Here is a 57,671-nt window from a genome sequence, read left to right on the forward strand (position 1 = left end):
GCAAGCCGGCTCCTACAGGGTTTGCGTTGTTCACGAATATCGCGCACGACGCGAAACCTGTAGGAGCCGGCTTGCCGGCGATGGCGTCAGTCCAGCCAGCATCAATTCAGGAATACTGCACTTCCATCTCATCCAGCTGATGATCAAAGCTTTTCAGCCGCGCCGTCCACGTATAAACCAGCACTTCAAAATCCCGATTGATCACCGCCCCGCCCGTCACGTCCGCGCGCGGGTCGCAGAAATCCAGCTGATAGCGTTCGCGTGCCATGGCGGCGGCGACATCGGAGAGTTCACGGGCATTATTCAGCCAGTGCCAGTCGTCCTCGGACACTTGTTTGTCGAGGGCCAGGCATTGCTTCTTCAAGGTTTCGAGGCTTTTTTCCAGCGGTGTGCCGGTGAGTTCGCCCATGACTTCCTGGAACGTGCGCCCCGGCTGCCAGTAACTGCCCCAGAAGTAACGATCGAACACCGTTTCGACCCGGCGCAAAGCGACCTTGGTGTCCCAGATCAGCACCAGGGTCTTGCCTTGTTCGAGTTGTCTTTTTTTGATGCGCTGCCCCTGGAACGAAGCCCAGGCCACCACCACGATCGCCATCACCGCGATCAGCGCCGCAGCGCTATCGAGAAACACTAGCGCCTTGTCGATCTGGTGGGCCAGCATGATGCCGTAGAAATAGGTGGCCGACAGCAATACCAACGCCGCAATAGCGCACCAGAAGCCGGGAGCATAAGGGTTTTTCATTGTTGGAATCCCCATGACCAACGCGAGCCTTGATTGATGAGTTCGACGCGCGACCTCATCAAGTCAAAGCATAGCAACGGCCTCAGGGTTTGCCGGTATTCGAGCCTTGCGTTCGTCCGCTTTCCCAGCCGCCGCCCAGCGCCAGGAACAGATCGATCTGGCTCAACGCAACCTGAGTGTTGGCGGCGGCCAGTTGTGCCGTGACGTCGGTGTAGGTGCGGGTCGCTTGCAGGTCGGCCAGGAACGACTCGCGGCCGGCCTGGAAGAAACGGTGCGTCTGGTCGGCGGCCAGCTTCGCCGATTGTTCGGCGTCCGCCAGGGCTTCTCGGCGCTGCAGCAACGCCGAGTACTGCGCCAGGCTGGTCTGGGTTTCACGTATGGCGTTGAGAACGACACCATCAAAATGCGCCAGCGTCGCCTGGGTCACGGCTTCAGCTTCGCGGATTCGCGCCCGGGCCCCGTTGGTCGGCACGCTCCAGCTCAGCGACGGGCCGAAGCCCCAACGATTGGTCGAAGGCTCGCCGAGGTTTTCCAGAATGCCGACGGTGCCGATGGTCGCGCCGATGCGGATGTCCGGGTACAGCTCACCGGTGGCGACGCCGATACCGGCCGTCGCAGAGGCCAGCCGACGCTCAGCCTGACGGATATCGGGACGACGCTTGAGCAGTGAGGCGCCATCGCCCACCGGCACCAATTGCGCGATTTTCGGCAGCTGCGCGCAACTGGCGGTGCCGGCCGGCAATTGATCGACCGATTTGGCCAGCAGCATCGACAGACGGAACAGCCCGGCCTGATGCGCAGCCTCGTAGCGCGGCATCTCGGCGCGCAGGGACTTGAATTGGGTTTGCGAACGGGTGACCTGGGTTTCATCACCTCGACCGGCGTCGCGCAGGCGCTGGATCAGTGTGGTGCTTTGCGATTGCAGGTCGAGGGAGTGCTGGGCAATTTCCCGTTCTTCATTAGCCGCACACACCTGGGTGTAGGCGCGCACCACATCGGCCACCAACGTGATACGTGCGGTATCGGCGGCGGCCTGGGTCGCATCGGCATTGGCCTTGGCCGCTTCGATGCCGCGCTTGAGCGTGCCGAACAGATCGAACTGGTATGAAGCGCTGATGCCGATATCACCGATGTTGGCCACCGGCACCTTCTCAGGCAACAGGAACGCTTCGCCGGACTCCTGCAAACGCTCGGCGCCCATTTTTATGCCACCACTCCAGCCACCGGCGGCCTCGGCTTCGTCGACCTGCGCGCGAGCCCGCAGCAGGCTGGCTGCCGCCACACGCAGATCGGTGTTGGAAGCCAACGCTTGCTGGACCAGTTGATTGAGCCGTGGGTCCTGATACAGGCGCCACCAATCGGCCGGCACTGGTGCCGAAACCACCGGTTTGCCGTCCACGGCCAGTTCACCCTGAAAATCTTCGCGGTGAACAGCGGCCTCTTCCGGCAGTTGATAATCCGGCCCGACCGTCTGGCACGCCGACAGCAGCAAACTCAATCCGGCAATCGCCAAACCCGAGGCCCTGCTCATTTGGCCGGCTCCTGCTGCTGGTCGCCGATGATCGAGACCGTCGCGGTGCGCCCGGCAATCATGCGGAAATCCGCCGGTACGTCATCGAAGGCGATCCGCACCGGAATTCGCTGCGCCAGTCGCACCCAGCTGAACGCCGGGTTGACGTTCGGCAGCAGATTGCTGCCGCTGCTGCGGTCACGGTCTTCGATGCCGGCGACGATGCTTTCCACATGCCCGCGCAGGCGAGCGCGGTCGCCGATCACGCGAATGTCGACGCTCTGGCCAACGTGAATGCCGTCGAGTTTGGTTTCTTCGAAATAGCCGTCGATGTGAAAGGAATTGCTGTCAACCACCGACAACACCGGGCGCCCGGCGGTGACGAATTCCTGCGCACGCGGTGCACGGTCGTTGACGTAGCCATCCACCGGGCTGCGGATGGTCGAGCGGTCGAGGTTGAGCTGGGCGCTGTCCACTGCCACTTGCGCTTCCATCAGCGCCACTTCGGCGCGGGCGACTCGTGATTGGCTCTCTTCCAGTTGCTCACCCGGCACCAGATTGCCGAGGCCACGGTTACGCTTGGCTTCGCGTTGCGCTTGCGCCAGGGTTTCCTGACGGTCGGCGACCGCTGCTTTGGCTTGGCGCAGGGCCAGTTTGAAACGGTCCTGATCGATGCTGAACAGCACCTGGCCGCGTTTCACCAACTGGTTGTCGCGCACGTCCACTTGCTGAATCAGCCCCGACACGTCCGGGGCGATCTGCACGATGTCGGCGCGAATGTGCCCGTCACGGGTCCACGGCGCGAACATGTAATACATCACCATGCGCCAGACCACGACAACGGCGAAAGTCACGATCAGCAGCGTCAGGACCACGCGACCGAGGGTCAGAAAAGGTTTTTTCATGTCATCAGGTATCGACTGAGTGAGTCCACGGCGCCGAGCAGCAAGGCGTAGAGAGCCACGTTGAACAATGCCCGGTGCCAGACCAGACGGTAAAAGTGCAGGCGCGTCAGCAACCCGTGCACCAGCAGGTAAATCACATAGGTAATGCCCATCAGCACCAGCAGCGTGGGCAGGAACACCCCGCTGATATCCAGATCACCGATCATAAAGGCGCTCCATCGATGCCATGGGGAAGCGGTTCTTCGAGGTCACCGGTGCCGAGGAATTCCACACCGGGCAGCAAGGCCAGACGCAAGCCGCTCAAGGCGTGCAGCAGGTGCAGGCGGGCGCCGTCATCGCATTCGCGGTTCAGGGCGCGGCGCGCGCGGTCCATGGTCATCAACAACGCACTGGGCGCCGGCAAACGTTCGCCAGCCTTGAGGCAGGCTTTGAAATACTCGCCGACCTCGGCCACCACTTGGTGCAGCAATGTTTGCGGTACACCGAGCACACGCGGCGTGTAGGCCAGCAAGTCGAGCAAGTTCAGCGCCACACGCACTTCGCGCAACGCGATGCCGGTGTCCTGGCCGGTCATGGCCAGGCGCGGCAAATGCTGCATCAAACGGTCAAGCACCTGCACACCCAAGCGACGATGCTCGGCCAGGGAGGCCGGCTCGGTGAGGCTGACAATGTCGCGCCAACTGAAACGGGTCAGGCGCTTGGCCGCCAGTTCTGCGCCGAACGGCCGGGCGATCAGGGTCCAGACAAACGCAAACAGCAAACCGACCGGGCCAGCCAGGTTGGAATTGGCGAAGCTGAGGAAATCCGCGTCGTAAGCGCCCTGAATACTGATGAAAGACGAGGTGTTGACCAGCGTCAGCAGCATGCCCAGGTAAAACTGCGGCTTGACCGTCAGGGTGCCGATGCAAATGAACGGCACGGCGAACGCCAGCACCAGCATTGGGAAGTCATGCAGGTTAGGCAGCACCAGGAACAGGTAAAGACTGGCGAACAGCACCGACATCGCCGTCCAGAAGAAGAACCGGTAAATCTGCGGCGCCGGGTCGTCCATCGACGCGAAAAAGCTGCACGCCACCGCCGCCAGAATCACCGCGCTGCCGCCGTCGGTCCAGCCGAGCAGAATCCACAACACCGAGGCGACAATGATCGCGGTGACCGTGGACGCCGCCGAATAAAACATCAGCCCACGGTCGAGAAACGGCGACAGGCGACCGAGGCGCCAATGCCGGTAAACCGCGCGCCAACTGTCCTGGCTTTCGCACTGAATGGCGTATTGCAGGCTGCGGCAGTCCTGCCACAAATCGACCCATTCGCCGAGACGGTACAGCGCGTTGGAGAACAGCAATTGCTTGCGATCATCCAGCGCTTCGGCAGTGGGTTGCAGCGCTTCGAGTTGATCTTTCAGCGCTTGCCAGCGACCGAGGTCGGCGTCTTTGTGGTCAAGCCATTCGCTGGTGGCGGCCAGCAACGGCGCGAACTTATCCACAAGCTCCGGCGTGCGCCGTTCAAGGGCGTAAAGCGCGTCATCAAGCGCGTCGATCACCGGCAGCAGATGAATCATTCGGCCGCGCAGTTCCTTGGTATTGCGCACGGTTTGCGGGCGCGCGCCTTCGTGCGGCAACTGGCCGATCATCAATTCCAGGGTGTTGAAGGTCGCGACCATCGACGAGCGCAGCGCGCTGACTTCGTCCGGCTGCACGTTGCGGCTGAGAAATCGCAGGCTGTAGGTCGAGGCATCGGCAAACCATTTGTTCACCGAATCGTTGAACACCGGCGCCAGCCGCCGCGGCCAGAACATTGCGCCGACCACCGCCGCGACGGCGATGCCGAGGAAGATCTCTTCAGTCCGCGCTTCAGCGACATCCCACACCGCCAACGGGTTATCCACCACCGGCAAGGCGATCAGCGGCAGGGTGTAGCCGGCAAGCATCAACGCGTAGCTGTTGGCGGTACGCAAGTGCAACGACAGGAACAGCAGAATCCCGGTCCACAGCGCGATAACGACCACCAGCACATAGGGGCTCTGAACAAACATAGGCACGAAAAAAACTGCCGCCGCCGCACCGAGAAACGTTCCGACCGCGCGGTATAACGCCTTGGAACTGGTGGGGCCGACAAACGGACTGGAAACGATGTAGACCGTGGCCATCGCCCAATATGGACGCGGCATTTGCATGAGCATGGCGATGTACAGCGCGATCATCGACGCCGCGAAAGTGCGCACGCCGTAGAACCAATCCCGCGCCGGGGGAACGCCGGTAAAAAATCCGCTCAAGGGTTCACCACCGACGGAGCGTTGGCCGCCTCAAACGCTTTCAATACCCGCAACGCTGCCTCCAGATCACTCGGGGCGATGCCTTCCAGCACTTCATTACGCAAGCGCACCAACTCGATTTCGACGGCCTGCACCAATTCCCGACCGGTGTCGGTCAGGCTCAGGCATTTGGCGCGGCGGTCATGGGTATCTTCGGTGCGACGAACGTAGCCGGCATGACACAACTGGTCGAGCAGCCGCACCAGCGAAGGGCTCTCCATCCCGGCCGCCTGCGCCACCGTCACCTGCCGCACGCCCTCGCCCAACCGCCCGATCATTAACAACGGAACGGCGCAGGCTTCGGAGATTCCATAGTTGACCAGCGTGGTCTGGCAGATCTTCCGCCAATGCCGGGCGGCCACCACCATGGAGCTGCTGATGTTCATCTGGAGAGCGTCGAGGTTTTTTGGCACGGGAGAAAAGACACACTGTTAGTTTGCTAACTATCAATATGTCATTTGAGGGGAAAGTTGGTCAAGTTTTGAAACAATTTAGTGGATAAGGCATAGCCGAAAATCGGCAAGGATCGCTCGACCCCATATAACGCTGCCGACCCTAAGTGAGAATCCAATGACTGAGTGCCCAACTCCAGAAACCAAACCTGGCCCCAATACCGGAGACGCAGATTGTTATCGCTGGTTCCTGCAACAGAAAGTAGATACGGCGCGGCTCTCACTGCACAAGGAGCCAGGCTTGAGCAACGAGGAAATCGAAACCGAGTTTGCGGGTAGACGATTGAAAGCTGCCAAATGGAAGATCGGCGAGCTATGAGCGTTTCTTCGCCCGCTCGTACACAGTGCTACGCTCGCGCTTACCGACCGCCACCACAGAAATCACCACACGCTCATCAATGACCTCGTAGACCAGTCTGTATCCCGAGGACTTCAACTTGATTTTGTAGCAGTCAGGCATCCCATGCAGGGCGTCGGCCTGGACTCGAGGCAACTCAAGTCGCTCTGCCAGTTTCTTTTTGAATTGTTCACGCAACGTATGCCCAAGCTTGTCCCACTCCTTGCGTGCGGACGGCAGGAATTCGAGCTTATAGGTCATCCAGGTTTACCGGCATTGGGGTTTCATGCCGACGAGAGCGAACGATTTCAGCTAACTCAAGGTCATCGAGGCGCTCCATCATTGCTTCGAATACGTCCGCCGGGACCATATACCCCATGACTCGATTGTGATTGAGCACTGCGACGGGCCCACCATGAGCTCCGCTCAGAACCGCAGATGGGTTTTTCTTCAGCTCAGACACACTAACTGCCATATCAGCCAGAACATTCTGCATAAATAAGACCTCAATTAAGGTCGCAATTCTGGTCTATTTGTGATTCCTGAGCAACCTTGAAAAACTACACAACTGAGTTTCTTCGATGGTTTTATATCCCGCGCCCTTTCCTCAGCAACACATCCAACTGATCCACCACCTCCGCCCAATCCGCGTCATCCAGAATGTCGTCGCGCAAAAATTGCGCCTGGCTCGGGCTCCAGAAAAAGGCGTCGGCCAAATGCAGTTCGGGCTTGAGCGGTGAGTGGGTGGCGATGAATTGATCGATGCTTTCGGCGTCATCCGCCAGACCGAGTTGTTTGAACAGGGAGGGGAGGCTGTGGGTTGGGGATTCCATGTCGGGCTCCTTGGGAATGGCTGATGATTTGGTGACCGCTACGCGGTCAATCGCGAGCAGGCTCGCTCCCACAGGATTTTCGATACTCCTGTGGGAGCGAGACCGGCTTGCCGGCGAAGGCGGTGTCACAGACGACACATTACTCAACTACTCAACTCCCGCACCTCGGCATGCGGCACCATTTTCAGGAACTCCGGTACGCTCATGTGCAGCAGGTTGTTGTGGTTGCCGGCCTCCAGATAGATGTCGTTCTGCCGGGTCAGCAAGGGGTCGATGACCATGTCCAGGCCATAGGACTCACCCAACGCCGGCACCGCGCCGCGTTCGCAGTCTTCGAACAGATGCGCCAGGGTGCTTTCCCGGGTGATCTGCCACTCGCCGCTGCTGCGCACTTTGCTCAGGTCCAGGTGACGACTCGCGGGCAGCACGGCCATCAGGAAATGACCGTGGTGGTCGTCAAGGATCACCGATTTGGCCACCCGTTCGGCAGGAATGCCCGCGACCCGCGCCGTTTCAAGGCTACTGGCCGAGTGTGGGTGGCTAACGATGTCAAATTCGCAGTGCGCCCTGTCCAGGCTGCTCTGCACGGTTTTTGCCATACGCATGATGCACCTCGGTGTCCGCAACATCGTTGCCGGACGATGGATAAACGTTTTCTCCACTGAAAAGTCTAGGCCCGCTGGCGTCTTCGCGCGGGAAATCTGCCCGCCGGAATACCGTCGACAACTGTACAAAATTCGTACAATCCACAGCTCGACTAGACTGTATTTAGCGATGGGCCTCAGCGGGAACGCGGACTGAACGGCTGGGCGAGGCGCTCTCTGGTTCATCGTCGGAACGCCGCCCGGAACAGGCTCGCTCCTACAAGGAGGGTCAAGTGAACATTCGTTGCTGTGCAGTCGCATTACTGCTGGCCCTGAGCGGGTCGGCGTTCGCGACGGACACAATCGTGCTGATTCCCAACCCCATCGGAATCTGGCTGATCACATTCGGCATCGCGTTCCTGATCGCCGAAGCCGCCTTGCCCAACTACGGCGTAATCGGGTTGGGCGGGATTGTGATGTTCGTCATCGGCGCAGTGATCCTGAGCAACACCGAAGTGCCTGTGCCGTTGATGATCGGCCTGGGGCTGATCAGCGCGTTGTTGTTGATCTTCCTGGTGATCCACGCCCTGAAAACCCGACCGCGCCAAACCGTAAGTGGCGATGCCGGACTGGTGGGCAGCGTGGCCCCGGTGATGTCGTTGCAGCCCGGCAATGCGTGCAACGGCTGGGTGCACCTGCAAGGCGAAAAGTGGCAAGTACTCAGCGCCACGCCACTGCAACCCGGGCAACAGGTCCGGGTGGTGGCACGCAAGGGATTAGTGCTGAAAGTGGCCGCGGCTGACGCGGCGCCGGATGGAGAATAACCATGGGCCTGCAACTGGGTTTTGCCGCGCTGCTGCTGTTGGTGATTGCACTGGCGGGATCGACTTTTCGCATCCTGCGTGAATACGAGCGCGGGGTGGTGTTCCAGCTCGGTCGTTTCTGGCAGGTCAAAGGTCCCGGCCTGATCCTGCTGATTCCGGTGGTCCAGCAAATGGTCCGTGTCGATTTGCGTACCGTGGTGCTCGACGTGCCACCTCAAGACGTGATCACCCGCGACAACGTTTCGGTCAAGGTCAATGCGGTGCTGTACTTCCGCGTACTCGACCCGCAGAAGGCGATCATCCAGGTCGAAGACTTCCTGATGGCCACCAGTCAACTGGCCCAGACCACCTTGCGTGCGGTGCTCGGTAAACACGAACTTGATGAACTGCTGGCCGAGCGCGAACGGCTGAACATCGACATCCAGCAAGTGCTCGATGCGCAGACCGACGCCTGGGGCATCAAGGTCGCCAACGTCGAAATCAAGCATGTAGACCTCAACGAATCGATGGTCCGCGCCATCGCCAAGCAGGCCGAAGCCGAGCGGGAACGTCGGGCCAAGGTCATCCACGCCGAAGGCGAATTGCAAGCCTCGGAAAAACTCATGCAGGCCGCCGAAATGCTCGGCCGTCAGCCGGGCGCCATGCAACTGCGGTACATGCAGACCCTGAGCTCTATTGCCGGGGACAAGAGTTCGACCATTGTTTTTCCACTGCCCATCGAGCTGCTCAAGGGCATGGCGGATTTGTCGAAACCCTGAACAATCAGCCTTTGGGCAACACGGCGCACTCGCCGAGCCAGGTCAGTAAACGATCCAGACAGGCCTCGACCGACTGCGCCCCGGTGTCGAGTACCAGCGCAGCGGACGGGGGCGGTTCATAAGGCGCGGAAACCCCGGTAAACCCGGCCAAATCACCGCGACGTGCACGGGCGTAATGACCTTTGGGGTCACGTCGCTCGCACACCGCCAGTGATGCGCTGCACCAGACTTCGCGGTAATCCTCGCCCAGACGCGTGGCAAATAACTCACGCAACTCCAGCAACGGCGCGATCATCGCCAGAATCACGATGTGCCCGTTCTCCACCAGCAACGCCGCCACTTCGCTGGCACGGCGAATATTTTCCTGGCGATCGCTGTCAGCAAAACCCAGATCACGATTAAGCCCGACCCGCAGCCCATCGCCGTCGAGCACGACGCTCTGCACGCCGCGCTCGAACAATTCGGCGTGCAGCGCCTGGGCCAGGGTCGACTTGCCCGCCGCCGGTAAACCAGTCAGCAAAATCACCGTGCCGCGATGGCCGTTGCGGGCTTCACGTTGCGCCCGGCTGATGCTCGCCGTCGGCGCCTGCAGGTTATTGAGTCTGGACATGCGTCACCGGCACCGTGATGTCGCCCGCCGCCCACGCCGATTCGCGATTGGCCAACGCGGTGGCGATGGACTGGACTTCGGTGGACTGCACCTGGTCCGGCAGCGGATCGAGCCCCGCGCTGGCAAAAATCTGCCCGTACGCGTTGCGCAGATCGGCGTACGACAGGTCGCGGCGCAGATCGGCCTGCAAGGTGTTCAACTCGCCCTGAATCAAGTCCAGTTCGCCCAGCCCCGCCGCCTGGTAGCGATTGCGCAGTTGGCCGACAATCTGCCCGTCAATGTCCGACAGTTGTTGATTGGTCTTGAATTGCCGCAGCGCCTCGCGGTAGTTGGCGTTGGCCACATAGAGCTGCGCCAGCACCGCAATCGACATGGCCTGGCGGCGCGCCGTGGCCACTTCTTCACCGGCCTTGGCGACGTTGATCGCCGCCGGCGCCGAGATCACGTTGAACAGGTTCCAGGTCACCTTCACGCCGTAGTCGGCCCAACCCTGCTCCACCAGGAAGGAGTTGCTGTCGTAATGCCCGCCAGCGGAGAACTCCAGCCCCGGCAGCAGACGCAGCATGGCTTTGCGGGTTTCGGCGGCGCTGATGCGGCTCTGGTAATCCTGCTCACGCAGTTCCGGGCGGCTGGTCAGGGCTTCCTGCTCCAGGCTGGCGAGGTCGACCTTGAGTTCCGGGATGACGTACTCGTCCTGGGTCGCCAGGGTCAGTTCGGTGCCCAGCGGCAGATTGATCAGGGTCGCCAGTTCGGTTTTCGCCAGCGACAGGGCGCGGCGCTGTTCTTCGAGTTGGCGCGTGGCTTCGATCAGCGAGCGTTGATAACCCAACGCCTGGATCGGATCGCCGATGCGCTGCTGGCTCATGCTCTGGCTGTTGCCGCGCGCGGTCTCGACCCGGGACATGAGGCTGTCGATCTGCTTGAGCAAGCGCTCGGCGGCCATGGCTCGCCAATAGGCCGAGCGCACGTCCTGAACGATGGTGTTGATCACTTTGCGCCGGCGTTCCTGAACGATCAGCCGCTGGTCGCCCTGTTGCTTGGCGCTGATGTAACTGACACCGAAATCGAGCACGTTCCAGACCATGGTCAGGTCTGCCACTTCACGATCGCGGTCCTGTGAAGTCGACGGTTCCAACGACTGAGTGCCGGTCCGCACGCTCTGGCTGCTGGAGGCGCTGACGTTGTTGCGACCGACATAACCGGCGTCCAGCGCCATGCGCGGCAGCATGTCGAAACTGGCGAGGTCGAGTTGGCGCTTGGCCAAAGCCTCTTCCATGATCTTGAGCCGGCCTTCGAGGTTGTACTTCACCGCGCGGGCCATGGCCTGATGCAGGGTCAGCGGACCGCTGAGCGGCTCCTGCCCCTTGTACATGCTTTGCAGATCGCTTCGGGCGCGCTGTTCGCTGACGCTGCGTTCGATCGGTTCACTTTTGACGGCACATCCACTGATCGCCAACGCGAGCAGACTGGCGACAAACAACTGCTGACTTCTCTTCATCCTTGACTGCCCCTGGGTGACGCACTGCTTTAAGTATTTCAGGCCTGCATTTCGCTGATGCCGGCCTGTTTCAAAGCAGCGGCCAGGTCGTTGACCTGCCGTTGCTCGGTGTCTTTGAGCTGTTGCAATTGCTGGACAAGGCTCGGCGCGCCAAACACGCCGCGCAGCCCCTGTGAAACATCACCGGCCTTGATCGAATGGTTGCCAAAGGAATTCAGCGAGTCTCGCTCGCTACCGGACTCCTGGTTGAACAGACTCGACAACGTGCTGGTGCTGAAAACCCCGCCATCGCCACCACCGAAACCAAGGAAGCCGTGGCCTGCACCTTCACCGCCGCTGTCGCTGCTGCTGAACACCTGCGCGATGAAACTCTGCGCCAGCGCGCCGTTGTTCAAGAAGATGTCGCCCAACGGCCGGATGCCGTTGCCGATCACCCGGTCCTCGAACAACGGGGCAAACGTCAGCGGCGAGCCGAGATCACCAGAGGGCGGGGCGAAGATGATTGGTTGCAGTGGCACGTTCGGTTGATCGGTCACGATCACCGGGTCGCTGCTGAGGAACTCCGGATCCGGGGTCACCTGCACCGTAGCCGGCGCCGGTACCGGCGCCACAACGCCTATCGCGTAGTTGTTGGAGACCGACACGGTGGCCCCCGCGTTACCTGCCAGGTCGGTGACATTGCTCGTGTCGAGGGCGATGAAGTTGCTCGGGTCACTGACATTGGCAGTTGGCGTGAAGGTCGCGGTCCAGGTCTTGCCGCCGTCACTGCTGCTCAGGTTGGACAAGTCGCCGTTGGTCACGCTCAGGTCCGACAGGTCGAAATCACTCACGGCCTCGCTGAAGGTAAACGTCACCACCGTGCTCTGGCCGGCAGCCATGCTCGGGTTGGCGACCACGATGCTCACCGTTGGCCGGGTTACGTCCAGGGCGTAGTTGTTGGAAATAGCGATGCTCGCGCCGGCATTCCCCGCGAGGTCCTGCAAGGTGCCGGTGTCGAGCACGATCAGGTTGGTCGCATCGTTGATGCCGGCGGTCGGCGTCAGGGTCGCGGTCCAGGTGATACCGCCGTCGCTGCTGGTCAGGTTCGACAGCACAGCGTTGGCCACGCTGATGTCCGACAGATCGAATCCACTCACCGCTTCACTGAAGGTGATGGTCACCGTGGTGGTTTCGCCAATGCCCAGGCGGTTGTCGGCAACCACGATGGTGGCGGTCGGCAGCGCGGTGTCGATGGCGAAATTGTTGGAGTCGGTGGTGCCCACGCCGCTGTTGCCCGAGGCGTTGGCCACGCCGGTGTTGTCAAGGGTGATCAGGTTACTCGTGTCGGTGATGCTCGACGTCGGGGTGAACGTTGCCGTCCAGGTGACGCCGCCATCGCCCGAAGACACGTTACTGAGCGTGCCATTCGCAATCGTCAGGTCGGCGTTGGAGAAACCGCTCACCGCTTCGCTGAAGGTGATGGTCACCGTCGCGGTTTCACCCGCCTTCAGCGCCGTGTCGGAGACCACAATAGTGGCTGTCGGCAGCACAGTGTCGATCGTGAAGTTCGCCGAGTTGGTGGTTCCGCTGCCCGTGTTACCGGCGATGTCGGTCACCCCGGTGTTGCTCAGGGTGATGAGGTTGCTGGTGTCCTTGATGCCAACCGTCGGTGTGAACGTGGCGGTCCAGGTGATGCCGCCATCGCTGCTGCTCACCGCACTCAACGTACCGTTGGGGATGCTCAGGTCACTGTTGTCGAAACCGTTCACGGCTTCGCTGAACGTGATAGTCACCAGCGTGGTTTCGCCCGCGCTGAGGGTGCTGTCGGCGACCACAATGGTCGCGGTGGGCCGGGCTGTGTCGATGGAGTAGTTGTTGGAATCGGTGGTGCCTGAGCCCGAGTTGCCGGCCAGGTCCGCGATCCCCGTGTTGTTCAGCGTAATGAGGTTGGTCGCATCGTTGATGCTCGCGCTCGGCGTGAAAGTGGCCGTCCAGGTAATGCCGCCGTCGCTGCTGCTGACCGCGCTCAAGGTGCCGTTGGCAATCGTCAGGTCGGCGTTGGTGAAGCCAGCGACCGCCTCGCTGAAGGTGATCGTCACCAGCGAGGTTTGACCCACCGCCAGCGCGGAGTCCGTCACAATGATCGTCGCCGTCGGGCGCACGGTGTCGATGGCGTAGTTGTTGGAGTCGGTGCTGCCGATGCCGGTGTTGCCCGAGCCGTTTTGTACACCGCTGTTGTCCAGCGTGATCAGGTTGGTGCTGTCGGTGATGGCGCTGGTCGGGGTGAAGGTCGCCGTCCAGGTGATGCCGCCATCGCTGCTGCTCACCGCCGTCAAGGTGCCGTTGGCGATGGTCAGGTCGGCGTTGCTGAAACCGGTCACGGCCTCGGAGAACGTGATGGTCACCAGGGACGTTTCGCCGATTTTCAGCGCGTTGTCGGCAATGATAATGGTGGCCGTCGGAATCACGGTATCGATCGTGTAGTTACCGGAGTTGGTAGTCCCGCTGCCTGTGTTGCCGGAGAGGTCGGCCACACCGGTATTGTTCAGTGTGATGACGTTGCTCGCATCGTTCACACCCACTGTCGGCGTGAAGGTCGCGGTCCAGGTGATGCCGCCGTCGCTGCTGCTCACCGCGCTCAAGGTGCCGTTGGCGATGCTCAGGTCCGCATTGGTAAAACCGCTGACCGCTTCGCTGAAAGTGATGGTCACCAGCGAGGTTTCGCCGGCGGTCAGGGTTGGGTCGGCCACGACGATGGTCGCGGTAGGCCGGACGGTGTCGATGGCGTAATTATTGGAATCGGTCGTGCCGCTGCCGGCGTTGCCCGACAGGTCGCTGATGCCGGTGTTGTCCAGGGTGATCAGGTTGGTGGTGTCGTTGATGCTGGCGCTCGGCGTGAAGGTCGCGGTCCAGGTGATGCCGCCATCGCTGCTGCTGACGGCGCTCAAGGTGCCGTTGGCAATCGTCAGGTCCGCGTTGGTGAAACCAGAGACCGCCTCGCTGAAGGTGATGGTCACCAGTGAGGTTTCACCGATCCTCAGCGCAGTATCCGCCACGACGACGGTTGCTGTCGGACGCACGGTGTCGATGGCGTAGTTGTTCGAATTGCTGGTTCCGACGCCCACGTTGCCGCTGCTGCCCCCCTGCACGCCGCTATTGTCCAGGATGATCAGGTTGGTCGCATCGGTGATGCTGACGGTTGGCGTGAAGGTCGCGGTCCAGGTAATGCCGCCGTCGCTGCTGCTCACTGCGCTCAAGGTGCCGTTGGCAATCGTCAGGTCGGCGTTGCTGAAACCGGTCACGGCCTCGGAGAACGTGATGGTCACCAGCGAGGTTTCGCCGATTCTCAGTGCGGTGTCGGCGACGACAATGGTGGCTGTCGGTGCCACGGTATCAATCGTGTAGTTACCGGAGTTGGTAGTCCCGCTGCCTGTGTTGCCGGAGAGGTCGGCCACACCGGTATTGTTCAGGGTAATGACGTTGGTCGCATCGTTCACACCCACCGTTGGCGTGAAGGTCGCGGTCCAGGTGATGCCGCCATCGCTGCTGCTCACCGCGCTCAAGGTGCCGTTGGCGATGCTCAGGTCCGCATTGGTGAAACCGCTGACCGCTTCGCTGAAGGTGATGGTCACCAGCGAGGTTTCGCCGGCGGTCAGTGAAGTATCGGCCAGTACAATCGTGGCGGTCGGACGTACGGTGTCGATGGCGTAATTATTGGAATCGGTGGTGCCGCTGCCGGCGTTGCCCGACAGATCGCTGATGCCGGTGTTGTCTAGGGTGATCAGGTTGGTCGTGTCGTTGATGCTGGCGCTCGGCGTGAAGGTCGCGGTCCAGGTGATGCCGCCATCGCTGCTGCTGACCGCGCTCAAGGTGCCGTTGGCAATCGTCAGGTCCGCGTTGGTCAAACCACTGACCGCTTCACTGAAGGTGATGGTCACCAGCGAGGTTTCACCGATCCTCAGCGCAGTATCCGCCACGACGATGGTTGCCGTTGGCCGCACGGTGTCGATGGCGTAGTTGTTGGAGTCGGTGGTGCCGCTGCCGGCGTTGCCCGACAGGTCGCTGACACCCGTGTTGTCCAGGGTGATCAGGTTGGTGCTGTCGGTGATGGCGCTGGTCGGGGTGAAGGTCGCCGTCCAGGTGATGCCGCCGTCGCTGCTGCTGACTGCCGTCAGCGTACCGTTGGCGATGGTCAGGTCGGCGTTGCTGAAACCGCTCACCGCCTCGGCGAAGGTGATGGTCACCAGCGAGGTTTCGCCGATTTTCAGTGCATTGTCGGCCACCACGATGGTCGCGGTAGGACGCACGGTATCAATGGCGTAGTTGTTCGAATTGGTCGTGCCGGTGCCGGTATTGCCGGACAGATCGCTGATCCCGGTATTGTTCAGGACGATCAGGTTGGTCGTGTCATTGATGCTGGTGTTTGGGGTGAAGGTTGCAGTCCAGGTGATGCCGCCATCGCTGCTGCTCACCGCCGTCAATGTGCCGTTGGCGATGGTCAGGTCGGCGTTGGTGAAACCACTGACCGCTTCGCTGAAGGTGAACGTCACCAGCGAGGTTTCGCCGATGCTCAACGCTGTGTCGGCCACGACGATGGTCACGGTCGGCCGCACGGTATCAATGGCGTAGTTGTTCGAGTCGGTGGTGCCGCTGCCGGCGTTGCCCGCCAGATCGCTGACACCGGTGTTGTCCAGGGTGATCAGGTTGGTCGAGTCAGTAATGCTGGCCGTCGGAGTGAGCGTGGCCGTCCAGGTGATGCCGCCATCGCTGCTGCTCACCGCCGTCAAGGTGCCGTTGGCAATCGTCAGGTCGGCGTTGGTTAGACCGGTCACGGCCTCGTTGAAGGTGATGGTCACCAGCGAGGTTTCGCCGGCTTTGAGCGCCGTGTCGGTAAATACGACGGTGGCGGTCGGGCGAGCGGTATCGACGACGTAGTTATTGGAATTGGTGGTACCGACGCCAGCAGTACCCAGGCCGTTGATCACCCCGGTATTGTCGAGGGTGATGACGTTGGTCGTGTCGGAAATACTGGCGGTTGGCGTGAACGTTGCGGTCCAGGTAATGCCGCCGTCGCTGCTGCTCACCGCGCTCAAGGTACCGTTGGCAATCGTCAGGTCGGCGTTGGTGAAACCGGTCACCGCCTCGGAGAAGGTGATGGTCACCAGGCTCGTTTCGCCGATGCTCAACGTGGTATCGGCGACCACAATGGTTGCGGTCGGCGGCGGTGCGTAGGCGGTGTTGAGTATCCCGCCGTCGTTGTAAATTGTCGAAAAGGCGGTCGGCGAGGTGCCGATTGCCCCCCCGCCCTGCGCAGAACCACCGGCACCGCTGCCCGCGGCATTACCGGCCAGGGCCGCGAAGTTGGCGGCGGTGATCAGCAACGTGCCCTTGTTCCAGATCGCACCGACGCCCCGGCCGCCGATGCCGCCGTTGGAGGCGTTGCTGCCTTGGCCACCGCCACCGCCGCCACCACCACCGGCGCCGATGTTGTTGGTAATGTTCGACGTGCCGATGATGGTGATAACGCCGGAGCTTGCGTTGTAGATCCCGCCCGCCGCGTTGCCGCCGGCACCGCCGACCTTGTCCCAACCGGCGCCGCCGCCACCGCCGCCAATGGAAATCGTGCCATTGGTGGCTGTCGCACCGTTACCGCCGTTGCTGTAGTAGGAAACGCCCACGCCGCCAGCCCCGCCAGTGCTGGTGCCGCCGCGACCGCCCATGTGGGTCGCGTCGTAACCGCCGCCGTAACCACCAACGCCACCGCTGCCTGCCTGGCCGCCCAACGTGCCGGTGCCCGGCCCGGCCGAACCGCCGTGCCCGCCACCCTGGCCGCCCAGACCGCCACCACCGCCGCCGCCACCGCCGTAAAACGCCCCCGTGACACCGCCGCCGCCACCGCCGCCAGAAGCGGCGTTTGAGGTCACGGTCACGTTGTTCAGCGTCAGGCCCCCTGCGTTGAAAATCCCCCCGGCCATCGCGCCCGTGGCGCCGTAGCCACCGTTGCCGCCCGTGCCCGACACCAGCCCACGGGTGATCACCAGACCATCGAGCGTCACGGTTTGGCCCGACGCAATTTCAATCACCCGGGTCCTGTACTGACCGTCGAGAATCACATCCGCCGCACCGTCATTGTTCAAGTCGCCATCAACGGTGATGTTCTTGTTGATCAGCAGTTCGGAGGTCAACTGCACCGTCATGCCGGTGCTGAAAGTGACGGTATCGCCGTTCTGCGCCGAAGCGATGGCGGCACGCAACGAGCCGACGCCGGTGTTGGCGTTGTTGGTGGCCGTCCAGCTCGCCAGGCCCCACTGATAGTCGCTCATGGCCATTTTCGACAGCACGTTGGCGCTTTCGATATTGCCGGTGGCGATCTCCAGATCCCAGTCGCCACCCACGCCGGTACGGTTGCTGGACGCCGCCACATCACGGCCGGTCAATTGCGCCAGGGAATCGACGAAGTTCAAACCCCGTTCACCCTCGGCGGTGTAGCAGCCGTAGATCAGGATGTCGCCGCCGACGTTCATGTCCTTGCCGATTTCCGCCAGCACCGCGCTGCGGGCCGCGACGTTGTCGGCAGACAGGTAACTGTTCCCCAGCCACAGATCGCCCGCATTGCCGTGGGCGATGATCTGCACCGAGCTGATGCCCTGATGGGTGTCCAGGTAATCGGCAATCTGCTGCAAGCCGTCCTTGGTGGCATCGAGTTGAACCACCTGAGTACCGGGCGCCACACCTTTGAGCAGGCTGTCGGCATCCTTGACCCGGGAATCGACGAACACCACGCTCTGTCCCGGCACGGCAACGGGCGCCACGGCGGGCGTGGCATCGGCCTGGCCGTGGGTGTCCTGGCTGGCGACCGGTTTCTCCGCAACGGGCGGCTTGGCCGCGTCGGCCGTGGTGTGGCTGTCAGCCTGGGCGGTATCGGCCACCGTGGCCGCGACCGCGCCGTCGAACAGCATTCGCGGTTCCAGGGACATGATCATTGGAGAGGCCAGCGCTCGTGCGCCTTTGGTAATCCGTGACTTGCCGTTGCTCCACCACATGTTGCTCACCCGGACTCGAACGTTTTTTCTGCGTAAACGAAAACACCGCGATCAACTGATCGCAGCATCGGCTTTCATACGAATGACATTGGCGGCGCTGGCAGAGCCATCGAGCCAGAAGGACAATTCTGCGTACTGCTTGAACAAATCCGGCGGCAGAATCGTGCGCCGCGATTGCAACTCGACTTTGGGTTTGACCTTGTGCAGGCCGGATACGCCGAGGGCTTGATCGAACTCCGGCGCGTCGTAGGCCAGGTGGTCGAAATCATGCTCGAACCAGGGTTCGCCAATGAAGTCATAGACCAGCCGCATCACCCGGTCAGGCGCCTGGGTCAGCAGGTCGTAATCAACGATCAGCAGCGAGTCGGCGTGTTCACCGTAATAGGCTTCCTTGAGCGCCGCCCAGGCAAAACCGACCAGGCGATTGCGTTGGGCGAGGGTTTCGCAGCGGCTGTAGACCGTGTTGCGTTCGACCGCATCGCCAAACAGCTTGGTGTTTTCAAAAGGGTTGGCGCGATAAAGACGCTCGATGCTGTCCATGACCCAGGCAACGTTGCGCACACAGGCAATGACCTTGGCTTGCGGGAACAGATCGCTGATGGCCGGCAGGCGCGAACTCCACAAGCGGTTGGTGTCGAACACCACCGGTTTGTCGGCCTTGTCGGCGTAGAAGGAGTCAAACAGGCCGCGAAGCAAACGGCGGCGCAGATCGGTATCAATCACCGCGCCGAACTCGCTGCCGGCGCTGCATTGTTCGAGGACACCGGAAAAGAGTGAGCCGACGGGGCTGGTCATGCCGGCATGGAAACGCGGGTTCTGCAAAAGGATTGCAGAAAGCAGGGTCGAGCCTGAGCGCGGCAAGCCGGAGATAAAATGGAATGTGTGCAATCCCTTCACCCTAGTCATAAATCCTTTATGTATGACGGAGCGTAGACCATGAATGGCCTTACAAATAGTGGTGTTTTGATATCAAATCGAAGTTACGGCGCTGACTAAAACGCGTTTTTTATTACTGCTTGTGAGGTGAATCGTTTAATCACTCCCACCGGTTCAATGCAGTACGAACAATCGCGCAGTGGCGCCTCCCGCCTGTGTTTCGCCCGAGCGCTGCCAGCCTGGGGGCAACGGCGCGAACTCGTCCGGAACATCGACGCTGCCAATCAGCCAGACCCGGCCACTGCCCTTGGGCAAACGCTCGAGACTGTCGAGGTACGTGTCCTGAGTCACCAATGTGCCAAAGCCATAGGCGTTCGGTCGGCTCGAAGCGCCATTGGCCAGCGGCGGAGTGAACAGCAGCGGCTTGGCCTCGGTGCGGTTGTAATAGACGTAACTGAGGTACCAGAGCATGTCGCTGGTGACGATCCGGTCACCGGTCACGAAGTGCTGGTTCACGTAGTCGACCATAACGTTGATTTGATCATTGGTGTCCACCGTGGCGTTGTTCTTCAGACCCACCAGTTCAACACCGACAAACAGCACCAGCACCGTCACGGCCAGCACCCGAAAACCTGAATACAGACGATCAACCGCCAGCGCGACAATCATCGGCAGCCCCAGGGCATACGCCGTCAGGTAACGTTCGATGAACACCGGCGTGATAAACGAAACCCCGAACACCAGCAGCAACGGCAACGCCGTGTAGATCACCAATAGCGCGCTGCCACGAAAGACACTGCGGTCCCGCGCCAGCGCCACCCCCACGATGGCCAGCAACGCCAGCGGCATCGCGATGAACATCAGCGTCGGCAGGTTCTCGCCATCGTCCTGGATCAGGAACGACCAGAACATCGAAGGCAACGAGCCGAACGTGACAGGCGTTTCCCAGCCCACATCGCCGTTGGCCTTGAGTTGATCCAGGTGCTGGAGCAGATCGATCAGGCTCGGCGCCCATGGCAGGTACAACAACACGATCGCGACATTCGCCAGCCACCAGCCGGGGCGTTGGACATGGCGCAAGCGATGCCCCGGCTGGACGCGGATCAGCCCCAGATACAGCCAGTGGCAGAGCACGCACAGGGCCGTGAAGTAGTGGGTGTAGAACGCCGCCGTCATCAACAGCACATACGCCACCAGATATCGCCTGCGATGCGGGCGCCTGATCCAGTAGGCCAGGGCAATCGTCGCGCCGATCAGCCACAACCCCAACAGCGAATACATGCGCACTTCCTGGCTGTAGCGCACCGCCGTAGGCAACAGTGCCAAGAGGAAACCGGCCAGCAGCGCTGCACGGCGAGTGGCGAGCAAGTCCATCAGCCAGACGCCGAGCCACACCGTGACGATGCCGGGCAAGGCGCTGAGGCAGCGGATCGAAAAAATGCCGTAGCCGAACAACCCGATCCAGCCATGCAGCAGCAGGAAATACAGCGGAGGATGCACGTCATGGGCCGCATGGACCCAGATGTCGGCCACCGAATACTGACTCAGCAGCAGGCTGGACCCTTCATCGCCCCAAATGGCGGCCGCCGTCAGGTCGTAGAAACGCACCAGCGCCGCCAACGCCAGAATCGGCAACAGCCAGTGCTCCTGCGCCCAGCGCAACCAGCGCTGAACAATCGCCCAGATGCCAGGGGCTGCGCGCGGCTCATGGGTGCCGCCAAACGGTGTTTCTCTGCGCGCCTCCATTACCCCCCCTGAAACAGCCCTCGACCACCCTGCCTGTTAATCACTTTAGGACGGCGCCGGTTCGTCGTCGATGCCGGTTTTGCGACCAGCGACATTCGGCCGTGAGGCGCATCAACTACGCTCTGGTTTGGCGTGACTCAGCCAGGGAAATGAATGGAGTCGGCTGATCGCAACGATGAGCCCGGACGTCCGGGCCACGCTTGTGGCGCGCCAGACAACTAACCTGAGGGATGAGGAACTATGGAAGTATTCATCGGCACTATCCAGCCTTTCGCCTTTAACTACGCGCCCAGCGGCTGGGCCTTGTGTAATGGCCAGACGCTCTCTGTCCAGCAATACAACGCACTGTTCGCGCTGCTGGGCGTCAACTTCGGAGGCAATGGCGTCTCCAACTTCATGCTGCCCAACCTGCAAGGCCGAATGCCGGTGTGCATGGGTAACGGGCTGAACCTGACCCCACGCGTCATCGGCGAGTTCTCCGGGACCGAGAACGTCACCGCGACCATCACCAACCTGCCCAATCACACCCACGCCCTGTCCGGGCTGACAGCCACCACCACCCTGCAACTGGCCAGCCCGGCGACCAACCCGGTCACCACCCCCACCGCGACCAACTCGTACATCGGCGCTTCCGGCGGCGGACCGGGCTCGGCGAGCATCTACTCCGATCAGCAAGGTGCGGCGGCCGTGCCGCTCAAGGGTGTGGCCACGACGGTCACCGGGGAAATCTCGTCCGCCGGTAACGGCCTGCCCATGGAAACGATGAACCCGTTCCTGGTGCTGAACTTCAGTATTGCCCTGGAAGGGCTGTTCCCTTCGCGCGGTTGAAATCCGGCCGGGGGATTCAACGCCCCCGGTCACTTTCATTTTGGGAGTGACGCCATGCTGCAACAGGTTCAACACCAACACTTTCAGGCGCTTCTGGGAAAGACGGGGACGCTGCGGTTGCCGGATGGCAGTGAGCTGCCGATCCATATCGACAGCCTTGAAGAATCACCCCGGTCGCGGATGCCGAATAGCGAGCGCATGCCGTTCCTGGTCGAGTTCAACAGCCTGCAATCCACAGAGTTTGTAGATGGGTTGTGTGCGCTGGAGTTGCCGGAATTAGGCCAAGTAGAGGATATTTTTGTCTCCCGGGTGCCCCCCATGGGCAGGGATCCGGGCGTAGGTTACTTCTACATCGCATTCAACTGATTACATGGGGTCCCAATGTAGGAGCGAGCCTGCTCGCGATAGCGGTGGATCATTCAGCAATGATGTTGAATATGAAGGCCCCTTCGCCGGCAAGCCGGTCTCGCTCCCACATGGATTGGGTGGTGTATTCAGCCATTCGGATACCACACCAACCGCTCCGCCGCCGGATTTCGCTCTTCAATCTGAAACCCCAGCGCCAGGTAATGCTGGCGTGCGTGGGCATTGTTGGCCCAGACCACCGTGGCCACCGGGCAGCGAATCTGCTGCGCAGCTTTCTGCACCCCTTGCAGCACCGCCCGACCATAACCCTGGCCACGAGCCTGCGGGATGAACGCCAGGTACAGCACGCGGATTTCATTGGGACCAAAATCAGTGGTCAACGCACCGATGGCCGTGTCGAGTTTTTCGATCACGTAGTGCATCGCGTTGGGGAAGTGCTCTCCCAGCCCTTGTTCCTGTACCTGGAATTGCTGGGCGGCGACCTGATCAACCACCTCTCGCTCGCCGTCGATCCATTGCAGATCCGGTCGTGCCGATTGATAAAGCCTGTGCAGAAAAGGACCATCGTTAAAACGCGATGGCCGCACCACCAAACCGTCGGCCACCACAGCATCTGTGTTCGCCATCGCTGCTCTCCCTAGAAACCGCTTTCCCTGACACCCAACGCAGCCATCCGCCGCCAGGCAACGCCCAGCAATGACTCGCCGTGCCCCTGCAACACCACCACGCCACGCAAAGGTTGAAGCGGCGTCGGGGTGGCCTCAAGGGTGTTCAGCCGTGCGCCGTATTGTCCCTGTACCGGCTCGGCCCGCTGCGAGGCATCCCGGCGCACGGCAATCGGCCCGTGGTGATCGGAGGTCAATGCCTCCTGATCGACATAGGTCGCACCGTTGGTGTCGATTTCGGTCAATTGCACGGCGATCGCCGAGTGCATCGGATCATCGGCGATAAACCGCCCACTGGCGCCCGGGGCAACACGCCACAACTCAGCCTCGGCCAGATAACCCCGCAGCCGTGCGCCGTCTTCCACCACTCGCGCCAACGGATCTTTGGGCGACAACCAGCGACCGGTGGACAACTGCGGCAACAGATCTCGCACCTTGCCCGCCTGCGGCGCCCGAATCAGCAGCCGCTCCCGCTGCGCAGCCAACCCACGGTATTCGGCCACGGCCTCCGCCAGGCGCTGCTCGACAATGCCCGCATCGGCGGCGGTTTCGCTGCGACTTGCCTGGCGGCGCATCTGCAATTGCTGGATCTGGATTTCGCGACGGACGATGGCCTGGCGCGAATCCAGGTCCGGCGACACCAATTCGATCAGCACATCGCCCTGAGCCACCACCTGACCATCACTGACGTTCACCTGCTTGACCCGCGCCGCCACCGGCGCATGCAAGGTACTGACGCGCCCGGCCTCGAGCATCGACGGTAGTTCCACGGCACTGCGCCAGGGCAGCGCCAGAAACAGCACAAAAGCGGCCAGACCCAACGCACTCAACAACACCCGCGACACATGGGCGTGCTCACGCTGGCTCCACCACTCGCGCCACTCGCGCACGATAGGCAGAAAGATGAACCACACCAGCTCCACCAGCATCAGGAAAATCCCCAGGAGCTTGAAGAACAAGTGGTACACCGCCAGCGCAATCCCGAAAAACAGCACCGCGCGCCACAACCACGTTCCATAACCCCAGACCAGCAAACGCCGCCGCATCGTCGGCGACCAGGGTTCCGGAGCCGGTGCGCCGTAGCCGAACAAGGTCTCACGCAGATGCCAGCGGCACAGGGCAAAGGCTCGCCCTTGCAGGTTCTCCACGTCCCAGAAATCACTGAGCAAAAAGTAGCCGTCGAACCGCATGAACGGGTTGAGGTTGATCACCAGCGTGGTAATCCAGGTGGCACTGGCGAGCATGAACGCCGCCGTGCGCGCCGGTCCGTCGGGCAACAGCGACCAGGCGAGCAGCGCGATGCTCGCCAGCAGCAGTTCGGCCAGCACGCCGCCGGCCCCGATCAGCAAGCGGGCACGTCGATCATTGACCCGCCAGGCATCGCTGACGTCGGTGTAGAACATCGGCAGCAGCACCATGAACGCCACACCCATGCTTTGCACCCGACAGCCCGCGCGCTTGGCCATGAACGCGTGGCCGAATTCGTGGCACAGCTTGGCAAAGAACAACGCCACGCCGAAGGCCAGCGCGCCACCCAGGCTGAACAAATGGGGGAAAGTCGCGATGAATCGCTGCCAATCCCGGGACACCAGAAATACCCCCAGGATCAGTGTTGCCGGCAATCCGAAGCGCAGCGTTTGCGGGCCGAATCGCGACAGCCAGGGCCAGGCGCGATTGAGAAAAGCATCCGGCCGCCAAAGAGGAATCCGGAAAAACAGGTACTGATGCAACAAGACCTGCCACCACGACTGATGCTGGGCGGCGGCTTTCAAGTTGTAACTTTCACGCTGCTGCGGGTCGAGGGCGCTGATCAGATCGTGGCTGCGCAGAAAGCTCAGCAGTTGCTCCAGATCGCTGCCGGCCAACGGCAAACCCGGCTCGCGATTGGCGGCGTGCAGTATTTTTTCGGGATCGCCCAGGGACCAATGTCGCAGCAAGCGCATCGCCGCCACCCCGAGCTTGAAATAGCGACCGCGCACCGGGTCGGCCAACGTCCAGCGCGGCGAGCCATCCAGCGCCGGTGAAGCGGGCGTCAATTGCAAATCCGCACGCAGGCTCGGCAGGCTCATCTACAGCCCCACACTCTGGCGCAAACCGGCCAGTGGTTTACGTAACAGGTACAGCGCCAGGGGCGCGCGATCGCCGAAGATTTTCGCCGTCCCTCGCAAGCCGATGCGCGGCGGCGCCTGATCGAAACTGGCATCGAGCCGATAGGCCAACTGCCCGCCGGCGGTGGGTTGTGCTTCGTATGCTGCGCGCTCGAGCCGGGCCGAATGCCGTTGCAACGGATCACTGTCGAGGAACAGCGCGACTTGCGCCCCCGGCTCCAGGGAAATCGCATCGCTCACCGCCAGCTCGATACGCAGTTCGGCCTGACTCGGGTCGGCGATTTCCATCAGCCGTTCGCCGGTCTGCACCGGTTTGCCGGTCCAGCGCTCGGCGTCGGCGAACACCGCGATGCCGTCGCGCTCGGCCCGCACTTCGCTGCGCTTGAGCAGCTCACGGGCGTAGTCCCGTTCGGCGCGTTTTTGTTCGACGCGCGCCGCCAGCAAGTCAATCTTCGAACTGGACTCGGCATCGGCAAACGAGCGCTGGGAATTGGCTTTCAATTCAGCTTCGGCAACGCCCAACGCACGTTCGGCCACGTCAGCCTGAGCCTTGAGGGTGGTGCCTTCGAAGCGCAGCAACGGGTCGCCGGTTTTCACGGTCTGGTTGGGTTTGACCAGGAATTCGGCGATCACGCCGTCCAGCGGCGCAGCCACGACGCGCCCGCCCAATGGCACTACTTCGGCCGGCGCCAGCACCGATTGGCGCACCGGGATCAACATCCCGAGCACCAGCAGCGCGATCAATGCGACCTGGCGTTTTCGGGTCCAGCGCAGTCGCCAGGGCTTGTGCGGTTGCAGCGCCAGCCAGGCGTGACTGTAAGTGTCGCCGAGTTGCGACAGCAGCACTTGTTCGGCCGGGTTCCACGGTAAATCCCGGGCCAGCCACAGTCCGCCGAACACTTCGCTTTGGTGATCGATCAGCGGCAGCCAGAACACCTGGGCGGCGGACAGACTCTGCCAGTCCGCCTGAATCGATTCGCTGAGCAGATCGGGTGCAATCACCCGCGCCTGCTTCAGCACATCACGCTTGAACAACTGCGCCACGGCCTGCTCGACGAACGCCACGAACGGCGCGTTCGGGTCGACGGTACTCACGCCCGTCACCGCGTGCACCTTGCCGGCAATCAACAACGCGGCATGACGAAAACCGAACAACGCCTGAGCGTCATTGACCAGGCTGTAGGCCAGTTGCGACGGAGTGCGTGCGGCGCGGGTCTGGCGCTCAAGATCGAGAAAGCGGGCGAAGACCTGTTCCGCGCCGCCGCTGACCGGAGCGTTCACTTGAGCTCCGCGAAACGCGCCGTGCCGCTCATGCCGGCCAACAAACCAGAGGCGTTGGGCAACGTCGCGACCAACAGCAAAGTCTGACTGCCCTCGTCAATTCGCGCCCCCAGTCGTTTGACCGTGGCATCGAGTGGCCGGCCGGTTTCATCGGGGACAAAACTGAACGTTTGGCCGGGCTTGAGTTTGCCCATCCAGCGCGACGGCACCAGCAAATGGATTTCCAGGGTGCGGTTGTCGACTACATCGAGCAACGGCGCGCCGGCGGCAACGCTTTCAAAACGCTGAACCTTGCGCTCCACCACCTGGCCATCAAACGGCGCAACCACGCTGCAGCGTTTGACCTGAACCTGATACACCTGAGATTGCGCCTGCGTCTCGCTGAGCCTGGCCTCGGCCCGCGCCACTTCGAAACGCCCGACCGAATTCAACGCCGCCAGTTGTTTGTTGTGAGCCAACTCCTCACCGGCCCCACGGCTCGCAGCCTGCGCCGCATTGAGCTGCGCCTGATAGGCCGAACAATCGAAACGCGCCAGCGTATCGCCCTTCTTGAACGACTCGCCCTCACTGAACGGCAACTCGACAATCCGCCCGGACAACTCACTGGCAAGCATCGCCTGATCCCGGGCCCGCAACACACCACGGGCCTCGGTGCTGGCTGCCGAACCGCCGCTGCCGACGGTGCTGCTGTCCAGCAGCGGATCGTCTGGCACGGGCGTTTGCGCCTGAGCGGTACACGTTAAAATGGTCAATCCGATAACCCACACACGAACTCGTCGCATAGCCGTAACTCCCTGACGGATGAGCGGAGTCTATGACAGCGTGGGTGAGCGTCAAGTGGGTGGGGTTTATTGGTAGGAAATGTCTGGTTTCAAATTAATAACTATTTCCCTGGAGTGGGCTGATCACCCATGCGATCAGTACATGGAGTTAAATCCCACACGAAATGGGGAACTTCCACTCGGCCAAAAATGAAAGTAGTCATAGACATTCACATCCCTACACACTCGCTGTCACCGGAACCTTAAAGTCGCAACAATTGTTAATAGTTGAAGCCCGAAGCACCTTGACCATTTGCCAGGCAAATACACAAAACTGAGTTGCCGGCGGTGGAGAAACATCCAGCGAAGTAGAGTTCGGTCAGACAATGGTTGACGCATATCGCGGACCCCATTTAGGATCAACCCACTACTCAACCCCGTACGCAGAGATTCAGTTCTCTGGCCGTTGGGGTGAAAAAACCGGCTTCGGCCGGTTTTTTCGTTTCTGAGGATTGGATTTGTGCGCACTGCGTTCTTTGTTGACGGCTACAACGTGTTCTACGGATTGCTGGCCGGCACGCCATACAAATGGCTAAACCTGCCGCGGTTACTGACGCATATTGCCAATATCGAGAATCCTCAAAGCGTCCTCGCCTCAATCGATTACTTCACCTCTTCCGTCAAACCTGAGCTGGCTACTCGTGGCAGGATTTCAAAAGAGGCTCAAGACACCTACGTTCGCGCCCTGAGAGCCAGCAATGTGACTGTTCATTATGGCCGTCACCAACTTGAGAGGGCCGCAGCGCCACGTTTTATCGACAAAAAAATCGCTGCCTCACGCCAGGATAAAGTCGCGATATGGAAACTCGAAGAGAAAGAAACCGACGTCCATATCGCAATCAGCATGTACCGCACGGCCGCCAGGCAGGCCAACATTCACATTACTGAACGCATACAGCAATTCGTTCTGGTATCCGGAGATACCGACATGACTCCCGCGTTACGCGCTATCCGAGAGGACTTCCCGCAAGTGACCGTGGGCGTGGTTCTTCCATGCCGGACCGGATTCAAACGCTCTCCACCCGGCTCGCTGATAGAACATTCCCACTGGATGCGTCGAGTCGTCTCCTCAGAAGAGTTGCACTCGCACCAGTTCCCGCCCCGAGTCCCCACCCACAAAGCACCCGCGATCAAACCGGATTATTGGTAGCGTCCTCTACCACCGGATACACCGACTCCCATCCCCCACCCAACGCCTTGTACAACCCGACCATCGCCAGCGACACTCCGGTCGAACTTTCGACCCATTGCTGCTGAGTCGCCAGCAATTCACCTTGCACAGTGAGGACGTTGACGAAGTCCACCACGCCTTCCACGTACTGCTGTTGCGCGGTGCGCAGGGCGATCTGGTTTTGACGTACGGCTTCGGCGAGGCTGTCGCGGCGCAGTTGGCTGGCGTTGTAGGCGGTCAGTTGATCGTCGATTTCGTGCCAGGCGCGCAGCACGGTTTGTTGGTAGGCGATGGCGGCTTCCTGTTGTTGCGCTTCGCGCAAGTTCAGCACACCGCGCAGGCGACCGCCGTCGAACAGCGGAAGGCTGAATTGCGGGCCGATGCCGAAAGTACGTGAGCCCCATGAGCCGAAGTCGCTCAGTTGCATGGCCTGCGAACCGAGGTTGCCCGACAGGGTGATGCGCGGATAGAAATCGCCCTTGGCCACGCCAATGTTTGCGGTGGCGGCATGCAAGCGGGCTTCGGCCTGGCGGATGTCCGGGCGGCGCTCTGCAAGTTGCGACGGCAGGCCGATGGCGACCTGACGCGGGGTTTGTGGCACCGGCGCGTCTGTGGATAACTCGGCGTGCAGCGCTTGCGGCGGCTCACCCATCAACAGGCTCAGCGCGTTGATCAGTTGCGACTGGCGCTGCTCCAGTGCCGGCAAGCGCGATTCGATGGCCGCGACTTGCGCGGCGGCTTCGGCGACATCCAGGTCGGTGGCGACACCGTCGGCCAGGCGCAGTTGCGACAGCTTCAGGCTGTGGCGGGCGACGTCGAGGTTCTGCTCGGTGACGGCTCGTGTGCTTTGCACGCCGCGCAGTTGAATGTAGTCCTGGGCGGTTTCGGCGAGCACCGACAGCAGCACGCCGCGCTGGTGGTTCTCCGCGACTTCAAGGGTGGCGTCAGCCGCTTCGGTTTCGCGTCGCACACGCCCCCAGAAATCCAGTTCCCAGGAGGCCGAGAAACCTGCGTCCCACAGGTTGAACGCCGAGTCACCGTGGTGCCCCGACGGATCGCTCAGGCCTTCACCGCTGTTGCGTTTGCGCCCGTAGCTGCCGGTGGCGGCGGTGTTGGGATAGCGTTCGGCGGTGATCACCTGTCGTGCGGCGCGGCTTTGCTGCAAGCGGCTGCTGGCGAGTTTCAGGTCGAGGTTGTCGGTCAGAGCGCGTTGGGTCAGGGCCGAGAGTTTCGGGTCCTGGAAAACTTCCCACCAGCGTTCGTCCATGTCAGCGGTTATCACTTCACTGGCGGCGGCTTTCGACGGTTTCGACCATTCGGTAACTTGCCGGGCTTGAGGCTTCTGGAAGTCAGGGCCGATGGTGCAGGCGGTGAGGCTCATGACGAGCAAGGCACAAATACTGTGTCGAAGCAGATGGCCTCTTCGCGAGCAGGCTCGCTCCCACATTGAGGTTGAGTCATGCACACAATCACTGCTCAAAAGGAGATCCCTTGTGGGAGCGAGACCGGCTTGCCGGCGATGAGGCCAGCCCGGTTAACAAACATCTTCATCGTTGAGCAACCTCATGCTTCCCGGTTTCAGCCGTATCAATACTCGCCTCCACCGACATCCCCACCCGCAACCGCCCAGCCAATGGCTGCCCCGGATCGAGGACGATTTTCACCGGTATCCGCTGCACAACCTTGGTGAAATTGCCGGTCGCGTTGTCCGGTTTGATCGACGCGAAAGTCACCCCGGTGGCCGGCGCAATGCTCTCGACTCGACCGCGCAACGCTTCGCCGCCAAGGCTGTCGACGCGCACCTGTACATCCTGCCCCGGCTGCACCTCGGTCAGTTGGGTTTCCTGGAAATTGGCGACCACATACGCTTGCGCCAGCGGCACCACGGCCAGCAGCTTGCTGCCCGGCGTGACATACGCACCGACACGTACCGCACGCTCGCCCACCATGCCGTCCTGCGGCGCGACGATGCGCGTATAGGACAGCTCGTAGCTGGCCATTTCCAGTGCCGCTTGCGCCCGTTTCAATCCACCGTCGGCGGCGTCACGCTGGGCGGTGAGGATCTCCACTTGCTTGCGCTCCGCCGACAGCACCGCTGTGGCATTGGCTAACCGGGCACTGGCTTGATCAATGCGCGTACGTGCTTGCTGAGCATTCTGAACCGTACCCGCGCCAACGCCGGCAAGGTGGTTGTAGCGGTTCAATTCATGCTCGGCGAACGCCATTTCAGCCTTCGCCGACACCACCGTGGCTTGCGCCTGCGCAATCACTGATGTCTGGCGCTCAAGGGTCGCCCGAGCGTTTTGCAGTTGCGCCCGCGCCACCAGCGTTTCGGCGTCGGCGGCTTGAGCGGCAGCCCGCAGGTCGCGGTCATCGATCAGCGCCAGCAACTGCCCGGCCTTGACCTGCTGATTGTCTTCCACCAGCACTTCCTTGATGAACCCGGCGACGCGAGGCACGACCAACGTGAAGTCGGCAGAGACAAAGGCGTCATTGGTGTTCTGTTGCGTACGCTTGCCAAAAATTCCCGGCGCCAGCAGATACACCAGCACGCCGACCGCCACCACGGAGGCAATTGCGACGGCGATTTTTTGCTTGGATTGAGTCGTCATAAAAACCTTCTGTTTCAGTGAAGCATTCATGTCGGCGCACGCGGCGGATAGATCCGCGTCGGCAGCCAGAAAATCAGCAGGATCAGCGCCAAGGCGACGCCGCCCATGCACAGATAAAGGTCCGAGGCGGTCAGCACCACGGCTTGCTCATGCAGCCGATGGGCAAGGCCCGCGCTGTCGCTGTCGGCCAGCGGCGAGTTGCCGAGGCGGTCCACCAGCATGGTCGAATGAAAATGCACCCGAGAGGTGGTCAGTGCGTCGATTACGCCAGTCGCGATCACCGCCGACAGGCCTTTGACGGTGTTGAACCAGGCCGAAGCGAACGGCCCTTCCATCGGGCTGATGCTGCCGGTCGAGAGCATCAACAGCGGCAACACCGCCATCGGTTGACCGAAGATTTGCAGCAGTTGCAGCACGTAGAAATCGTCGCGAATCCACGCCGACGTCAGTTGTGAGCCACCGATGCACGACAGCGCCAGCATGCTCAGGCCGATCCCCAACACCCAGCGGCAATCCACCCGGCGCAGGTTGCACAGCGCCGCCACCAACGGCAGCGCAAGCAACTGTGGCAGCGCCGCCAGCAACATGACCGGTGCAGTCTGCACCGGGCGATAACCCTGGACCTGCGCGAGGTAACTGGACGGAATGATGATCACCGCCAGCAAAATCACCAGCACACCGGCCAGGGTCAGCAGGGCGAACGACAGGTTGCGGATGCCGAGCATCTGCATCTTGAAAAAAGGCGTCGGCTGCGACCATTCGTTGATCAGGAACAGCACCAGCAACACCAGCCCGCCGCCGAGCAATCCGCAGATCAGGGTCGATTCGAACCAGTCCAGCCGATTGCCCTGCAGGATGCCGATCACCAGCATGCAGATCGCCGGAAAACCCAGCAGCAATCCGCGCCAGTTGAATTGCTTGAAACGCTCAAGGCGCAGCGGATCCTGGGGCAAACCGTAGGCCACCGCCGCCATGGCGAGCAGGCACGGCGCGATGATTTGCCAGAACGTCCACTGCCAGCCGACATGCTCGGTCCACAACCCGGCCAGCGGCGTGCCGAGCCCCGGACCGAAGGTGGCCGTCAGGGCATACCCGGCCAGACCGTAGAGCTTCACGTTGGCCGGTAAAAAGCGCAGGGCGACGGTCATCAACATCGGCGGCAAGGCACCGCCCGCCAGGCCTTGCAAAGTGCGCATGAGCAGCAGGCTTTCGTAGTTCGGGGCGAATGGACACAGCACGCCCAACAACGTGAACACGCAGATCGCGCAGAGCGTGAAGCGCCGCAACGAGAACGTCACCGAGCACCACGGCGCGAACGCCATCGCGGCCACCGAGGTCGCGGTGTAACTGGCGACCAGCCAGGTGCCTTCGTCGTAGCCGATGGCCAATGCACCACGAATGTCGGCGAGGGCAACCTTGGTCACCATTTCGTTGAGGCCCGACACCAGCACCGCCAGCAACACACCCACCAGGCCGATGATGATTCGCGGACCGAAGACCGGTGGCGTCACGGCGACCGTTGGACTGGCCACGGCGAGAGGTGCCGGGGCCGTGAGGGAAGTCATTACTGCAAGCTCCGGGATGTGAATGTCGGAGCATTTTAAGAAGGGCGGGACCTGACGAAAATCAACTTATCGGCAGGTTATAAGTGCGTTCCACGCAGCAATACAAAACCCCTGTAGGAGCCGGCTTGCTGGCGATAGCGGTGTATCAGTCGATGAAGATGTTGAATGAAAAATCGCTATCGCCGGCAAGCCGGCTCCTACAGGGGTCCGTGTTCAGTCTGGCGTGGGTTGCGCGGCCAGCCATGTCGCGTCGCAGCACGCCTTGAGGGTTTCACGCATCCAGCGATGCGCCGGGTCTTTGTCGAAACGCGGGTGCCAGGCCTGGGTCAGCATGAGGGTCGGCAACGGGATCGGCAGGGTGAACGAGCGCAATTTCAAGCCCAGCCGCCGCACGCTCAGCAGCGCCTCCTTGGGCACCGGTAGAATCAGATCGGAATCAGGCAAGGCAAACATCGCCGCATGGAAACTCGGCGCGATCACCGCCACTCGCCGTTCCAGGCCCAAGGCATTGAGCGCGGTATCGATCGGGCCGCGAGCAATCCCGCGCCGGGACATACTGATGTGAGAAAAACCGGCAAAACGCTCGGCGGTGATTTCTTCGTCGAACAGCGGATGGTCTTCGCGCACCAGGCCGACAAAATGGGTGGAGAACAGGTTCTGGACCTTCACTTCCGGCATGAGCGGCCGATTGTTGCTGACGCTCAGATCGATGCGCCCTTCACGCAACGCTTCGTCATCCCCATCGCCCTCCGGAACAAAGCGCAATTCGCAGTGCGGCGCCTGACGCTCCATGGTGTCGAACAGCTTGCCGCCGTAGACACCGACGAAGAAATCGTTGGCGCGAATGCTGAAGCGTCGGCGCAAACTGCCCAGCTCCACGTCATCGGCGGAACGGAACAGCAACGCGGCCTGTTCCACCAACTCCCGCACCTGCTCGCGCAACGCCAATGCCTTAGGCGTAGGCACCAGACCGCGGCCGGCACGCACCAGAATCGGATCGCCGATGGCTTCACGGATTCGTGTGAGCGTGCGGCTCATGGCCGCCGGGCTGAGGTTCATGCGGCGCGCGGCGCCCACCACACTGCCTTCGTCGAGCAAGGCGTCGAGGGCGACCAGAAGATTCATGTCCGGGAGTTGCATGCTGAGCACTCTTGCCTGATCTGGATTGATTCAGACGCAATGCTAGCAAACATCTTCCAATTTATGTTTTGGCAGGTCTGGCCCCATCGCAGGCAACAAAAATCTAGCGCTGCATCCCCCACCGCTTCACCGTCACCCGCTCCAGCGAATCAAACACCAGGTTCTCCACCAGCAACCCGATCAGAATCACCACCGCCAACCCGGCAAACACCTTGTCGGTGTACAGCTCATTGCGATTCTGGAAGATGTACCAGCCCAAACCGCCCTTGCCGCTGGTGGCACCAAACACCAATTCAGCGGCGATCAGCGTGCGCCAAGCAAACGCCCAACCGATTTTCAGCCCGGCCAGAATCGACGGCAGCGCCGCCGGAATCAGGATGAACAACACGAAACGCATGCCCTTCAAACCGTAATTTCGCCCGGCCATGCGCAAGGTTTCCGAGACACCCAGGAAACCCGCATAGGTGTTCAACGCCAACGCCCAGAGCACCGAATGCACCAGCACGAAAATCAGGCTGTTCTGCCCCAACCCAAACCACAGCAGCGCCAACGGCAACAGCGCAATGGCCGGCAGCGGGTTGAACATCGAGGTCAGCGTACTCAGCAGATCACGCCCGAACTGTGTGGACACCGCCAAGGTGGTCAGAGCAAACGCCAGGACGATGCCGATCAAATACCCCTTCAGCAGCACCACCAGCGAAATCCACACTTTGCCCAGCAACTCGCCGCTGAGCAGCCCGCCATACAACGCACTGGCGGTTTGCAGAAAACTCGGCAGCAGCAAGTCGTTGTTCTGAATGCGGGCAACCACTTCCCACAGCACCGCGAGCAAAATCAGGATCAGGCTTTTGCGAATCCAGCCCTGCTGCCACAGGCGTTGACCCAAGGGCAACTCACGCTCCAGCGGGACGCTGGTCAGCGGCTGCAAAACGGTTTCGAACTCTTCACGCGCAGATGATAACTGGCTCATCGGGCACTCCTCTCAATGGCTCAGTAAGCGATGCGAATGTCGGAAAAATCCAGCTCGCGCTCGGTTTCCGGTGACTGGCCTTCATCGAACAACAACCGATGAATCCGCCGCGCCGACTCCTGAAACGCCACGCCGCCGAGGCTGTGCAAATCGTACTGATGGCTGTGGACTTCCGCCCGTACCCGACCGGGATGCGGCGACAGCAGCAGGATGCGATTGCCCACCACCAGCGCTTCTTCGATGGAGTGCGTAACGAACAGCAACGTGAAACGCACCTCTTCCCACAGCAGCAACAATTCTTCCTGCATCTTGCGACGCGTGAGGGCGTCGAGGGCGGCGAAGGGTTCGTCCATCAGGAGGATTTTCGGCTGCATCGCCAATGCCCGCGCGATGGCAACGCGTGCCTTCATGCCGCCAGACAAGGTGTGCGGATAGGCATCGGCAAATGCCGCCAGTCCGACCTTGTCCAGATAGTGCAGCGCCCGTTCTTCGGCTTCTTGGCGCTTGAGGGTTTTCGACGCCAGCAGCGGAAACATCACGTTCTGTTTGACGGTTTTCCATGGCGGCAGTTGATCGAATTCCTGGAACACCACGATCCGGTCGGGCCCTGGTGCATGGACGGTTTGCCCTTGCAGGCGAATCTCGCCTTCAACGGGCTGAATGAACCCGGCAACCGCCTTGAGCAACGTGGATTTGCCGCAACCGGAAGGACCGAGCAGCACAAAGCGGTCCGCCGGGTCGATTTCAAAACTGACTTGGTGGGTCGCTCGAACCACACGCTGAGGCGTGCGGTATTCGAGGCTGACGTTGTCGACCGACAGCAGCGCCTGGGCTGCGACGTTCGATTTGCTGACCGTGTGGCCTTGCAAAGGGGCGTTCATGTCGGTCAGCTCCCTTGCAGCGGTTTGGCGTCCTGGAAGAAGTAATCCTTCCATGAATCCGGTTTGTTTTTGATCGCACCGACGCGGTAGAGGAACTCGGCCAGTGGGTAGGTATTTTTCGGCGTGACACTGAATTCGAACTGCGGGTTATCGATGATTTTCAGCAACGCGGCGCGATCGATTTTCGCCTTGGTCACGCGGATGTAGGTATCGGCTGCAGCGCCTTTATCGTTCTGGGCAAATTGCGCCGCTTCGGTCAGCGCCTCGACGAAGGCCTTGTAGGTTTTCGGGTTCTCGTTGCGGAATTTCTCGGTGGCGAACAGCACCGTCGGCGAGTTCGGGCCGAGCAGGTCATAGGTGTTCAACACCACATGGACGTTGGGGTTGGCCAGCGCCTGATCCTGGAATGGCGGGTTGGAGAAATGCCCGGTCAACTCGGTGCCGCCGGCAATCAGCGCGGCCGTGGCGTCCGGGTGCGGAACGGCGATGGTGTACTTGTCGAGGCGATTGAATTCCTTGTCGCCCCATTGCTTGGCGGCCGCGTATTGCAGGAAGCGCGACTGCACCGACACGCCCACGGCCGGCACCGCGATGCGGTCCTGCTCGGTGAAGTCGGCGATGGTTTTGACCTTCGGATTGTTGCTCACCAGGTAGTACGGGAAGTTGCCAAGGGAAGCCACGGCTTTGACGTTCTGCTTGCCGTGGGTGCGGTCCCAGATGGTCAGCAGCGGACCGACGCCGGCACCGGCGATATCAATCGAACCGGAGAGCAACGCATCGTTGACCGCCGCGCCGCCGGACAGCTGAGTCCAGTCGACCTTGATGTCGATGCCTTCCTGCTTGCCGTACTTTTCGATCAGGTTCTGATCGCGCACCACGTTGAGCAACAGGTAAACGATGCCGAACTGTTCGGCAATGCGGATTTCACCTTCGGCGTGAGCCACGGTCGGCGCCACCAGGCTGCCGGCGATCAGGCTGAAACCCAGGCCGATGGCCGCAGCCAACGGTGCAAAGAGAAGACGTTTGGACATGATTCAATCTCCGACAAATCAGAAAGGCGCGTCGCCCTGAATGGTGGTGCGATACAACTTGCGGCGCAGATCGCTTGGGCATCCGGCGGCGAGGTGGATCAGCGAACGGTTGTCCCAGAACACCAGGTCGTGGGGCTGCCACTGATGGCGGTAAATGTTGTGCGGCAGCACGCTGTGGGCGTAGAGCTCGTCGAGCAGTTGCTTGCTCTCGTCGTCCGGCAAACCAACGATGCGGGTGGTGAAACCTTCGCTGACGAACAACGCCTTGCGACCGTTTTCCGGGTGCGTGCGCACGATGGGGTGGACGACTTCGGCAACCTGGGCCAGTTGCTCGGGCGTTAGGGTCGGACGCCAGTTGCCTTCGAATTTGGTCTCGCTGTAGCGCGCCGTGTACGAGTGCGCCGCCGAGCGACCTTCGACCGCTTTACGCAGCGCTTCAGGCAGGTTGTCCCAGGCTTTGTGCATGTCGGCGAACAAGGTGTCGCCGCCCTCGGACGGCAATTCCTGGGCGTGCAGCATCGAGCCCAGGCTCGGCAATTCTTTATAGGACAGGTCGGAGTGCCAGAACTTGCCGGCGTCACCGAGGCCGATGGATTGGCCGTTTTCGATGATGTTGGAAACGATGAGGATTTCCGGGTGCCCGGTCAGCAAGAACTGCTTGAGCACGTGGATCTGCAACACGCCAAAACGGCGACTGAAGTCGATGTGCTGCTCGGGGGTAATGCGTTGGTCGCGGAACACCACGACGTGATGATCCAGGTGCGCGCGATGGATGCGGGCGAAGTCATGATCATTGATCGGGCGGGACAGGTCCAGGCCGATGATTTCGGCTCCGACGGCACCGCTGAACGGGCGAATCTCGAAGGTTTGCGGTGCGATGCTTTGAGTTGCAGAGACGACAGACATAAATCACTCCCACGCACGGCACGCTCAAAGGCGCGCGCGTCGATCAGAAACTCACGGAGGTCCCGTGTTGGTTCGTTTCGTGCGGCGCGCCGATTGGTCGGCAGGTACGCAGGGGAGTGACTTTATAGATATAAGAATTGAAATTTAAATACCGTTAGCGAATAACGATATGGCTTTTCATTGTGCAGCATTTTGGGACGCCATCGCTGGCAAGTCGGGTCGCCGCATCGCAGCTCCTACAGAGCACCACTTCCCTGTAGGAGCTGCGATGCGGCGACCCGACTTGCTGGCGAAGAGGCTATCAGCCCCACCTCACTTCGCCCAATCGATCACTTCATTGTAGGGCGTCTGCAAATCGCGCTCGGGGATTTCCCAGATGATCAGCTTGGGCGGCGTCTGCTTGAACGCCGGGTTGTTGAAGTAGCCGTTGGCGCCACCGGAAAACTCGCCGCCGTCCTTGGCGAAATTGCCGATCGGCGCACCCAACGCCTGCTGCAGGAATCCCGCGAAGTTGGAGTTGCGCGAGAACGAGGTTCCGATCAGCGCCACGTTCGGCAGGTTGTCATCGCCAAACAGGTCATCGAGGTTATCGCCGCCGCTTTGCGCTACGGCCGCTTTCTCGCTGATCCGGGTGGCCGCCACGGTTTCCGGGGCCGGTTGCAGTGCCACCGGCAGCCATTCCAGACCGGCAAGCCTGACCAGGTCACCCGGACGGCGCGCCGGTTCTTGCACCTGCGCCTCGAAATCTTTGTGCGGCGTGGCGCTGATGCCCATGCGCTGCACTTGCGTGGCCACGGCTTTGGCCGCAGCGGCGGCGCCTGTTTCGCTCCAGTGAGTGTCCGTGCGCAGATACGCATCGGCGCCTAACGGTTGCAGGTTCGGCGTCAGGTCCATGGCGGCGACACCGGCCTTGTTCAGCCCCTCGACCCACGTCGCCGCGCGGTCCTGCAACATCGCCGGGCGACGCAGGTCGCACAATTGCATCTGGGCGATGCGGCTCTTGTCCGGCACCACCGCCACCAGCAACGTGACGCCGCGTTTGGCCAGGCGTTGCTGAAGTTCACGCACCACGCCGGCCTTGGTGTCGGCATTGGCGCCGGCGTGACGGTTGATGCGCATCTCATCGGTCAGGAACAACCAGCCGGCACACCCCGAGCGCACACGCGGGCCGGTATCGTGCAGCGCCAGCCAGCTTGCGCCGCGCTCCAGATTCGCCGCTTGCTCAGGCACTGACGCCTGCGACAACTGCTTGGCGATCTTGTGGGTGATGTCGCCTTCCAGTGCGGCCTGACGCGTGAGTTTTGGCGGCACGAACTCGACTTTGCCGCTCGCCAGCAGCCAGGCGCAAGAGGCGAAACCCAGCGCCAGAAAAGCCACGAACACGACGCCCGACAGCTTGCTGATGCGGGCGGTACGTTCGCAGGGTTGAGCCGGTGCGGGAGACGAAGAAGTCATGGGCGCGGTCATCAGAACTGAAAGTACAGAAAGGGTACGGCTTCACGGCTCGCGATCAACGCAAACGAAAGCAGGAACCCCGCCACCGGCCACAGAGCCGTGACCGGAACGAACAAGGCGTGACGGGCGAACCGCTGCTCGACACGGCTTTGCAGGAGCGGCGCGAGGATGCACACCACGCCGAGCAACGCTGCCAGCCCATGCACCGGGCGCAAGGTCACCGCCAGCGCATCGCCCAACGCAAAGCCATGCAGGCCAAACTGCCCGGCATACATTGTCATCGCCGAATGGAAGTCCGGTGCGCGGAACAGCGTCCAGGCGAGGAACACGAACAACAGCGTCAGGCTGTGCGAGAGCAACGGTGGAATGTTTGGCAAACGGGAACGGGACCAGAGGCGATCAACGCACAATGCGACCCCGTGCGCCGAACCCCACAACAGGTAATTCCAGCTGTCGCCGCCGTGCCACAGACCGGCGATGGCCATGGTCAGGAACAGGTTGCGATAAGTCTTCCACGCACCGTTGCGGTTGCCGCCAAGGGCGATGTACAGGTAATCGCGCAGCCAACTCGACAGCGACAGATGCCAGCGCCGCCAGAAGTCCTGGATGCTGCTGGCCAGGTACGGCCGGTTGAAGTTTTCCGGAAAGTGAAAGCCCAGCATCAGGCCCAGGCCGATGGCCATGGCACTGTAGCCGGCGAAGTCGAAAAACAGTTGCAGCGAGTAGGCCAGGCAGCCAATCCAGGCGTCGACAAAGGAAGGGTTTTCCAGGTGGAACGCGACATCCACCAGCGGCGACAGCGTATCGGCCACCAGCACTTTCATGCACATGCCGATCATGAATCGACGTGCACCGAGGGAGAAATTCTGCCAACTGAAATACCGTTGCGTCAGCTCCCGGCGCACCCAGTCATAACGAATGATCGGGCCGGCAATGGAGTGGCCGAACATGGAAATGTACGTGGCGTAATTGATGAAACTGCGCTCCACGGGCACGGTATGCCGATGCACATCCACCAGATAGGAAATCGCCTGCAGCACGATGAACGACAGGCCCGCCGGCAGCGCCACCCGCTGCCATTCCAGCGGCATCGCCCCGTAATACGTGATCAGTTCACTCCAGGTCCCGGCGAGGATGTTGGCGTATTTGTACCAGCACAACACCGCTGTGTTGAACACGATCAACGCGATCAACAGCCGCACTCGCCCACGGGAGCCGTCCGGTGCGCGGGCCACCAGCAGGCCGCCCACCCACGCCACAATCGTCAGCACGATATGCAGCGTCAGGAACAAAGGGCTCAGCCAGCCGTAGAACAGCCAACTGCCGAGCAACAGGATGACATTGCGCCAGGCCGGTCGGCCCAATGCGTAGACCAGCAGAAACGCTGGCAAAAACAATGTCAGGAACTCTAATGAGGCGAAGACCATGGCGGCGCAGAGATCCGATCAGTGGGACAACGAGTCCGTGGCGTTCAACAGACGCGGTCCTGCGGCCGACGGCACCAGCAGCACGCTGTAGCGCTCACCTGCTTTAAGTTCCCCCAGATCCAGCGGCCCGCCGACGTTCGCGTTGGCGCACACCAATTGCACCGACAGGCTCACCGGGTTGATCGAGCGACGTTGCAAGCTGTCGACCGGCACCGCTTTGAACAGGTCGGCGGTACGCCCGGCAGGACGCAGACTGGCGTCGGCGCACGAAGCGTCGACGTTGAAGAACGCCAGCGACGCTTTCAGGCCGTTGAAGTCATCCGGCTGCTCGCGCACGGCCACTTGCTTGATGCCAGCACCGTCCGGCAACACCAGCACGGTCGCGAATTCACCCGGCTCGACTTTCAAATCCATGGCGAGTTTTTGCGCACCGCTGACCAGGCTGCCCTTGATCGGACTGCTGGCCTGCACCGGGAAAAACAACGATACCGGTGCGGCCACTTCAAGACGCAGCGGCGGTTGTCCGGCCTGAGCGATCACGTCCAGCGGCGCGGTGCCGGTGTTGACGAAGCGGATGAACGCCGAATCTTCGGCCGGGCCGGTGGGGTACAACGCCACTTCGGCGTGGGCCAGGGTACTGATCGACAACACCGGGACGGCCGCGAGCGCCGCGAACAGCTTGATCATTTCTTGGCTTCCTTGACGGCCGGGGCTTCCAGCAAAGCCTTGCTGATGTCAGCACTCCAGGTCTTGTAGCCCGGCGCGGTCAAATGCTGACCGTCCACCGTGGCCCATTGGCCCGGCTTGGAGAACTGCAGCGAGTCGATGTAGCTGCACGGCGCCACGTTGGCGGCGAGGAACTTGGAGGTCATCTCGACCCGGGCAAATGTCTTGCCGTACTTGCCGCCTTCGGTGCCCCAGTTCGGGCCGACCCACGCGCAACGAGTGCCGTTGGCCGAGATTTCCTTGGTCAGCGCAGTGGTCTGCTGCCACAGCCAGGCTTTCGGGAACGCCGGTTTGGTGTAGCTGGCCATGGTATCGCCCATGACAATCAGCACCAGGTCCGGTTTGTCGGTGGCCAGCAATTGGCTGATCGGCAAGGTCGCGGCTTTGCCGCCCAGCACCACGGTTTTTTCCGTGCCACGGCGCTCGGCACCACCGCAGGTGCCCGGCGTGGCTTTGAGCCAGTCACCGGCGTTGGCGCCGCAAATACCCAAGGTATGCACGGTCGCACCCTGGGCAACCAGGCTGTCGTGCAGGGTGGAAATCAGATAGTCAGGCGTTGCCAGGTGGCTGTCGCCAATCATCAAAATGGTCATGCCTGCCAGAATCGATACTGCCACGGTGCAAACTCCTGCTGCTTAATTCGAATAAGGGGAACGGTAAGGGCTGACCGGCATCGCCATGCGACCGGTGAAGTCTTCAAACATGTACCGCAGGTACAAACCACCGGTGAATTGCTTGTAGTCCTGGGCGTTGTCCAGGCCGAAGCTGCCGCCCAGGAAGACGTTGTCGCCAAAACGGTACTCGGCGGCCGCATTCAGGTTGTAACCGACGCCTGTCTTGTTCTGTCCCGAGTACTGGGTCGGCACAATGATCCCGGCCGTGGCGTACTGCTGCGATACCTGATTCAGCACGCTCTGCATGTCGTTGTCGTTCGGGAAGTACGGCGTCGTATCCTGCTCGATGTGCTGCACGCCGACCGAGCCCTTGATCGAGTAACTCAAGCGATCGGTGCGTTGCGACCAGCCGATCGGCACGCCGATGGAAAAGAAGTTTTGCGGGCTGAAGTAACCGCCGTTGCCATAGGTGAAGTTGCCCTGGTTCTTGTCGTAGCTGATGCCGGTGAGGCTCAGGCCGGCGGTCAGCTGACGGCTATCGTCATTGAGCAAGTACCAGTAGACACCGGTGCCAGCCTCGGCACGGCTGTTGGATTCGACGTGGTTGCCCACCAGTTTGTGCAGGCCTCCGTAGCCATAGACGCCATAATCGCCATTGTCATAGCTGAGCTGCAAACGCCCGCCGTTGGCGGTGACGCCACCCCATTCCAAACCACTGCGGGCGTCTCGCGCACCGGCGAAAGACACCAGGCTGTCGGTCACCGGGCGCCGCGACAGGCTCAGGCCGTAGCGGAAATCGCTGCCTTCGGTGAACGAGCGATCAATGCTGATACCACCGACCACGGTGCTGTAGAGGAAACCCATGGGGCTTGCGCCCAGATCGGTTTTCAGCCCCAGCGACGGGTTCTCGTAAGCCACGGCCAGGCCGACACCCGTGTCCTTTTGGCGCCCGATCGGGCCGCTGATCTGATTACGCAGAAAATCGGTCTGGACCGGGTTCGTATTGTTCGCCAACTGGGCTTGCAACGCGGCCATCTGCTGCTCATTGAAACCACCGAAGCGCGACTTGGCAGGATCACTGATGCCACCGGCGTTCAGCGACACCGGCGTAACGCGCAGCGCCAGACGGTCATCACCCAGCGGCACACTGATTTCCAGCGGCGTTTCGACGTCGGTTATTTTGCTCAAACCCGACTCGCTGTCATTGCTGCGGATGGTCACGCCTTGAGTGACACGCGGGCTGCGCTCCTGATCAATCTGGTCCAGCGCACTTTGCATCGCCTGGCGGGCTTCAGTCTGCGGGTCCGTCGGCTTGGCCGGGGCCCGCGCGGGTTGCACAGCGTAAGCGCCAGCGCTGCCATTGCTCGCCAGGGCATTCGATAGGGCCGGCTCGGCCTCATCCGCCGCCTGCGCAACTTGCACCTGCGCGGGCGCCGGAATTTGCGACAGCGTAGCCTCGGCCAGCCGCGATTGACTGCGTTGTCCGGCCTTGCCCACGAACGGGTTGGCAGCCACGGTCCCGGCAAACGGATTGGCGTCTTCCTTGCTCGGTGCTTGCAGTGCCAGGGCACGCGCATACAGCTGCGCGGCCTTGGCGTTCTTGCCTTGGGCGCGATACAGACTGGCGGCGGTGGCGAGAATCGGCGCATCGTTCGGTGCCAGTTCCAGCGCCTTGTCCATGGCTTTCTCAGCGCCGCGATAATCGCCGGACTGATTCAAGGCCTGGGCCATGCCGATCTGCAGCTGCGGATCATTCGGCGCCTGGTCGAGCAACGGTTGATACAGCTCGATGGCTTTTTTGGCGTTGTTGTTGGCCAGGTACATGCGCGCCAGCGCGCCAACCGCCAAGGGGTCATTCGGACGCTGCGCCAGGGCCGGCGCGAGCGTGTCGTAGGCCGCCACGAGGTCGCCCTTTTCCCGCAACAGATCGGCCTGACGCACGGTGTAGAGGTACAACAATTGGTCGTAACTGCGCTGATCCGCCGCCGCCAATGGCTGGCTCTGCAACTCGTGCAGGATCTGATTGACCTGCACGTCGTCACCGGTCTTCAGCAGCACGCCGGCGTACGCCAGGCGCAGCGACGCCGACGGTGTGCTGCTTTGCGCCATGGCGTTGCGCAGCATCGACAACGCGTGTTCGGTATCACCGGCATCGACGTACGCCGAGGCCAGCATGCCCAATGATTCGGGTTTGCCGTTGGCGGCCAGTTCGGCACGACGCAACAAGGTGATGGCTTGGCTGCGGTCACCTTGTTTGGCCAGGCTCGAGGCCTGGTTGGCCAAGGATTGCACCTGAACCTCGTTGGCCAGTTGTTGCATCGCCGTGCTGCGCTGGCTCACCGGGATGCGCTCGAGCGTGCTTTGCGCGTTCGACCATTCGCCCAACTGGCTCGACAGCAACGCGCTGACGTACAGCGCATCGACGCGCTGCGGATCGGCCTTAAGCAGCTCCGCCATGGTCTGTCGGGCTTTGTCCGGGGCCTTCGCTTGCACGTACAGACGCGCCAGGTCATAGCGTGTCCAGACATTCTGCGGGTCGTTGCGCACGGCTTCCTGTTGCGCGGCAATCGCGCCGTTCAGGTCGCCGCTGCGCTCGGCATTTTTCGCCTGGCCGACCGCGACGGCGGCACGCAATGGCCGCAAATCGCCAAGGCGTTTTTGCTGGGCCGGGTTCAGCCCTTCGATCATTCGCAACCCTTGGCTGGCCTGACCGTTTTGCGCCAGCACGGTGATCAGCCCCAGCAGGGCCGCAGGATTGTCATTGTCCAGGGTCAGTGCCTGACGATAGCTCGCCTCGGCATTGTCCAACTGGTTCTGCTCCGCTTGCACACCACCCAAAGCGACATAGCCTTCGACTTTTCGCGGCTTACTGGCGATGGCCTGTTGCAACAGGCTGCGCGCCCGCACCAGGTCATGGTCGGATTTGGCTTTGTCAGCCTGGCCCAGCAGATCCCAGTAACGATTGCTCTCCAGCGCCGCTTGCCAGCGCGGGTTGCCGCCACGGCCGGCGGCACGCTTGAGCAGTTCATTGGCGTCGCTCAAGCGGCCCTGACGCTGACGAACGATCCCCAGGCCGCCCAACGCGTCGGCGTCCTGCGCTTGTTCTTTGAGTCGTGCCAGAAAGGCTTGCTCGGCGACATTCAACTGGTTGTCCTGAAGCGCCTTGAAACCGCGTGCCAGGTTCGGATTCTGCTGGGCAGCCACGGCAGCCGTGCCACGGCTGTTCATTTGCGTGCGAATCTCGGCGTCATCCGGATTGGCCTTGAGATACTCCTCAAACAACGGGATCTCCGCCGCTCGTGGCGAACCCAGCCACACCAGACCCTCGCGCCAACTTTCGGTAGCCTCACCGCCCAGTTCGGGCAAGGTCGACAACTGACCCAAGCGACGAATACCGTCGGTACGGGTCGCCTCGTTGCGCAGCAGCAGCTTGGCCAACACCAGTTTGACCTTGGCGTTATCCGGGCTCTGTTGCAGCAAACGCTCCAGGCCCTGGCGCGACTCAGTCCAGCCACCGGTCGAGTAACCGAGGTAGTTGTAGAACTCCAGGCCCAGCTCCCCTTGAGGTGCCTTGCCTGCGAAGATCTGCCGATAAATCGGCATGGCCTTGTCCAGCTCACCCGCCGTTGCCAGCAGGCGTGCCTGCTCCAACTGATCAAGGTTGTTGCCGCTCTGCAAGGCGATGGCCTGTTCCAGCAACAACGTTTGCGATTCGCCAGGATGGGATTGCTTGAGCTGATCCAGGTAGCGATTGGCACCTGCAGGACGGTTGGCCTTGAGCTCCAGCAAGCCCAGACCGTAAATCGCATCGGCTTGCTGCGGATCGATCAGCAGCAGTTTTTTCCAGGCTTCGGTGGCCCGGACCTGGTCACCTTGTGCCTGCCAGTATTGCCCCTGTTGCAGCAGCGCCTTGCCGGCACCATTGAGCTCGGCAAAGCTGCTGCTGTGGATCAGGGCGGCGAAAACCCCGAAGGCTATGGCGTGACGGCGCGCTGGCATTGCTTCTCCCACATCGGTTGCAACTTCCCGTGATCGAGGAAGTGGTAGCGGTTGTCCATGTAGCCCAGCGAAAACAGGCTCAGTACAAAAAAGTAATAGGGTGGCTGCTTTGCCTGGACCGCTTCGGCGGTCAGGGTCTGGGCCATCAGTTGCTGCACGCGCAAGGCCTGTTGCTGTTGCAGCGACGCATTGCCCAGCGCTTTGAAATACGGCAGCAGCGCGGCGGAAAAACCGAACGGGCCGGCACCGCTGCGCTGACCGCTGAGCACCTGGACTTTCTCCGGCGGCACACCGTCGGCGAGCGTGGCGGCGAGCATGCCGCCCAGGCTGCCGAGCAACGGTTTGCGCAGCGGGTCCTTGACGGGCATTACGCCCGCCCACAGGTACGTGCGGATCGCATCGTAACTGCCCAATTCACCCTTGACCGGGTCGACGATGAACTCGCCCTTGCCCGGCCCGGTGCGGCGATAACTGACCCAATCGGCAACGAAGCCTTTGTAGCTGACGGCCTTGATCAGGGTCGCGGTGTTCGTGGCGATTTCCGCCCACGGTCCGCTGCGATCGATGTCGGCGAATCGGCGCAGCACCGGAATCGGCAGGTAACTGGGGTTGAGCTGCCACAGCTCGGGTTTGTCGAGGTCAGGTTTGATAAATCCGAATTTCCCCGGCATCAGCATTTTGCCAAGCCCCGGCAGGTCCTCGACCTCCTGGGTGACAACGTTGTGCAGGATCTGGCGCGCCGCCTGGGTGTAGGCATCGCTCTGCCAAAGTCTTCCGGCTTCGAGCAACGCGTAGGCGAACCAGAGATCGGCGTCTGACGCCGAATTGCTGTCCAGCAGGCGCCAGTTGCCCTGCTCGTCCAGACCCCAGAACCAACCCGGCAGATTGTTCTTGATATCGCCTTGGGCGAGGTTGTCCTGACTCCAGCGCCACAGCTTGTCGAAGGTGACCCGGTCATTCGCCACCAGGGCGAAGAACATGGCGTACGACTGACCTTCCGACGAGCTGTGACGTTGCGGCGTGCTGGCGTCCAGCACACGCCCGTCGGGTTGCACAAAGTGCTCGACGAACGTCTGCCACAACGGCCAGGTCGATGCCTCGCAACGTTGCGCCTGGGCGGTGGCGGGCAGCAGCCATGCCAGCAGCAGCGTCGACAGCGCGATCACGGCGGCACGGCACGGGCGTTTATGGGCGAAGGCGGGCACGCTCATCACACGTCAAGACGTCGTTTGGCGCGGGCACGCAGCGACACGTACGCCAGACCACTGAGCAGCACGATGGCCAGCCCGGTCAGCGCAAACATCCAGCCCACATGCCGCGACAACATCCATTGCACGTACTTGAACGGCCCGAGTTCGCCGACGTAGTACTGCTCGTCCGCCACCAGCGCTTCGATGGATTTGCCGCGAACCACCACCAGGCTGCCCTGGATCGACTGGGTGTACTCCTCGCCACCGACCAAGGCTTTGGTCGCCTCGGTGAGGCCTTCCGGCCGGTCGCTGGCAATCACAACGACGCTGCGACCGCTCTTCAGCGGCGACTCGAAACCGGTCAGGTACGTGCTGCGCTGCCCGCCGGAAAACGCCATGGCCAGCCGTGCCTTGCGCTGGTTGGCATCCGGGTCGGGGCTGAACCAATCCCGTACGCGCATGGGCAAATCGGACAGTTCGAAACGTTGCTGGCCGTCATTCCCGGCCGCCGGCAGACGGTCGGCCCACTGGGTCAGCAGCGGCTGATTGGCACCGGACGCCAATACCAGCAGATCCTTGTCGGCAGCCGTCGCGACCTGCGCCGCTTGCGTCACCTGTACGCCGGTGGCCGGGTAACCGGTGGACTGGCCAAACCGTCCGAGCACCGTGAGGTAGGCATCCAGGTCCGTAGCCCCGGCGTTGTCCGGCAGCACCACGGCGGTTTGCGACAGGTCGGCCAGGCGGGTGAACGGGAAACCTGCGTCCTTGAACACGCCGAGATTCGGCATAGCCATGAAGTGGTCGTAGCCGCGCAAGTCCAGGGTCGATTCCGGGTCCACGCTGCCGCGCATGTTGTCGATGATGATGTCGCCGCACTCGCCCTGTTTGATGTAATCGAACATGTAGCGCAGTTGCAGACGCGATTGCAGGGCAACCGAGTTCAACGGCAGGCGCACACGAACTTCGCGGGCCAGGCTGTCGTTGGTCTTCAGCGCGCTGAGCACACCGCTGTCGAGTTTGTCCTGGGACGGCAGGTTGCGAGACTGAATCAACCCGTCGTTGAAGCTGACAATGAACGACGAGTTGGAGGATTTCTCCTGCGGGGTATAGCGGTATTTGAGGTCCAGCGGTGCGCCTTCGTCGCGCCAGGTGAACAGGTCCGGCGGGAAATTCAGCGGCACGGTGATCTCGCCGGGGTTGTAGCCGGCGACATTCAATTGCTTGGCCGCAATCAACTCACCCAGCTTGACCGGACGATCGGTGGGCAACCAATTCGGTGCGTCGTACGGCTTGCGTGGCTGCACATTGTCGAGATGGTCGATCACCACGCGGCTGCCCGACAACGCCTGGCTGCCCAGCACCAACGCCGTCGCGGCGCGCTTGAGTTCCGCACCGTCGCGACCGGTGATCACCAGCAATTTGCCGTTCGCATCATTGGGGTTGCTCATCAGCGTCAGGGTCGGCCCTGTCGCCGCCGGCAGCGTCAAACCACCGAGTTGCAGCGCATCAGGACCACTGAGCAGCACCACGGCATTGCCGCTGGCCGGCAGTTGGTTGAAGCGCGAGGAAAACACCGCGCCGCGATAGCTGGCCTGCGCGCCGAACCACGACGACAGTGCGCCGGCGGCTTCCAGGGTGCTGTTGTCGGGCGCAGCGGCAAACACAAACGGCAAGCTCAGCTGACGCGCATCCCGACGGTCGAAAAACGGCAGCGGCAGGATTGCCAGATCGTCCGGCAAGGTCAGTGGCGACACTTGAATGTCGAGCTGACTGTTGTTGCTGATCCTGGCCCACAGGCTGGAGTGCTGTGGGTCTTCGCAACTCATCGAATAGTGGCCGACGAACTGCAGGCTCAAACGGTTGAACTCGGTGATCAGGTGAGCGGGAATCTGCACCACCTGTTTTTGCATCACCCCGGCATTTTCCTTGGGCAATTGCAGGCTGGCAGCCACCTCATCGTTGACCATCACGTTGATCTGCGAAAGGTCGGCCAGCAGCGCAGGGGAGTAGGTGTATTGCAACGTCAGGTGTGCGCCGGTCACGATCGCATCGGCGCGCACGTCGAAGTTGACGCTGTCGGCGGACTCGACGCCGCGCAGGGTCATCGGATAATTCCGGCCCAGCTGCTTGAGCGTCAGGCTGTAGTTGCCGGCACCTGCCGTGGCACTGGTCGCCGGCGCCGTTTCGGCGAACGCCGCGACACCACTCCCCAACGCCAGCATGGTGCAGGTCGCACGAGCCAGAGCGCGGCGAACACCGCGCAGGTTACCGACAGCGAAAGACTTCGAGTTCATCACTTGTCCAGAACGTTTTCTAAGAGGGGTGGGGGTGGACGACGGTTGCGCAGCCAGGCTCGCGCTTCCAGGACCGTGGCCTTGAAGAGTTCGTAGATACCGCGCAGGCCAATGGCACTGACGTCGCGCAACGCAACCAACGGCGTGTCGACCTGACCACTGCCCCAGGTCGACGCCCAGGTGTCGGCGCGCGAGAAGGTCAGGCGCACCAGTTCGCTTTGCTGGCGCAGCGTCAACTGATCGAACTGCGCGCCCAGAACGGTGCCGCGACTGAACACAATCACCGCCGGGAACACGCTCAGGTGTTGATTGCGGAACAGCGAAATCTGCACCCGCTCGCCCTGGGGAACCATCACCCCTTCCGGCAAACGGAAGCCCAGGCCTTTTTGCGAGAAGTCCAGGGTGGTGCCTTCGATGACGCTGCCATCGGCACGGGTCAGGCGCATCGGCAGCGCCGCCGCGACCCGCGGCTCGGAACGCATCTGCCGGGTTTCACTGGCCACCGCCACCGAGGCGCTGGTAATGATGATGTTGTAAACCGTCCAGGCCAGGTTGATCAGGATCGTGGTCGCCGCATCGTCCGCGCCCTCCATCAGCTTCACCACACCGATGATCATGCCGGCGACGTTCAAACTCAGCAGGATGATGTACGGGCGCGCCAGCTTCCATTCGAAGTACTTCTTGTCGATGATCCCGCCCTTGTCGGTCACGTTGAAGCCGCCGAACTTGGGATTGACCAGCGCCATCAATACCGGGCCCATGATGTACCAGGCCAGTACCGTCTCGTAGACCTCGTTCCAGAACGAATGGCGGAATCGCCCCTGAATGCTGGAGTTGGTCAGGCTGGCGTGAAGGATGTGCGGCAGCACATAAGCGGTAATCATCAAGGCCGAGGCGTGGTAGATCCGCGCGTCGAAAATCAGAAAGGCCAGCGGCGCGGTGAGGAACGCCAGACGCGGCAAACCATAGAAAAAGTGCAGCATCGCGTTCACGTAACACAGACGCTGGCCCAGGCTGAGGCCTTTGCCGAACAGCGGGTTATCGGTGCGAAAAATCTGCGCCATGCCCCGTGCCCAGCGAATCCGCTGGCTGATGTGCCGCGACAGGCTTTCCGTCGCCAGGCCCGCCGCCTGAGGAATGGCCAGGTACGCGGTGTTGTAGCCGGCACGGTTGAGTTTGAGCACCGTGTGGGCATCTTCGGTCACGGTCTCGACGGCCACGCCACCGACTTCCAGCAACGGTTCACGGCGGATGACGGCACAGGAACCGCAGAAGAACGTCGCGTTCCACAGGTCGTTGCCGTCCTGTACGAGGCCGTAGAAAAGCTCACCTTCGTTCGGCACGGAACGGAAGGTGTCGAGGTTTTTTTCGAACGGGTCAGGGGAGAAAAAGAAGTGCGGCGTTTGCAGCATCGCCAGCTTCGGGTCCTTGAGGAACCAGCCGATACTCACCTGCAGGAAAGAGCGCGTGGGCACGTGGTCGGCGTCGAAAATCGCCACGAACTCGCCACTGGTGACCTTCAACGCTTCATTGAGGTTGCCCGCCTTGGCGTGGCGGTTGTTGTCACGAACGATGTAGTTGACGCCGATCTGCCCGCAGAACTCACGGAAGTCTTCGCGGCGCCCGTCATCGAGAACATGCACGCGCAGCTTGTCGCGAGGCCAGTCGATGGCCTGAGCGGCGAAGATCGTGACTTTGACGATATCCAGTGTTTCGTTGTACGACGGGATGAACACATCGACCGTCGGCCATTCACTGGGCGGGCCACTCATCAATATCGGTTTGCGGCGCAGCGGCCAGGCGGTCTGGATGTAACCGAACACCAGCACGATCATCGCGTACAGCTCGGCCATGACCAGGCCGTAGCCAAACAGCATGTCCAGCCAGCTTTCGAAACCGAGGGTGGACGTCAGCCGCCAGTACAGGTAGCGCAGGGATGCCGTCAGTGACAAACCGATCAGCACCATCACCGTCAGGCGCCCCGGAATCTTGCGCAGCACCAACGCGGTGGCGAAGCAACCCGCCGCAAAGAGGCACTGCGAATACAGATCGAATGGCACCGTGATGATAAAAACAGCGATCAGCGCGCACATCAGGGTGACGCCGAGGGTCAACGCTCGACGCAATGCCTTGGGCAAACTGTCCACGCGTTCGGACAACGCCTGCGCCCAACGCTGCGATCGCGTCAGGGCTTCGGTATCGGGAGCTGAGGCCGTAATCACGAAGCGTACGACTCCGCGACATCCATCGACTTCAACTGCGCCTTGAGTCTGTCACTGAGGACTCGCATGTCTCGGCAAGCCGGGGAAAAGCCCGGTTCCAGCAACGGGTTTTGACCGTACGCCAACGCCTCACCGATGCTGTGATCCAGCGCCACGGCCCCCAGCAGATCATTACCGAGACGGCGCTTGAGCACCTCTTGCATATCCCGGCAAAACGCTCGGGAAACGTCGAACTGATTGATCACGTAATTGCACTGCGGTGCCTGCCCCCGGGCCTTGCGTTCGTCGAGCAAGCGCTGCATCGGGTCCAGTGTCAGGAAGCACGCGGCGTCGGCGGTCACCACCACCAACACCTGATCAGCCACCATCAAGGCCTGGTCCAGGTAAGCCGTGCGACCCGGTGGCGTGTCGAGAATCACCACGTCGTTTTCGCCCAGCGCCATGTTCGCCAGCTGACGGGCCAGCCAGAATCGATCGTTTTCCAGATAGCGCTCCAGCGTCCGGCGCTCATCTTCAGTGACCGCACCATAAGGCAGCAACAATGCGCCTGCCGGCCCGGCCAACAGCAGTGAATTCCAGTTTTCACCCTGCAGGCTTGCGTTGGCCATGCCCGCCACATCCGGCTCGGCACCCAAGTGATGCTGCAAGGCGTTTTGCGGATCGAGGTCTATGGCCAGCGTCTGACCGTGCTCAACCCGCAACAGGGTAGCCAGCGCCGAAGCCAGGGTGCTTTTGCCAACACCGCCCTTGCCCGATATCAACGCGATGACATGCGCCTTGGTTTTGCTCGGACGACCATTGGGCAGCACCTGGCGCAGCGCCTCTTCGTTGCGTGCCTGTGCTTCTGCCTGACGCGCCAGCGCGACCTCGGCCAGTAAATGGCGAAGCGGCGCAGCAACCTGAGGGATTTTGACGGGCGGCAGTTCAGCCTCGTCATGGATCGTGCGATCGATCGGTGCGGCTTCAGCCACCTCGGCAGCGGCCTGAGGGGCTTCAGTCACCACGGACACAGGCGTAGCCGGCACCAGCGCCAACGGCTTTTCTTTGTAGTCAAAATGGCTATCGAATTCGAGATAGCTGTCCGCACTTGCCCCGAACCTGTTGAACAGGTTCGATATATCGTCTGTACGATTCATAGACTGCCCGAGGCGCTTGCTGAGATAGAACATGGAGCTCGTGACGGTCCGTCGAAGTGAGCCACTAAAATGATATCGTCAATATTTTGAACTACACTAGCGTAATACTTAATCGCGATCAAAATTATTTTTTAATCGCCATTTTTTTGACTTGACGCTGTTTTTTTGGCTGCCAATCTATGCGTGCACTCATCAAAAAAATGGCTCGACCGGACGGCGCGCGATTATCCACTCAAGCCTGAGCGGCCGCTCATTTTGGCGCCGAATGGCAGGCTCATTCAGTCGCTGACAACATCACGAACACGAGTAACAACGGAGCAATAAGCGGACCATTTACCCAGGCAATTAACGAACAGACGTTTAGTTGTTTCGCATATATCTTTTAAATCAATCAGTTACTTAGTTTATAAGCATGTTTTGCTACGGCTGACATCCAGGCACCGCTCCTTTGGCTATGCTGCTGACAGACCGATGCGGGTCATTCTCGTGAGGGATGCTCAATGTTCTACGTGCAACGCAATGCAGACGGCCAACTGATGCGCGTGGAAGCCGAGGCCTATGCCGGGTCTACCGAAATACTCCCGGCCGATCACCCAGACCTCCAAGCCTGGTTCGCCAGCGAGGTCATGGCGACCAGCCACAAGCAACTGCAACAAATAAAACAACTCAAGCAATTGAGACAAAGTGACCTGGACATGATCCGGGTACTCGACGACTTGATTCAGGTGCTGACCGATAAGGGCGTAATCCGCGTCACCGACCTGCCGGCCGCCGCACAGGCCAAACTGATGGACCGGTCACAGGCTCGGGAAGCGTTGGGTGGGTTGAGTCTACTGGTTGATGAGGATGATTCGGGGTTGATCTGATCCAACCTTTGTCGTTGTCTGTGCTGACGCCATCGCCGGCAAGCCGGCTCCTACAATGTTTACCGGGTTGTTCGCGATGACGATCTTCAGATCTGATCACTCCCAGGGCTTCGGCTCACCAAACAACTGCCCCTGCACACCGTAAATCCCCATCTCGCGAATCACCGCCAGCTCCCCGTCCGTCTCGACCCGCTCGGCAATCAACGGCAAGTCGATGCTGTGCGCCGCCCGCTGAATCGCCTCGATGAACAAACGCTTGTCGCTCTCCTGATCAATCGCGCGGATGTAAACGCCGTCGATCTTCAAATACGCCAACCCGAGCCGTGCCAGGTTGCCGATCATGCTGAAGCGCCCGCCAAAGTGTTGCAGGCTCAACGAGAAGCCGAGTTCACGTAGCCGCCGTGTCAGCTCTTCCAGCTCAGCCTGCTCCGGCAGTTGTTCCTCGCCGATTTCCAGCGTCAGCCGCGACCCCAAACTGGAGTGCGCCCGCAAAATATCGAAGAGTTGACTCAGCGCCTGCGGATTGGCCAGCGTCGCCGAGGACAGGTTCAGTGCCAACGACGCTTCATGGTCGGCCATCTGCTCAAGCACTCGCTCCAGCATCAGGCGATCCAGGCGCGCGGCCCAGCCGAAACGCTCGAGCCACGGCAAGAACCGGCCGGCGGGGATCGCCTGGCCCTGCTCGTCGATCAGGCGCGAAAGCACTTTGTAATGCAGCACCAGCGTCGTGTCCTGGCTGGCCACCACCGGTTGGAAATACAGCTCGAAGCGCTGCTGACTCAGCGCCAGATCGAGCAAGCTGTGCCAGGCATGATGATCATCGCCGACAGGGGCCGACGTTGCGCGGTCCAGGCACACCCACCGCGAATCGCCCTGGCCTTCAGCCTGCGCCAGTGCCTGATCCGCCAGCCCGAGTACCGCTTGCGGAGCGTCGCCATACACAAACGGCGCAAGCCCGATGAAGGCCACTGCGGCCACGTCGGTGGCGCCGGTCGCATGCAGGCTGGCTAATGAGCTGTCGAGGCTTTGCGCCAGTTGAAGCGCTTCTGCGCGCAGCAATCCCGGCGCCAGCACGGCAAATTCGCCACCGCGGATCCGCGTGACAAGGTTCAGCGTTTCGGGGTATTTGGCACACTCGCGGGACAGTTGCTCGCCGACCGCTATCAACAAATCATCGGTGTGTTGACCACCCAGACGCTGATTCAGCCCGGCGAGGTCCTTGACCCGTAGCAGCAACAAATACCCCGAACTTGCCTGTTCCGGATTGCTCACCCGCGCGTTCAATTGCATCTCGAAATAGCGCCGGTTGGCCAACCCGGTCAGGTTGTCCTGATAGGACTCGGCGCGCAGTTTTTCACTGCGTTCGGCCTGCTCCTGGAACAACGCCTTGAGCTTCTCGACCATCTGGTTCATGGCCTGCACCACCCGGCGCAATTCAGGTGTGCGCGGCAGGTTCGGCAGGCTGAGGAATTCACGACGGGCAATGGCGTGGGATTGCTGGACCATGTAGTCCAGCGGTTTCAATTGCCGGCGCAGCAACAACGCACCCAGCGCTGCACTCACCGCACCGCAAAGCAGCAACCAGCCGAGACTGCCCAGTGCGCTCTGCCAAAGCTTGGCCAGCGCGAACATCGGATGGCTGACCACTTCGACCCGCGCGGCCTGTTCCCAGCCACGGCTGACAATCGCATCGCCACCCGCCGGTTCCAGGCCGATCAGTTTGATAAACCAGTCCGGTACATTGGTGATCGCCGGGATGCCATTGCGTTCGACCAGCGTCTTGTCGTTCGACAGATCGACCACACGGATGCTCGCGTAGTAACCGCTGTCGAAGATCGAGCTGACCAGCAGCTCGACCATCGCCGGGTCATCGATGTTCGGCGTCAACGACAGCGCCAACGCCGTCGCGGCGTCCTGGGCATGGGAGCGCAACTGGTTGACATACTGGGTGCGCGAGCTCTCGAGGCTGACCATGAAGCTGCCGGTGAAGGCGACCACCAGGAACAGACAAATAGCGATCAATAGCTGTTTGAACAAAGACATCTGAGCGCGTGCTCCTAGTTAATCGTTTCGACCGGGAATCCTTCCGCCTGCATTTTCTTCAACACATCCTGCCAACGGGACAACCGCTTGGTATCGCCCACTTTCTTGTTGCCCTTGGCACCCGGCAACCACAAGCCTTCGGCATTGAAAGCGTAGACCGGCAACAGATCGGTACGTTGGCTGGCGGGCTTGATCGCATCGATCAGGCTGTCGAGCACCAACGGCATGGCGTCGGGGCTGGCGTAGTAGGTCAGCACCATGTGCGCGCGATTGAGGCTCAGGGCCTTTACGTAAGTAATGCGCAACTTGTCACTGGAAACGCCGAGGCGGCGCAGGCTGAAATACTTGGCGATGGCGAAGTCTTCGCAATCACCGGCGCCTTTCCACAAGGCTTCGATCGGGGTTTCCCAATAATCGACCTCGTGCCACAGGTCGATGTCCTCTTCATAGCGCATCTGTTTGTTGAAGAATTGGTTGACCACATTGAGCCGGTCCAACTCACTGAGTTGCTTCTGCGTCGCCAACAATTGCTGCCAGGCATCGATGCGCTGCTGACCCTCGCCCAATGGCCCGTACAACGCCTGCGCCCGACGGCTGATCAGGGAAAAATCCCAGTCGGCGTGCAGGCCGCCCGAAATGACACCGGCCAGCAGTAACGCGCAGCACAACCAGCGCAAAGTCCGAGGGATCGCGAAACGTGCCGCCAATGCGAGGCATCCAGGGTGGGCAGGTGGAATCGATTGATGTTGAAGGTTAGCCTGTTAAATGACAATGGCACGGTGAGATCACTGCGGGACGACTAAACTTGAAGTGTGACCCTGTGTGCGTTTGACAACCTGTCAGGCAGTCACTAGTGTCCTCTTGGATCCAAATTATCTCAGTCATTCAGGGTGCGTTGTAGTGACACAGAAGCCCAACCCTCTCAGCAGTATCAAGGTCAACGGGCCGATTCCCGCTCATCTGGCCCGCTCGGTCATCGAAGAGACCCTGCGCGCCGCCATTCTCGATGGTCGCATTCCTTGCGGCACGGCTCTTCGCCAACAAGACCTGGCCGACCTGTTCGGTGTCAGCCGCATGCCGGTCCGTGAAGCCTTACGCCAGCTCGAAGCCCAAGCGCTGCTTAACGTGGTCGCCCACAAAGGTGCGGTGGTCGCGCCACTGGTTCAGGGCGACGCCGTCGAGACTTACGCATTGCGCATCCTTCTGGAGTCCGAAGCCCTGCGCCTGTCGATCCCGTTGCTCACCAACGAAGACTTCGAGCAGGCGGCCCGCTACATCGACGAACTGGAAACGGAACACGACTACACCGAAATCGGCCGGCTGAACCGCCTGTTCCACATGTCGATGTATTGCAAGGCGCCTAACCGTCGGCTCTTGAGGCTGGTCGAAGACGGACTGAACGAAGAGGAGCGCTTCCTGCGCTTCAACCTGGAAGCCATGGGCCTGGGCAAACTGTCCCAGGAGGATCACCGTGCGCTGCTGCGGGCGGTGGAAGACCGCGACATCGAGCGCTCGGTGACGCTGCTCGAACATCACCTCAACCGAGGTGTCGAGGTCATCACCCGCTATCTCGAAAGCCCCGAAGCGCAAAGCAGAAAAACCTCGAAATAAATCACCCCGGCAACGGCGCGAGCAGGTCGACCTGCTCGCCCGCGCTTGCCGCGCCTGCACATCCTTTCTGCCAAACCCGCCCCTTGCACTGACCCTATGACGCGTCGGTGATAGCGGCTGCCTTGATTTACGCTCACTCTTGGGCTGCCAACGAATAACAAACGGGCGACGCACCGCATGAGCGGCGCAGTCCCCGCATCAAGAACCTAAGGAAGGAGTCTTGCCACGGGAAAGGAAGCATCGGCGTCCCGGCCAACTTCCACCCCTCAAATCACACTAACGATCACCCTTAGAAAGTTGCTTCGAGTGAGGCATTCACTCTTTACTTCGATTTCGACTTATATAAGCCGAAAGGAGCAACTACGCCCAAATAAAACTTATTCAAAAAGTCTTATTGGAACTTGTCACGCTCGAAAAAGTTAAACTTTAAAATAGTATAAAAATAACTTGCCCCGCACTTTATTCGTGTATTAGTTTTTCTCCGCCACCACTGGCTACTGGCTGCAACCCTTTAGCCATAAGACTTATATGCAACTAATACCGATCAATTCATTTGAGGCATCCGCTCGCCATCAGACTTTTTAAAGCACTCATTACTTATTGATCACACCTCACTCCGGACCACTTATAGGCTCGCCATGAAATCGACTAAAGACCGTCTTAATCAGAAGAAAGCAGAACTTAGCGCGCACCCGATTTTCTCTGAAATACATTCGCTTTCGGTACTTCAAC

General features: G+C 61.2%; 46 protein-coding genes (1 of these 46 only partly in view). 8 read left to right on the forward strand and 38 right to left on the reverse strand.

Translation table 11 applies throughout. The annotated features are described in order from the left end of the window. Positions 1 to 106 precede the first annotated feature (106 nt). The 10 genes from IB254_RS10930 to IB254_RS10975 form a co-directional block, all read right to left on the reverse strand. Positions 107 to 742, reverse strand: a complete 636-nt coding sequence (locus IB254_RS10930) for a hypothetical protein (RefSeq protein WP_008034678.1) — start codon at positions 740 to 742, stop codon at positions 107 to 109. Between the two features lie 82 nt (positions 743 to 824). Then, a complete protein-coding gene (locus IB254_RS10935; RefSeq protein ID WP_192417284.1) occupies positions 825 to 2,273 on the reverse strand; it encodes an efflux transporter outer membrane subunit in 1,449 nt (482 codons plus the stop codon). Beyond that, positions 2,270 to 3,157 carry an HlyD family secretion protein gene (locus IB254_RS10940; RefSeq protein WP_192226661.1) on the reverse strand — a complete coding sequence of 296 codons (888 nt, stop codon included), beginning with the start codon at positions 3,155 to 3,157 and terminating at the stop codon, positions 2,270 to 2,272. The genes IB254_RS10935 and IB254_RS10940 overlap by 4 nt, the downstream gene beginning before the upstream one ends. Continuing rightward, on the reverse strand, positions 3,154 to 3,363 hold the full coding sequence (locus IB254_RS10945) for a DUF1656 domain-containing protein (RefSeq protein WP_008034684.1): 210 nt from the start codon (positions 3,361 to 3,363) through the stop codon (positions 3,154 to 3,156). Before IB254_RS10945 ends, IB254_RS10940 begins: the two co-directional genes overlap by 4 nt. Continuing rightward, complete coding sequence (locus tag IB254_RS10950) at positions 3,360 to 5,432, reverse strand: FUSC family protein (RefSeq protein WP_192417285.1); 2,073 nt, start codon at positions 5,430 to 5,432, stop codon at positions 3,360 to 3,362. The genes IB254_RS10945 and IB254_RS10950 overlap by 4 nt, the downstream gene beginning before the upstream one ends. Continuing rightward, a complete protein-coding gene (locus tag IB254_RS10955; RefSeq protein ID WP_192417286.1) occupies positions 5,429 to 5,857 on the reverse strand; it encodes a MarR family winged helix-turn-helix transcriptional regulator in 429 nt (142 codons plus the stop codon). The genes IB254_RS10950 and IB254_RS10955 overlap by 4 nt, the downstream gene beginning before the upstream one ends. A gap of 379 nt (positions 5,858 to 6,236) precedes the next feature. After that, positions 6,237 to 6,521 carry a type II toxin-antitoxin system RelE family toxin gene (locus IB254_RS10960; protein ID WP_192417287.1) on the reverse strand — a complete coding sequence of 95 codons (285 nt, stop codon included), beginning with the start codon at positions 6,519 to 6,521 and terminating at the stop codon, positions 6,237 to 6,239. Continuing rightward, on the reverse strand, positions 6,511 to 6,756 hold the full coding sequence (locus IB254_RS10965; RefSeq protein ID WP_192417288.1) for a type II toxin-antitoxin system Phd/YefM family antitoxin: 246 nt from the start codon (positions 6,754 to 6,756) through the stop codon (positions 6,511 to 6,513). The genes IB254_RS10960 and IB254_RS10965 overlap by 11 nt, the downstream gene beginning before the upstream one ends. Positions 6,757 to 6,847: 91 nt before the next feature. Next, positions 6,848 to 7,093, reverse strand: coding sequence for a DUF2789 domain-containing protein (locus IB254_RS10970; protein WP_192417289.1), 246 nt, complete (start codon positions 7,091 to 7,093; stop codon positions 6,848 to 6,850). 143 nt (positions 7,094 to 7,236) lie between these two features. Further along, positions 7,237 to 7,698, reverse strand: coding sequence for an aminoacyl-tRNA deacylase (locus IB254_RS10975; RefSeq protein ID WP_192417290.1), 462 nt, complete (start codon positions 7,696 to 7,698; stop codon positions 7,237 to 7,239). A gap of 272 nt (positions 7,699 to 7,970) precedes the next feature. Here IB254_RS10975 and IB254_RS10980 point away from each other — a divergent pair, with 272 nt between their 5' ends. Together IB254_RS10980 and IB254_RS10985 are read left to right on the forward strand one after the other, a co-directional pair. Beyond that, a complete protein-coding gene (locus IB254_RS10980) occupies positions 7,971 to 8,501 on the forward strand; it encodes an NfeD family protein (RefSeq protein ID WP_192417291.1) in 531 nt (176 codons plus the stop codon). A 2-nt stretch (positions 8,502 to 8,503) separates the two neighbouring features. Beyond that, positions 8,504 to 9,259: a slipin family protein gene (locus IB254_RS10985; RefSeq protein WP_008034707.1), complete on the forward strand. Its 756-nt coding sequence runs from the start codon at positions 8,504 to 8,506 to the stop codon at positions 9,257 to 9,259. 4 nt (positions 9,260 to 9,263) lie between these two features. On the opposite strand, the gene cysC is transcribed toward IB254_RS10985, so the two are convergent. The 5 genes from cysC to IB254_RS11010 form a co-directional block, all read right to left on the reverse strand. Then, on the reverse strand, positions 9,264 to 9,869 hold the full coding sequence (gene cysC / locus IB254_RS10990) for an adenylyl-sulfate kinase (RefSeq protein WP_008039663.1): 606 nt from the start codon (positions 9,867 to 9,869) through the stop codon (positions 9,264 to 9,266). After that, positions 9,853 to 11,367, reverse strand: coding sequence for a TolC family protein (locus tag IB254_RS10995; RefSeq protein ID WP_192417292.1), 1,515 nt, complete (start codon positions 11,365 to 11,367; stop codon positions 9,853 to 9,855). Before IB254_RS10995 ends, cysC begins: the two co-directional genes overlap by 17 nt. Before the next feature lie 38 nt (positions 11,368 to 11,405). Beyond that, positions 11,406 to 18,389, reverse strand: coding sequence for an Ig-like domain-containing protein (locus IB254_RS11000; protein ID WP_192417293.1), 6,984 nt, complete (start codon positions 18,387 to 18,389; stop codon positions 11,406 to 11,408). A gap of 51 nt (positions 18,390 to 18,440) precedes the next feature. Beyond that, positions 18,441 to 19,286, reverse strand: coding sequence for a sulfotransferase family protein (locus IB254_RS11005; RefSeq protein ID WP_253401215.1), 846 nt, complete (start codon positions 19,284 to 19,286; stop codon positions 18,441 to 18,443). A gap of 153 nt (positions 19,287 to 19,439) precedes the next feature. Continuing rightward, a complete protein-coding gene (locus IB254_RS11010; protein ID WP_192417295.1) occupies positions 19,440 to 21,011 on the reverse strand; it encodes a glycosyltransferase family 39 protein in 1,572 nt (523 codons plus the stop codon). Positions 21,012 to 21,251: 240 nt separating this feature from the next. Between IB254_RS11010 and IB254_RS11015 the strand changes: the two genes are divergently transcribed. Together IB254_RS11015 and IB254_RS11020 are read left to right on the forward strand one after the other, a co-directional pair. Then, a complete protein-coding gene (locus IB254_RS11015) occupies positions 21,252 to 21,839 on the forward strand; it encodes a phage tail protein (RefSeq protein WP_192417296.1) in 588 nt (195 codons plus the stop codon). Between the two features lie 54 nt (positions 21,840 to 21,893). Continuing rightward, positions 21,894 to 22,205 carry a DUF6916 family protein gene (locus IB254_RS11020; RefSeq protein WP_192417297.1) on the forward strand — a complete coding sequence of 104 codons (312 nt, stop codon included), beginning with the start codon at positions 21,894 to 21,896 and terminating at the stop codon, positions 22,203 to 22,205. 128 nt (positions 22,206 to 22,333) lie between these two features. Here IB254_RS11020 and IB254_RS11025 read toward each other — a convergent pair whose 3' ends face one another. Genes IB254_RS11025 through IB254_RS11040 form a run of 4 tightly spaced genes read right to left on the reverse strand, consistent with a single transcriptional unit; the run spans position 22,334 to position 27,041 of the window. After that, positions 22,334 to 22,831 (reverse strand): GNAT family N-acetyltransferase, encoded by a 498-nt coding sequence (locus tag IB254_RS11025; RefSeq protein WP_192417298.1) that lies wholly within the window; start codon positions 22,829 to 22,831, stop codon positions 22,334 to 22,336. 11 nt (positions 22,832 to 22,842) lie between these two features. Next, positions 22,843 to 24,939: an efflux RND transporter periplasmic adaptor subunit gene (locus tag IB254_RS11030; RefSeq protein WP_192417299.1), complete on the reverse strand. Its 2,097-nt coding sequence runs from the start codon at positions 24,937 to 24,939 to the stop codon at positions 22,843 to 22,845. Then, positions 24,940 to 26,259: an efflux RND transporter periplasmic adaptor subunit gene (locus tag IB254_RS11035; RefSeq protein ID WP_192417300.1), complete on the reverse strand. Its 1,320-nt coding sequence runs from the start codon at positions 26,257 to 26,259 to the stop codon at positions 24,940 to 24,942. Continuing rightward, entirely contained in the window at positions 26,256 to 27,041 is a 786-nt protein-coding gene (locus IB254_RS11040; RefSeq protein WP_192417301.1) for an efflux RND transporter periplasmic adaptor subunit, read from the reverse strand. Before IB254_RS11040 ends, IB254_RS11035 begins: the two co-directional genes overlap by 4 nt. 499 nt (positions 27,042 to 27,540) lie before the next feature. On the opposite strand from IB254_RS11040, the gene IB254_RS11045 reads away from it, so the two are divergent. Beyond that, entirely contained in the window at positions 27,541 to 28,230 is a 690-nt protein-coding gene (locus IB254_RS11045) for an NYN domain-containing protein (protein ID WP_192417302.1), read from the forward strand. Here the strand turns inward: IB254_RS11045 and IB254_RS11050 are convergent. The 17 genes from IB254_RS11050 to bcsQ all read right to left on the reverse strand — a co-directional run bounded on the left by IB254_RS11050 (position 28,211) and on the right by bcsQ (position 52,419). Then, positions 28,211 to 29,698 carry an efflux transporter outer membrane subunit gene (locus IB254_RS11050; RefSeq protein ID WP_192417303.1) on the reverse strand — a complete coding sequence of 496 codons (1,488 nt, stop codon included), beginning with the start codon at positions 29,696 to 29,698 and terminating at the stop codon, positions 28,211 to 28,213. The two genes, IB254_RS11045 and IB254_RS11050, sit on opposite strands and share 20 nt — an antisense overlap. 100 nt (positions 29,699 to 29,798) lie before the next feature. Further along, on the reverse strand, positions 29,799 to 30,863 hold the full coding sequence (locus IB254_RS11055; RefSeq protein ID WP_192417304.1) for an HlyD family secretion protein: 1,065 nt from the start codon (positions 30,861 to 30,863) through the stop codon (positions 29,799 to 29,801). Positions 30,864 to 30,889: 26 nt separating this feature from the next. Continuing rightward, complete coding sequence (locus tag IB254_RS11060; RefSeq protein WP_192417305.1) at positions 30,890 to 32,428, reverse strand: MFS transporter; 1,539 nt, start codon at positions 32,426 to 32,428, stop codon at positions 30,890 to 30,892. Between the two features lie 213 nt (positions 32,429 to 32,641). Then, the gene (locus IB254_RS11065; protein WP_192417306.1) at positions 32,642 to 33,568 is read right to left on the reverse strand and encodes a LysR family transcriptional regulator; all 927 of its coding nucleotides are present in this window, start codon (positions 33,566 to 33,568) and stop codon (positions 32,642 to 32,644) included. 103 nt (positions 33,569 to 33,671) lie between these two features. Next, positions 33,672 to 34,538, reverse strand: a complete 867-nt coding sequence (locus IB254_RS11070) for an ABC transporter permease (protein ID WP_084323356.1) — start codon at positions 34,536 to 34,538, stop codon at positions 33,672 to 33,674. A 20-nt stretch (positions 34,539 to 34,558) separates the two neighbouring features. Continuing rightward, positions 34,559 to 35,419: an ABC transporter ATP-binding protein gene (locus IB254_RS11075; protein ID WP_192417307.1), complete on the reverse strand. Its 861-nt coding sequence runs from the start codon at positions 35,417 to 35,419 to the stop codon at positions 34,559 to 34,561. A gap of 5 nt (positions 35,420 to 35,424) precedes the next feature. Then, positions 35,425 to 36,450, reverse strand: coding sequence for an ABC transporter substrate-binding protein (locus tag IB254_RS11080; protein ID WP_192417308.1), 1,026 nt, complete (start codon positions 36,448 to 36,450; stop codon positions 35,425 to 35,427). A gap of 18 nt (positions 36,451 to 36,468) precedes the next feature. After that, positions 36,469 to 37,356: a TauD/TfdA dioxygenase family protein gene (locus IB254_RS11085; RefSeq protein WP_192417309.1), complete on the reverse strand. Its 888-nt coding sequence runs from the start codon at positions 37,354 to 37,356 to the stop codon at positions 36,469 to 36,471. Positions 37,357 to 37,668: 312 nt separating this feature from the next. Then, on the reverse strand, positions 37,669 to 38,811 hold the full coding sequence (locus IB254_RS11090) for an alginate O-acetyltransferase AlgX-related protein (RefSeq protein WP_192417310.1): 1,143 nt from the start codon (positions 38,809 to 38,811) through the stop codon (positions 37,669 to 37,671). A gap of 11 nt (positions 38,812 to 38,822) precedes the next feature. After that, entirely contained in the window at positions 38,823 to 40,238 is a 1,416-nt protein-coding gene (locus IB254_RS11095) for an MBOAT family O-acyltransferase (RefSeq protein WP_192226622.1), read from the reverse strand. Positions 40,239 to 40,256: 18 nt separating this feature from the next. After that, positions 40,257 to 40,925, reverse strand: a complete 669-nt coding sequence (locus IB254_RS11100) for an alginate O-acetyltransferase AlgF (RefSeq protein WP_192226620.1) — start codon at positions 40,923 to 40,925, stop codon at positions 40,257 to 40,259. Then, the gene (locus IB254_RS11105) at positions 40,922 to 41,545 is read right to left on the reverse strand and encodes an SGNH/GDSL hydrolase family protein (protein WP_225602322.1); all 624 of its coding nucleotides are present in this window, start codon (positions 41,543 to 41,545) and stop codon (positions 40,922 to 40,924) included. Before IB254_RS11105 ends, IB254_RS11100 begins: the two co-directional genes overlap by 4 nt. Before the next feature lie 54 nt (positions 41,546 to 41,599). Next, on the reverse strand, positions 41,600 to 45,577 hold the full coding sequence (locus IB254_RS11110; protein ID WP_192417312.1) for a cellulose biosynthesis protein BcsC: 3,978 nt from the start codon (positions 45,575 to 45,577) through the stop codon (positions 41,600 to 41,602). Further along, on the reverse strand, positions 45,553 to 46,788 hold the full coding sequence (gene bcsZ / locus IB254_RS11115; RefSeq protein ID WP_192417313.1) for a cellulose synthase complex periplasmic endoglucanase BcsZ: 1,236 nt from the start codon (positions 46,786 to 46,788) through the stop codon (positions 45,553 to 45,555). Before bcsZ ends, IB254_RS11110 begins: the two co-directional genes overlap by 25 nt. Beyond that, positions 46,788 to 49,061 carry a cellulose biosynthesis cyclic di-GMP-binding regulatory protein BcsB gene (gene bcsB / locus IB254_RS11120; protein ID WP_192417314.1) on the reverse strand — a complete coding sequence of 758 codons (2,274 nt, stop codon included), beginning with the start codon at positions 49,059 to 49,061 and terminating at the stop codon, positions 46,788 to 46,790. Before bcsB ends, bcsZ begins: the two co-directional genes overlap by 1 nt. After that, positions 49,061 to 51,283, reverse strand: coding sequence for a UDP-forming cellulose synthase catalytic subunit (gene bcsA / locus IB254_RS11125; protein ID WP_192417315.1), 2,223 nt, complete (start codon positions 51,281 to 51,283; stop codon positions 49,061 to 49,063). The genes bcsB and bcsA overlap by 1 nt, the downstream gene beginning before the upstream one ends. Next, entirely contained in the window at positions 51,280 to 52,419 is a 1,140-nt protein-coding gene (gene bcsQ, locus IB254_RS11130) for a cellulose biosynthesis protein BcsQ (RefSeq protein WP_192417316.1), read from the reverse strand. The genes bcsA and bcsQ overlap by 4 nt, the downstream gene beginning before the upstream one ends. Positions 52,420 to 52,919: 500 nt before the next feature. Between bcsQ and IB254_RS11135 the strand changes: the two genes are divergently transcribed. After that, positions 52,920 to 53,285 (forward strand): tryptophan synthase subunit beta, encoded by a 366-nt coding sequence (locus IB254_RS11135; protein WP_192417317.1) that lies wholly within the window; start codon positions 52,920 to 52,922, stop codon positions 53,283 to 53,285. Between the two features lie 96 nt (positions 53,286 to 53,381). Here IB254_RS11135 and lapD read toward each other — a convergent pair whose 3' ends face one another. Both lapD and lapG read right to left on the reverse strand, forming a co-directional pair. Further along, positions 53,382 to 55,328 (reverse strand): cyclic di-GMP receptor LapD, encoded by a 1,947-nt coding sequence (lapD, locus tag IB254_RS11140; protein ID WP_192417318.1) that lies wholly within the window; start codon positions 55,326 to 55,328, stop codon positions 53,382 to 53,384. A gap of 14 nt (positions 55,329 to 55,342) precedes the next feature. Further along, entirely contained in the window at positions 55,343 to 56,035 is a 693-nt protein-coding gene (gene lapG, locus IB254_RS11145) for a cysteine protease LapG (RefSeq protein WP_192417319.1), read from the reverse strand. A gap of 193 nt (positions 56,036 to 56,228) precedes the next feature. Between lapG and IB254_RS11150 the strand changes: the two genes are divergently transcribed. Then, the gene (locus IB254_RS11150) at positions 56,229 to 56,939 is read left to right on the forward strand and encodes a GntR family transcriptional regulator (protein WP_192417320.1); all 711 of its coding nucleotides are present in this window, start codon (positions 56,229 to 56,231) and stop codon (positions 56,937 to 56,939) included. 638 nt (positions 56,940 to 57,577) lie between these two features. After that, a protein-coding gene (locus tag IB254_RS11155) for a DUF3050 domain-containing protein (protein ID WP_008039599.1) crosses the window boundary here: on the forward strand, positions 57,578 to 57,671 show its 5' end (the start). 683 nt of this gene lie beyond the right edge of the window; the window shows 94 of its 777 coding nt (coding positions 1–94); its start codon is at positions 57,578 to 57,580; the stop codon falls past the right edge of the window.

Source organism: Pseudomonas sp. PDM03 (genome assembly GCF_014852385.1).
In the GTDB taxonomy this organism is placed as follows: domain Bacteria; phylum Pseudomonadota; class Gammaproteobacteria; order Pseudomonadales; family Pseudomonadaceae; genus Aquipseudomonas; species Aquipseudomonas migulae.

What these genes read in the sequence shown, in the direction of transcription:
- IB254_RS11075 (WP_192417307.1), bottom strand. Translation starts at nt 35,419, where the DNA reads ATGAACGCCCCTTTGCAAGGCCACACGGTCAGCAAATCGAACGTCGCA.
- IB254_RS11090 (WP_192417310.1), bottom strand. Translation starts at nt 38,811, where the DNA reads ATGACTTCTTCGTCTCCCGCACCGGCTCAACCCTGCGAACGTACCGCC.
- IB254_RS11000 (WP_192417293.1), bottom strand. Translation starts at nt 18,389, where the DNA reads ATGTGGTGGAGCAACGGCAAGTCACGGATTACCAAAGGCGCACGAGCG.
- IB254_RS11015 (WP_192417296.1), top strand. Translation starts at nt 21,252, where the DNA reads ATGGAAGTATTCATCGGCACTATCCAGCCTTTCGCCTTTAACTACGCG.
- IB254_RS10935 (WP_192417284.1), bottom strand. Translation starts at nt 2,273, where the DNA reads ATGAGCAGGGCCTCGGGTTTGGCGATTGCCGGATTGAGTTTGCTGCTG.
- IB254_RS10975 (WP_192417290.1), bottom strand. Translation starts at nt 7,698, where the DNA reads ATGCGTATGGCAAAAACCGTGCAGAGCAGCCTGGACAGGGCGCACTGC.
- IB254_RS10955 (WP_192417286.1), bottom strand. Translation starts at nt 5,857, where the DNA reads ATGAACATCAGCAGCTCCATGGTGGTGGCCGCCCGGCATTGGCGGAAG.
- bcsB (WP_192417314.1), bottom strand. Translation starts at nt 49,061, where the DNA reads ATGAACTCGAAGTCTTTCGCTGTCGGTAACCTGCGCGGTGTTCGCCGC.
- IB254_RS11065 (WP_192417306.1), bottom strand. Translation starts at nt 33,568, where the DNA reads ATGCAACTCCCGGACATGAATCTTCTGGTCGCCCTCGACGCCTTGCTC.
- IB254_RS11055 (WP_192417304.1), bottom strand. Translation starts at nt 30,863, where the DNA reads ATGACGACTCAATCCAAGCAAAAAATCGCCGTCGCAATTGCCTCCGTG.
- IB254_RS10985 (WP_008034707.1), top strand. Translation starts at nt 8,504, where the DNA reads ATGGGCCTGCAACTGGGTTTTGCCGCGCTGCTGCTGTTGGTGATTGCA.
- IB254_RS10995 (WP_192417292.1), bottom strand. Translation starts at nt 11,367, where the DNA reads ATGAAGAGAAGTCAGCAGTTGTTTGTCGCCAGTCTGCTCGCGTTGGCG.
- IB254_RS11100 (WP_192226620.1), bottom strand. Translation starts at nt 40,925, where the DNA reads ATGATCAAGCTGTTCGCGGCGCTCGCGGCCGTCCCGGTGTTGTCGATC.
- IB254_RS10930 (WP_008034678.1), bottom strand. Translation starts at nt 742, where the DNA reads ATGAAAAACCCTTATGCTCCCGGCTTCTGGTGCGCTATTGCGGCGTTG.
- IB254_RS11095 (WP_192226622.1), bottom strand. Translation starts at nt 40,238, where the DNA reads ATGGTCTTCGCCTCATTAGAGTTCCTGACATTGTTTTTGCCAGCGTTT.
- IB254_RS11060 (WP_192417305.1), bottom strand. Translation starts at nt 32,428, where the DNA reads ATGACTTCCCTCACGGCCCCGGCACCTCTCGCCGTGGCCAGTCCAACG.
- IB254_RS11040 (WP_192417301.1), bottom strand. Translation starts at nt 27,041, where the DNA reads ATGCGACGAGTTCGTGTGTGGGTTATCGGATTGACCATTTTAACGTGT.
- IB254_RS10940 (WP_192226661.1), bottom strand. Translation starts at nt 3,157, where the DNA reads ATGAAAAAACCTTTTCTGACCCTCGGTCGCGTGGTCCTGACGCTGCTG.
- IB254_RS11020 (WP_192417297.1), top strand. Translation starts at nt 21,894, where the DNA reads ATGCTGCAACAGGTTCAACACCAACACTTTCAGGCGCTTCTGGGAAAG.
- IB254_RS10960 (WP_192417287.1), bottom strand. Translation starts at nt 6,521, where the DNA reads ATGACCTATAAGCTCGAATTCCTGCCGTCCGCACGCAAGGAGTGGGAC.
- bcsZ (WP_192417313.1), bottom strand. Translation starts at nt 46,788, where the DNA reads ATGAGCGTGCCCGCCTTCGCCCATAAACGCCCGTGCCGTGCCGCCGTG.
- IB254_RS11050 (WP_192417303.1), bottom strand. Translation starts at nt 29,698, where the DNA reads ATGTGGGAGCGAGCCTGCTCGCGAAGAGGCCATCTGCTTCGACACAGT.
- IB254_RS11070 (WP_084323356.1), bottom strand. Translation starts at nt 34,538, where the DNA reads ATGAGCCAGTTATCATCTGCGCGTGAAGAGTTCGAAACCGTTTTGCAG.
- bcsQ (WP_192417316.1), bottom strand. Translation starts at nt 52,419, where the DNA reads ATGAATCGTACAGACGATATATCGAACCTGTTCAACAGGTTCGGGGCA.
- IB254_RS11110 (WP_192417312.1), bottom strand. Translation starts at nt 45,577, where the DNA reads ATGCCAGCGCGCCGTCACGCCATAGCCTTCGGGGTTTTCGCCGCCCTG.
- IB254_RS11105 (WP_225602322.1), bottom strand. Translation starts at nt 41,545, where the DNA reads ATGATTGGCGACAGCCACCTGGCAACGCCTGACTATCTGATTTCCACC.
- IB254_RS11010 (WP_192417295.1), bottom strand. Translation starts at nt 21,011, where the DNA reads ATGGAGGCGCGCAGAGAAACACCGTTTGGCGGCACCCATGAGCCGCGC.
- IB254_RS11085 (WP_192417309.1), bottom strand. Translation starts at nt 37,356, where the DNA reads ATGTCTGTCGTCTCTGCAACTCAAAGCATCGCACCGCAAACCTTCGAG.
- IB254_RS11025 (WP_192417298.1), bottom strand. Translation starts at nt 22,831, where the DNA reads ATGGCGAACACAGATGCTGTGGTGGCCGACGGTTTGGTGGTGCGGCCA.
- IB254_RS10945 (WP_008034684.1), bottom strand. Translation starts at nt 3,363, where the DNA reads ATGATCGGTGATCTGGATATCAGCGGGGTGTTCCTGCCCACGCTGCTG.
- IB254_RS11135 (WP_192417317.1), top strand. Translation starts at nt 52,920, where the DNA reads ATGTTCTACGTGCAACGCAATGCAGACGGCCAACTGATGCGCGTGGAA.
- IB254_RS11080 (WP_192417308.1), bottom strand. Translation starts at nt 36,450, where the DNA reads ATGTCCAAACGTCTTCTCTTTGCACCGTTGGCTGCGGCCATCGGCCTG.
- cysC (WP_008039663.1), bottom strand. Translation starts at nt 9,869, where the DNA reads ATGTCCAGACTCAATAACCTGCAGGCGCCGACGGCGAGCATCAGCCGG.
- lapD (WP_192417318.1), bottom strand. Translation starts at nt 55,328, where the DNA reads ATGTCTTTGTTCAAACAGCTATTGATCGCTATTTGTCTGTTCCTGGTG.
- IB254_RS10970 (WP_192417289.1), bottom strand. Translation starts at nt 7,093, where the DNA reads ATGGAATCCCCAACCCACAGCCTCCCCTCCCTGTTCAAACAACTCGGT.
- IB254_RS10965 (WP_192417288.1), bottom strand. Translation starts at nt 6,756, where the DNA reads ATGCAGAATGTTCTGGCTGATATGGCAGTTAGTGTGTCTGAGCTGAAG.
- IB254_RS11030 (WP_192417299.1), bottom strand. Translation starts at nt 24,939, where the DNA reads ATGAGCCTGCCGAGCCTGCGTGCGGATTTGCAATTGACGCCCGCTTCA.